This window comes from Methylorubrum populi, from assembly GCA_036946625.1.
Lineage (GTDB): Bacteria > Pseudomonadota > Alphaproteobacteria > Rhizobiales > Beijerinckiaceae > Methylobacterium > Methylobacterium populi_C.
Map to the genome: position 1 here is coordinate 735,766 of JAQIIU010000003.1, position 54,867 is coordinate 790,632.

The window sequence follows — 54,867 nt, forward strand, 5'->3', positions numbered from 1 at the left end:
GGCGAATTCCAGCTGATGCAGGCCAAGGTGGCCGACATGTACACGCTGACGAACGCCGCCCGATCCTACGTCTATGCGGTGGCACGCGCCTGCGATCTCGGACGCACGACGCGCAAGGATGCCGCGGGCGCGATCCTCTTCGCCGCGGAGAAGGCGACGTGGATGGCTCTGGAGGCGATCCAGGCCCTCGGCGGCAACGGCTACGTCAACGAGTATCCGACGGGGCGCCTCCTGCGCGATGCCAAGCTCTATGAGATCGGCGCCGGGACGAGCGAGATCCGTCGCATGCTCATCGGAAGGGAGTTGTTCGACGAAACCGCCTGAGCGGACGCCGTAGGCCGGCGCGAACGCGCTCCGCCGATACGCCGGAAGCGCCGCCGGCGACGACGGAGCGTCGGCCCGACGGGCCGGGCGGCGCCTCGCAACGCGCTAGGCGCTCCGGACCGAATCTGGGTCATCTGGGGGAGGATGGCATGGTGGGGCAGACGAGCTACGTCCACGGCGCGAGCGGCGTGCCGTTGCTCAGCGACACGATCGGCCGGAGGCTGGACCAGACGGCCGCGCGATGGCCGGATCGTCCGGCTCTGATCGCCGGGGCGCAGGGCGTGCGATGGACGTGGCGTGACTTAAGCGAGCGCGTCGAGAGCTTCGCGGCGGGTCTTCTCGCCCTCGGCCTCGCGAAGGGCGACCGTATCGGCATCTGGTCTCTGAACTGCGCGGAATGGGTGGTGACGCAACTCGCCGCCGCCAAGACGGGTCTGATCCTCGTCTCGATCAATCCGGCCTATCGGCTGTCGGAGCTGGAGTTTGCCCTCAACGTGGTCGGCTGCCGGGCTCTCGTGACGGCGACGGCGTTCAAGAACAGCGACTTCATCGGCATGATCATGACGCTCGCCCCCGAGCTGGCCGATGCCGTGCCGGGCGCGTTGTCCGCCGAGCGTCTGCCGCACCTGCGTAGCGTGATCCAGATCGGTGAATCGCTTGTTCCCGGTGCCGTGTCCTTCGGTGCCGTATGCGAGCGCGGCGGGGCGGCGGAGCGCGCCGCAATCCGGGAGATCGCGGCTGGCCTCCAGTTCGACGACCCCATCAACATCCAGTTCACCAGCGGCACGACCGGTCAACCGAAGGGCGTGACGCTCACGCACCACAATATCCTCAACAACGGATACTTCGTCGGCCGTGCCATGCAGCTGACGCCCGAGGACCGCATCTGCATCCCGGTGCCGCTCTATCACTGCTTCGGCATGGTGATGGGGAACCTCGCCTGCGTCGCCCACGGCTGCGCCATGGTCTATCCGGGCGAGGGCTTCGATCCCCTGGCGACGTTGAGAACGATAGAGGAGGAGCGCTGCACGGCCCTCTACGGGGTGCCGACGATGTTCATCGCCGAGCTGGACCATCCGGCGTTCGCGCGCTTCGATCTCGGCTCCCTCCGCACAGGCATCATGGCCGGCGCGCCCTGTCCCATCGAGGTCATGCGGCGCGTCCAGCATAGCATGAACATGCGCGACATCACCATCGCCTACGGCATGACGGAGACGAGCCCCGTCAGTTTCCAAAGCGCGGTCGACGATCCGCTGGAGCGGCGTGTCACGACCGTGGGGCGCGTGCAGGCACATATCGAGGTCAAGATCGTCGACTCGGACGGGCTTATCGTACCGCGAGGACAACCGGGTGAACTCTGCACGCGCGGTTACTCGGTGATGATGGGCTACTGGGGCGACGCCGAGAAGACGGCCGAGATCCTCGACGCCGCCGGCTGGATGCATACGGGGGACATCGCGGTGCTCGATGAGGAAGGCTACGGGAAGATCGTCGGGCGCATCAAGGACATGGTCATCCGTGGCGGCGAAAATCTCTACCCGCGGGAGATCGAGGAGTACCTGTTCCGTCACCAGGCTATTCAGGACGTGCAGGTCTTCGGCGTCGCCGATGCGAAGTACGGTGAGGAACTCTGTGCCTGGATCAGGCTGCGCGAGGGAGCGTCGATGACCGAGGACGACGTGCGCACCTTCTGCCGAGGACAGATCGCCCATCAGAAGATTCCACGCTACATCGAGTTCGTCGACGCCTTCCCGATGACCGCAACCGGCAAGATCCAGAAGTTCGTCATGCGGGCGGCGGTGGAGGAGCGTCTCAACCTGCACCACGTCGAGACGGCCTGATCGGGATCGCCCGAGCACCCGCAGGTCGCGAGCGGCGCCGAGAGACGAACGCTCGATCATTCTCGCGTGCGTGCCGACGGCTTCGTCGGGCACCCGCATTCAGGCGCCCTATGCCTGTCCCCTCCGCAGATCCGCTCACGATGCGCCACGAGGCATCCGCCCATGTCGATCATCCGCTCCGCCGTATCCACGACCTCCACAACTTTCCGCCAGAACCGCGAGAGGATGGCGGCGCTCGTCGCCGAGATCGGCGAGAAGGCCGAACGGGTGATGGAAGGCGGGGGCGCTGAGGCGCGCGCGCGCCACACCGCGCGCGGCAAGCTCCTGCCGCGCGAGCGCGTCGCCCGGCTCCTCGATCGGGGATCGCCCTTCCTGGAGGTCGGGCTCTTCGCGGCCTCGGACATGTACGGCAGCGCGGTGCCGGGAGGGGGTGTCGTCGCGGGCGTCGGCCGCGTGTCCGGGCAGGACTGCATGATCGTCTGCAACGACGCGACGGTGAAGGGCGGCACCTACTTCCCGATCACCGTCAAGAAACACCTGCGCGCGCAGGAGATCGCGGGGGAGAACGGGCTGCCCTGCCTCTATCTCGTGGATTCCGGCGGCGCCAACCTGCCCAACCAGGACGAGGTCTTCCCCGACCGGGACCATTTCGGCCGGATCTTCTTCAATCAGGCGCGGATGTCGGCGGCCGGCATCCCGCAGATCGCGGTCGTCATGGGCTCCTGCACGGCGGGGGGCGCCTACGTCCCGGCGATGTGCGACCAGTCGATCATCGTGCGCGGCCAGGGCACCATCTTCCTCGCGGGGCCCCCCCTGGTGAAGGCCGCGACCGGCGAGGTAGTCTCCGCCGAGGACCTCGGCGGGGCCGACCTCCACGCGCGCACCTCGGGCGTGGTCGATCACCTCGCGGAGAACGACGCCCATGCGCTGGAGCTCGCCCGCCGCGCCGTCGCGAGCCTCAACCGGCGCCGGCCCGACACGGTCGTGCGGCAGGCGCCGGAGCCTCCGCTCTACGACCCGGCGGAACTCTGGGGCGTCGTCCCCGGCGACCTCCGGAAGGGCTACGACGTGCGCGAGGTGATCGCCCGCCTCGTCGACGGCTCGCGCTTCGACGAGTTCAAGGCGCTGTACGGCACCACCCTCGTCTGCGGCTTCGCCCATATCGACGGCGTTCCGGTCGGCATCCTCGCCAATGCCGGCGTCCTCCTGTCGGAATCCGCGTTGAAAGGGGCGCACTTCGTGGAACTGTGCTGCCAGCGCGGCGTCCCGCTCCTGTTCCTCCAGAACATCACGGGCTTCATGGTCGGCCGTCAGTACGAGGCCGGCGGCATCGCGAAGGACGGAGCCAAGCTCGTCACCGCCGTCGCGACGGCCGCCGTGCCGAAGATCACCCTGCTGATCGGCGGGTCCTTCGGGGCCGGAAACTACGGCATGTGCGGGCGCGCGTACGGCCCGCGCTTCCTCTGGACCTGGCCGAACAGCCGGATCTCGGTGATGGGCGGGGAGCAGGCGGCGAACGTCCTCGCGACGCTGCGCGGCGACGCGCTGGAGCGGCGCGGGGAATCCTTTCCGGCCGAGGCGCAGGAACGCTTCAAGGCGCCGATCCGCGAGCAGTTCGAGCGACAGGGCCACCCGCTCTACGCGTCGGCCCGCCTCTGGGATGACGGCATCGTCGATCCCGCACGCAGCCGCGACGTGCTCTCCCTGAGCCTGTCCGCAGCGCTCAACGCCCCCAGCGAGCCGACTCGGTTCGGCCTCTTCCGGATGTGATGGCGATGTTCGAGACCCTTCTGGTCGCCAACCGCGGCGAGATCGCCCTGCGCGTCATGCGCACGGCGCGGCGCCTCGGTATCCGGACCGTCGCCGTCTACTCGGATGCCGACCGCGACACGGCCCACGTCGCTTACGCCGACGAAGCCTACCGTATCGGCGGACCGGCCGCGGCCGAGAGCTACCTGCGCCAGGACGCGATCCTGGAGGCCGCGCGGAGGAGCGGAACCCAGGCCATCCATCCGGGCTACGGCTTCCTGTCGGAGAACCCGAGCTTCGTGGATGCGGTCCAGGCCGCCGGCCTCGTCTTCGTCGGTCCGCCGAGCGCGGCGATCCGCGCGATGGGCCTGAAGGACACGGCCAAGGCGCTGATGGACGAGGCGGGCGTGCCGACCGTCCCGGGCTATCACGGGCGGGAGCAGGACGCGGCCTTCCTGGCGGGCGAGGCGGACCGCATTGGGTATCCGGTCCTCATCAAGGCCGCGGCGGGCGGTGGCGGCAAGGGCATGCGCCGCGTCGATCACGCGCGGGACTTCCCCGACGCGCTCTCGGCCGCGCGGCGCGAGGCGCGCTCGGCCTTCGGCGACGACCGCGTCCTCGTGGAACGCTGCCTCGTGGTGCCCCGGCACATCGAGATCCAGGTCTTCGCCGACAGCCACGGCAATGCAGTCCATCTCTTCGAGCGCGACTGCTCCATGCAGCGCCGTCACCAGAAGGTGATCGAGGAGGCGCCAGCGCCCGCCATGCCGGAGGCGATGCGCGCGGCCATGGGCGCAGCCGCCGTGCGTGCGGCGCAGGCCGTCGGCTACGAGGGCGCCGGCACGGTGGAGTTCATCGCCGACGTGGCGGAGGGCCTGCGCGAGGATCGCTTCTACTTCATGGAGATGAACACCCGCCTCCAGGTGGAGCATCCCGTGACCGAGATGATCACCGGCCTCGACCTCGTCGAGTGGCAGTTGCGGGTCGCCGCCGGGGAACCGCTGCCCCGGGGCCAGGAGGAACTCACCATCGACGGCCACGCGGTCGAGGCGCGGGTCTACGCTGAGGATCCGGGCCGGAACTTCATGCCGCAGACCGGGCGGTTGTCGCACCTGCGCTTCGCGGGGGGGCATGCCGTCCGGATCGATGCCGGCGTGCGGGAGGGGGATTTCGTCACGCCCTTCTACGACCCGATGATCGCCAAGGTCATCGCCCACGGCCCGACGCGCGCGGTCGCGCTCGCCCGGCTGGGGCAGGCGCTGTCGCAGAGCTGCGTCGAGGGCTTTCCCAACAACCTCGGTTTCCTGGCGAAGCTCGTCGCGCAGCCGGATTTCGCCGCCGGCACCTTCGACACCGGGCTAATCGCGCGCGAACTCGATGCGATCCTGGCGGACGCGGAGGCGCCGCCGCTGGCCGCTGCGCTCGCCGCCCTGGAACTCTCGGATCTCCTGCCGGACGCCGACAGCGACCGACTCGCCAACTTTCGCCTTTGGGGGAGCGCCGTGCGGGAGGTCGACCTCGCGGCCGGCCCGGAGAGGCGCCGCATGACCGTCACCGCGCTCGGCGACGGCGGCTTCAGGGTCGAGGAGGGCGACGTATCCACGGCGCTCCGGCTGACGTCCCACCCCGACACGGGGCTGCGTGCCGAAACGCAGGGTCGAAGCGTCCCCGTGCAACTCCGTCGCTCGGGCGACGAGATCGTCGTCGGCCTGCCAGAGGGCACGTTCCGCTTCGCGGCGGTGCGCCCCGGGAACGCCGCCAATTCGGCGGGGGGCGATCACGTGCTGCGGGCCGCCATGCCGGGCATCGTGCGCATCGTCCATGTCGCCCCAGGCGACCTCGTGGAGGCCGACGCTCCCCTCCTCGTTACCGAGGCGATGAAGATGGAGATGCCGATGACGGCACCCGGTGCCGGCCGGATCGCGAGCGTCGAGGTCGCGCCGGGCGATCAGGTCGAGGTCGGCGCCGTCCTCATCGTCATGGAGCCCGTCGAGGGGGACGCAGCCGATGCCTGAGGCGGGACGCGTCGAGATCTACGAGGTCGGCCCGCGCGACGGGCTCCAGAACGAGGCGCGGGCGATCTCCACGCAGGACAAGGTGCGCCTCGTCGATCTCCTGTCCGCCTGCGGCTTCCGGCACGTCGAGGCGGCGAGCTTCGTCTCGCCGAGATGGGTGCCGCAGATGGCGGACGGCGCCGATGTCCTCGATCGGATTCGGCGCCCGGCGGGCACGATTTACGCCGCGCTCACGCCCAACCTGCGCGGCTACGAGCATGCCCGCGCCGCGCGGGCGGGCGAGGTCGCGATCTTCGCCTCGGCCTCGGAAGGATTCAGCCGCCGCAACATCAATTGCAGCGTCACCGAGAGCATGGAGCGCTTCCACCCCATCGTCGTGGCTGCGGCGAAAGACGGCATCCCGGTGCGCGGTTACGTGTCCTGCGTCGTCGCCTGCCCATATGACGGGCCGACCGAGCCCACTCAGGTCGCCTTGGTGACCGAACGCCTGCTGGAACTCGGGTGCCGGGAGGTCTCGCTCGGCGACACCATAGGGGCGGGCACGGCCGAGACCGTCGCGGCCATGCTGCGGGCTGTTCGCAGTGCAGCCCCGGTCGATCGGCTGGCGGGGCATTTCCACGATACCGGCGGTCGAGCGCTCGAATGCGTTGCGGCGGCCCTGGAAGAGGGGGTTCGCGTATTCGACGCGTCGGTGGCCGGGGCGGGTGGGTGTCCCTACGCACCGGGCTCTGCCGGCAACGTGGCGACGGGACGCGTACTCGACTTTGTGGAAGCCGGGGGTTTCGCGACAGGGATTGATCGCGTCCGCCTCGCCGAAGCGGAGGCCTTCATGACGCAGCTTCTGGGACGATCCACATGAGCGCGACCTACGAGACGATTCGTGTCGAGACCGTGCGAGAGGGCGTCAGGCGGCTCGTGCTCGCCCGGCCCGCTAAGCACAACGCGTTGAACGCGGCAATGATCGCGGACCTCGTGCACGCGTCGGAGGCGCTCCGGGCAGACGAGACGGTACGGGTCGTCGTCTTGTCCGCCGAGGGGCGCAGTTTCTGTGCCGGGGGCGACCTCGACTGGATGCGGAGCCAGGCCGAGCGCAGCCGGCCGGAACGGCAGGCCGAGGCCGAGGCGCTGGCCGGCATGCTGGATACCCTCGACCGCCTGCCGAAGCTCCTGATCGGAGAGGTCCGCGGCCCCGCCTATGGCGGCGGCGTCGGGCTCGTGGCGCTCTGCGACATCGCCTTCGCGGTGCCCGACGCGCGGTTCGCCCTGACCGAGGCGCGGCTCGGCCTGATCCCGGCGACGATCAGCCCGTTCGTGGTGCGGCGCATCGGCGGCCCGAACGCCCGGCGGATCATGCTGAACGCGCGGCCCGTCGACGGCGCCGAGGCGTGCCGGATGGGTCTCGTGTCGGCGGTGGTCGCGCCGGAGGCGATGGAGAAGGCCGTCGAGGCCGAGATCGCCTTCGCGCTCCAGTGCGCGCCGGGGGCGGTGGCGGAGAGCAAGGCCCTGATCCGTCGCCTCGCGGACGGCGAACCGCTCGGTCCCGGGGCGACGGCATCCCTCCTCGCCGACCGCTGGGAGAGCGAGGAGGCCAGAGCCGGCATCGCCGCCTTCTTCGCCCGGATCGCGCGATGAGAGCCGCCGCGATCCGGACGTGCGCGGCCCGGCCACCGCATCGATGGTGACCCTTCCGGAGATCGGGCCGGCCGGCGGCGCGCGCGGGCTTCTCGCGGACATTGAGGCCGCCCTGGCGGGGCATCTGCCCGGCTTCCGCCAGGGGTTGGCCGTCGCCGACGATCCCCGGCCCTCCCTGCCGCGGGACCTGCTGCTCGCCCCGGACATGATTGCCCGGATCGCGGCGCGGTTCGAGGCCCGCTACGGCCCGACCGACCCCCGGGCCATCCTGTCGATCTGGACATCGTGGCACTTCGGCACGGTGCTTCCCCCGGTCCTGGCGGCCGGCATCCTGTTCGACCTGGGCCCGGTGCTCGACTTCGAGGCGGCGCGCTTCATCATGGCGCCGGACCTGCGCACGGAGGCGGTCACGATCGGCGAGGGCACGGTCCGGCTCGACCGGGGGAACGCCTTCGCCCGGTTCGAGCCCCTCGTCGACGCGTATCTCCGGCCGGCGATCCGATTCTTCGCATCACGGGGCGGCCTGAGCGAACGCGTGCTGTGGAGCAATGCCGGCACCGCCTTCGAGGCGCTGCTGTGCAGGATGGAGGCCCTGGCCGGCGACCGGGACGGATACCGCGCCGCCCGGCGGTTCCTCGACGGGCCCTCGCTGCCCGACGGCGCGCCCAATCCCCTCTACAGGCCCGTCCGGTACGTCGAGGGCCGACGGATCCGCCGCGTCTGCTGCGTGCGCTTCCTCGTGCCGGACGGACAGATCTGCGCCGCCTGCCCGCTCGATCCCACCCACCCGGCGCGGCGGCCGCACGACACCCCCTGATGGACCCGCGCGCGCCGAAGCGCCTCGACGTGTCCCGGTGGAAAATTTGCTTGCATTTTCCATTGACCGGATGTCAATTAACGCGATCGCCCGCACCGATCGTCCGCAGTCTCGCGGCGTCCGGCGCGGGGCAGGGCGTCGCCGCCGGTCTCGTCGGCGGCGAGCGATCCGCGAGCATACGATATTTTGTGGAGCAGTGGATTATGGCGCATGACCACCACCACACCGAGCCTCCGTCGGAGGTCGATCTGCGCGTCAAGGCGCTCGAGTCCCTCCTGACCGAGAAGGGCCTGATCGACCCCACCGCGCTCGATGCCCTGGTCGAGACCTACGAGCACAAGGTCGGCCCGCGCAACGGGGCGCGCGTCGTCGCCAAGGCCTGGACCGACCCGGCCTATCGCGAACGGCTCCTGAAGGATGCCACCGCTGCGATCGCCGAGCTCGGATATTCGGGCGTCCAGGGCGAGGACATGGTCGTCGTCGAGAACAGCGCCGACGTCCACAACGTCGTCGTCTGCACCCTCTGCTCCTGCTATCCTTGGCCGACCCTCGGCCTCCCGCCAATCTGGTACAAATCCGCCCCCTATCGCTCGCGGGTCGTGATGGATCCGCGCGGCGTGCTCGCCGAGTTCGGCACCGCGGTGGCCGCCGACAAGGAGGTGCGCGTCTGGGACAGCAATGCCGAGCTCCGCTACCTCGTGCTCCCCGAGCGTCCGGCCGAGACCGACGGCTGGACGGAGGAGCAGCTCGCGGACCTCGTGACCCGCGACTCGATGATTGGCACCGCCGTTGCGAAAACGGCGAACACCTGAGCGCGGAGCAACATCCCGATGAACGGAATCCACGATCTCGGCGGCATGCACGGCCACGGGCCGGTCGTGCGCGACCACAACGAGCCCCTGTTCGAGCACGACTGGGAGCGTCGCATATTCGGCCTGTTCTTCGCCGCGTTCGCCGGCGGCTACTTCAACGTCGACGAGTTCCGTCACATGATCGAGCTGATGCCGCCCGCGCATTATCTCGAATCGAGCTACTACGAGCACTGGTACCACGCGATCGAGACGATCCTGATCGAGAAGGGCGCGCTGTCCCGTGAGGAGCTGGATGCGCGCTACGCTCAGCTCAAGGGAGCCCACTGATGCCCGTCCTGACCAGAGACATCGTCCCGGGCCTCGTGGCGACGGGCGCGTCGGCGAGAGTCGACCACGAGGCTCCCGCCAACTTCAAGGCGGGCGACCTCATCAGGGCCAAGAACATCAACCCGAAGACCCACACGCGGCTGCCGCGCTACATCCGCGGCAAGGTCGGCGTCGTCGAGTTCGACCACGGCGTGTTCGTGACGCCGGAGACAGCGGCCCACGGCCAGGGCGAACACCCCCAGCACGTCTACAACGTCAGCTTCAAGGCGACCGAACTCTGGGGCGCCGACGCTCCGGCGAAGGATACCCTGAGGATCGACCTGTGGGACGACCACATGGAGAGGGTCTGACCGTGGCCGCCGCTCCCGACTACGTGGCCATGTCCCTGCCGCCGGAAGGGCCGACGTTCGAGCAACCCTGGCAGGCGCACGCCTTCTCGCTGACCGTGCAGCTCCACGAGGCGGGCCTCTTCACGTGGCCGGCCTGGGTCGAGGTGTTCGGCGACGAGATCAAACGATCGCCAGCCCGTCCGGGCGAGAGCGCCAGCGACGCCTATCACCGCCAGTGGTTGCAGGCGTTGCAGACGATCGTGGTCTCGAACGGGATCGTCGAGACGCGCGACGTCTCGGACCGCATCGACGAATGGCGGCGCGCCTACCTCAACACGCCGCACGGTCAGCCGGTGATGCTCGCGAACGCGTCGTGTGCGGCGCACGACCACCACCATCACGCGCCGGCCCGCCAGCCGATCACGGTCAGCGCCGCGACGCACGGCTGACGGCGGCCTCCACCGGGAACGGCCGCTTCATCTGAAGCGCCACATCGGCCCATCCCCGGAGGGGGACGGGCCCGCGAGGAACGCGCGGTTCGGGGACGGCATCCCCCGCGCCGACGGCCTCGCGCCGCCCGTCCCCTGTGCGGGCATGCGCATACGCGCCCTCGACGGTCTCGGGGCGGCGATCGTGCCGGATCGGCCCGTCATATCCGACGGCGGGCGAAGACGCGGCTGCGGTGCGTCGCACGAGGGCACGAGGCCGTCCGGGCAACCTGCTCAAGCAGCTGGATCCGGATCCCTGAAACGAATCGAGGCGGTGAGGGACAGCAATGGAATCGGCCATCGACAAGCATCTTCGCTGTCCTCGAACGCTCTCGCGCAGGGTGGCGGACGACTATCAGCCGCCTTTCCCGATGTGGGTCGCGCGGGCGGCCGAAGATCTGACGCGCGTCGTCATGGGCTATATCGGCGTTCAGTATCGTGAGGAGGGCCGCAGGCCTCAGGCTCTCGCCGCCCTCCGGAACATCGTCGGCCAATTCGGTCTCGCCGATGGCCCGCTCAGCCATGACCTCACGCAACATCGGGATGCGCAAGGTTATGAGAACCTGATCGCGGTCGGTTACTGGCGTGATCACGCATCATACGAGCGCTGGAGCGGGGCGGCGGCCGTGTCGGACTGGTGGTCGTCGGATGAGCGTCTATCGGACGGCATCGGCTACATGCGAGAGATCGTTTCCCCGCGCGCCGATCAGTTCGAGACGCTCTACGCCTTCAAGGATCAGTTCCCGGGCGTGGGAGCGATCATGGACGACGTGAGCGACGATATCCTTGAGCACGGGTATTGGGGATCCATGCGCGACCGCTTCCCGATCTCACAGATCGACTGGATGTCGCCGGACGGCGAACTCACGGTCGTCGCGGGCGATCCCGACGGTGGGGGACGCGTCGTCGTTCGCGGGCATGCCAATGTGGCCCTCATCCGCTCAGGCCAGGATTGGGCTGACGCCGATGGCGACGAGCGCCGCCTCTATCTCGATGAGATCGAGCCGACGCTGCGTGCGGGCATGGATTTCCTCCGCGACAACGGCCAGTCCATCGGCTGTTACAGCAATCGCTACGTGCAGTACATCGACAGTGACGGCAATCTGCTGGAGAAGAGCTACAACATCGGCCACTGGCGGTCCCTCGCCGCCCTCGAACGCTGGGCGGAGTCGCATCCGACGCACCTGCGGATCTTCGTCACGTTCTTCCGCGTCGCGCCCGGCTTGAGCAAGCTCAGGCTCTATCACGAGGTCTCGGTGTTCGACGCGGGCCACCAACTCTACGAATACATAAACTGCCATCCGCACACCGGCATGATGCGTGATGCATCGATACCTCCATCACGCGATCTGCATGCCGCATGAGGCGCGTGATGTGAGGCGCGCCGGCATCGGGATGATGAGGGTAGTATCGTCCTGAGAGACGGCTGCCGACCTTCGAGGCGATGTGAATCGAAAATCTCCATCGCCACATTCGATACGGTGGACAAAACGGTGCACAAAAACAAAGGATGCCGCTGTGCGACAACAACGAAGACTTCAAAAATTGCCTGTAAATATCTAATATAAATAATCATAAAATAATACGACACAAGGGAGGCAAGATGTACGCACAAGATAGTCACGGCAAGATCAAGTACGAACTTGCCGTATCGACCTTCGATGATCGGGCGGCTTTCTCGGACATCTTCACGGATGGGCCCGGGCAGCTGAACGCTTGCCATACCTGCTGCGATCGCCATGCCGACAATGCCGGACGCGTAGCCCTCCGATACTGTAGGCCGGGCGGCGAGATCCTGGACATCTCGTTCTCCACGCTCGCCGACCAAGTCGCGAAGCTCGCCGATGTCTTCGCCGAGCGCGGCGTGCGCAAGGGCGACCGGATCGCCGGGCTTCTCCCGCGCACGCCCGAGTTGCTGATCACGATCCTGGCGACGTGGCGCCTGGGTGCGGTCTATCAGCCCCTGTTCACCGCCTTCGGCCCGAAGGCCATCGAGCACCGCGTGCGCGAAGCCGGGGCGAAGGTCATCGTCACCGACGGACCGAATCGTGCCAAGGTCTCGGGGCTGACGGACCTGTGCACGATCATCACGATCATCACGGTCGGCGCAGGGGGCGCGAGCACGGACCTGGATTTCTGGGCCGAACTGAACGCCAAGCCCGGCACCGCCGAACCGGTCCCGTGCGAGCCGGAAGATCCGTTCCTGATCATGTTCACCTCGGGGACGACGGGGCCCGCAAAGCCGTTGCTCGTCCCGCTCAAGGCCATCGTCGCGTTCGTCGCCTACATGCGCGATGCCGTGGATCTCCGGCCGGATGACTGCTTTTGGAACATCGCCGACCCGGGCTGGGCCTACGGCCTGTACTACGCGGTCACCGGCCCGCTCGCGATGGGCTTGGCGACCACGTTCTACGACGGCCCCTTCACGGTCGAGGACACCTACCGGACGATCCAGAGGCTCGGCATCACCAACCTGGCCGGCTCTCCCACCGCATTCCGCCTCCTCATCGCCGCGGGCCCCGCGGCCGCGGAGGGCGTCAAGGGGCGCCTGCGCGTCGTCAGCAGCGCCGGCGAACCGCTCAATCCGGAGGTCATCCGCTGGTTCGCCCAGCACCTGGATACGACCATCCACGACCATTACGGCCAGACGGAACTCGGCATGGTGCTGTGCAACCACCACGGCTTGGCACACCCCGTCAGGCACGGCTCGGCCGGCTTCGCCATCCCGGGCCATCGGGTGGTGGTGCTCGGTCCGGACGGCGGGGAACTCGGGCCGGGCGAACCCGGCATCCTGGCCCTCGACCGGACGCGGTCGCCGCTGATGTGGTTCTCGGGCTACTGGCAGCGCCCGACGCCGGCCTTCGTCGGCGACTACTATCTGAGCGGCGACACCGTCGAGACCGCTCCCGACGGAAGCATCGCCTTCGTGGGACGAGCGGACGACGTCATCACCTCGTCGGGCTATCGGATCGGCCCGTTCGAGGTCGAGAGCGCGCTCATCGAGCATCCGGCGGTCGCGGAATCCGCCGTCGTCGGCAAGCCCGATCCGGAGCGGACGGAGGTCGTGAAGGCCTACGTCGTCGTCAAGGCCGGCATCGAGCCGGACGCAGGCTTGGCCGAGTCGATTCAGGCCTACGTGAAGAAGCGCCTGTCGGCGCATTCCTATCCGCGCGAGATCGAGTTCGTCGACAGCCTGCCGAAGACCCCCAGCGGCAAGCTCCAGCGCTTCCTCCTGCGCAACCAGGAGGTCGCCAGGGCCGCCCCGGCGACCGCGGCGACCGCGAGTTGAAGCGACGAAGCCCGGCCCGCAGCCGCCGTCTCGCGAGGCGGGCGGCCTTCTCCACGCGCGCCCTGCCGACATGTCCGTCGGCCCGGCACATCACGAAATGAGGATTCGCGGAATGCAGACGGACCCCATCGTCGTGGCGAGCGCCGCGCGGACCCCGATGGGCGCGTTTCAGGGTGAACTCAAGGCCCTGTCCGCCACCGAACTCGGGGCCGCGGCGATCCGCGCCGCGGTCGCGCGCGCCGGCATCCGGGGCGATGCCGTCTCGGAGGTCGTGATGGGCTGCGTCCTGCCCGCCGGCCTAGGCCAGGCGCCGGCGCGCCAGGCGGCCCTCGGCGCGGGCCTCTCGGAGGCGACACCCTGCGCGACCCTCAACAAGGTCTGCGGCTCCGGCATGAAGGCGGTCATGATCGGGCACGACCTGATCGCGGCGGGGTCGGCCGACGTGGTGGTGGCCGGCGGCATGGAGTCGATGTCGAACGCCCCCTACCTGCTCGACAAGGCGCGCGCGGGCCATCGGCTCGGCCACGGACGCGTCCTCGACCACATGTTCCTCGACGGGATCGAGGACGCCTACGATCGCGGCCGGCTCATGGGCACCTTCGCCGAGGACACGGCGCAGCGCTACCAGTTCACCCGCGACGCTCAGGACGCCTACGCGTTGGAGTCGCTGGCCCGCGCCCGGCACGCCGCGGAAGCCGGCGCCTTCGACGACGAGATCGTCCCGGTCGGCGGCGAGGCGCGGTCGGACGAGGGCCCGCGCAAGGCACGGCCCGACAAGATCCCGACGCTGAAGCCCGCCTTCCGCCCGGACGGCACCGTGACGGCGGCGAACGCCTCCTCGATCTCGGACGGGGCGGCGGCCCTCGTGCTGATGCGGATGTCGGCGGCCGAGCGCGCCGGCCACACGCCGCTCGCGGTGATCCGCGGTCACGCGAGCCACGCCGCGGCCCCGGCGTGGTTCTCGACGGCCCCGATCGGCGCCATGGCCAAGCTGAGCGCGAAGCTGGGCTGGTCGATGGACGACGTAGATCTCTTCGAGATCAACGAGGCCTTCGCCGTCGTCGCCATGACGGCGATGCGGGACCTCGGCCTGCCCCACGACAAGGTCAACGTCCACGGCGGCGCCTGCGCCCTGGGGCACCCGATCGGCGCGTCGGGCGCGCGCATCATCGTGACCCTGCTCGCGGCCCTCGCGCGCAGCGGCGGGCGGCGCGGCATCGCCTCGCTGTGCATCGGCGGCGGCGAGGCCACGGCGCTCGCGGTCGAACGCATCTGATCCAGTATCCGGAGAATTTCGTGAAGGTCCAAGGTATCGCGGCGATCGTCACGGGCGCCGCTTCGGGATTGGGGGCGGCCACCGCCAGGGCCCTGGCGGGGGCGGGCGCCAGGGTCGCCCTCCTCGACCTGAACGGCGAGGCGGCCTCCGAGACCGCGAAGGAGATCGGCGGGATCGCGCTCGCCTGCGACGTCGCCGACGCGCAGAGCGCGAAGGCCGCGGTCGCGGCCGCGGCGGCCGAGCACGGGGTCGCGCGCATCCTGGTCAACTGTGCCGGAATCTGCCCCGCCGCGAAGGTGGTCGGCCGCGACGGGCCGGCCTCGCTCGACGCGTTCGCGCGCGTCGTCCAGATCAACCTGGTCGGCACGTTCAATCTGATCCGGCTCGCGGCGGCCGGGGCGGCCGGCCTCGAACCGCTGGAGGGCGGGGAACGCGGTGTCATCGTCTCGACGGCGTCGATCGCCGCCTACGAGGGCCAGATCGGCCAAGCGGCCTACGCGGCCTCGAAGGCCGGCGTCGTCGGCCTGACGCTGCCGGTCGCGCGCGAGCTCGCCCCGCTCGGGATCCGCGTCTGCGCGATCGCGCCGGGCATGTTCGAGACGCCGATGGTCCAGGGGCTCCCCGAGGAGGTGCAGAGCAGCCTCGGCGCAGCCGTACCCTTCCCGTCGCGGTTCGGACGCCCCGACGAGTACGCCCACCTCGTGATGGCCATCCTCGCCAACCCGATGCTCAATGGCGAGACCATCCGCATCGACGGCGCCCTCCGCATGCAGGCCCGATAGGAGCCGCCCGGTGCACACCGACGATCAGATCATGATCCGGGACGCCGCCCGAACCTTCGCGGCCGAGCGTCTGAAGCCCTTCTCGGCCGCTTGGGACCGGGAATCCCGCTTCCCGAGGGAGGCCCTCGCCGAGATGGGGGCCCTCGGCTTCATGGGCATGCTCGTGCCCGAGGAGTACGACGGTGCGGCCGTCGACCACGTCGCCTATGCCCTGGCCATCGAGGAGATCGCGGCCGGCGACGGCGCCGTCTCGACGATCATGAGCGTCCACAACTCGGTGGGCTGCATGCCGATCCTGAAGTTCGGCACCGAGGACCAGAAGCGGCGCTTCCTCCGGCCGCTGGCCCGCGGCGAGCACCTTGGCGCGTTCTGCCTGACGGAGCCGGGGGCCGGCTCCGACGCGGCGGCGCTGAGGACCCGCGCTCGCCGCAACGGGAACGGATGGGTGCTGACGGGGACCAAGCAGTTCATCACCTCGGGCAAGAACGCCGACGTGGCGATCGTCTTCGCGGTGACCGACCCGGGAGCCGGGCGGAAGGGTATCTCGGCCTTCATCGTTCCGACCGATACCCCTGGTTACACGGTGGCATCGCTCGAACACAAATTGGGGCAACGCTGCTCCGATACGGCGCAGATCGTCTTCGAGGACATGGCCCTGACGCCGGACCTCATGCTCGGTGCGGAAGGCGAGGGTTTGCGCATCGCGCTGGCCAACCTCGAAGGCGGGCGCATCGGCATCGCGGCGCAGTCCGTGGGTATGGCGCGCGCCGCCTTCGAGGCCGCCCTTCGCTACGCCGGCGAGCGCAAGACCTTCGACAAGCCCCTGACCGACCATCAGGCGGTCGCCTTCCGCCTCGCGGATATGGCGACGCAGATCGAGGCGGCTCGGCAACTGGTGCTGAACGCGGCCCGTCTGCGCGACGCCGGGCTGCCGTGCCACAAGGAAGCAGCGATGGCCAAGCTCTTCGCGTCCGAGATGGCGGAGCGGGTCTGCTCCGACGCCATCCAGATCCACGGCGGCTACGGCTACCTGGCCGATTACGGGATCGAGCAGATCTACCGTGATGTACGTGTGTGTCAGATCTACGAGGGGACCAGCGACATTCAACGCATAGTCATCAGTCGGACGCTCATAGATAACTCAGCTCGATCCTAGATTGCGAGCGGCAACGCTGGTTTGCGATTCTGGCTCGGCTCTTGGTACTTCGTAGAAAATCTCGCCTCACGTACAGGAAATCGTATTATTCGACAAAAGCACAGTTATGGCTTGCGAAGCGAGATCTCGCATGGAGCGCCCATCGGAAGAACTCAAGACGCTGATGATACGGAACTGTTCTATGGCGAGGCCATCCGATCGTAAAACGTCCGCCAGCTGCTCTTCGAGCTGACGATTGACGCTTGCGATCAAGTAGGCGAGCTGGTCTTCCATGCGGTCGAAACCGGTCACAGCATACTCTCTTCTGCAATGCCTCGACTCAGAATGATGCGGCAGCATGAAAGGAATACTTGGCGAGATAGCGCGCTCGAAGTTCGCCAAGAGGCGCCCGTCTCGGAGGAATCCATGTAGCACTACCCCAAAGGTCTATATCGATATAGATGGATTTTCAAGGTCATGGATGCTGCGGCCGGGCACCTGCCATCTGCGCCGTGCGAGGCTCTGGGTATGGTCTTTGCGTCCACAGCAATCCGCCGATACATTGAGCAGTCCGAGCGGTGATACCGAAGAGCGACCATCTTCATGCGGAGCACTTCGCTCAAGATCGGGATGTTGATCTCCCGATACGGCCCCTTGGGCATTTGGGCCCCGTCATGCGATGCATCCGCACTCATGGCGGTCGCCGAACTCAATGCGAGCGGCGGGCTGCTCGGGCGACAGATCGACATCGTGGTCGCGGACGCAGGACCGACTCATGCCAGTGCCGCTGAGGGGGCCAGCACGCTCATGGACTTGGAGGGTGTCGAGGCGATCGTGACCATGATCGATAGCTCGGCGCGTCGCTTCGTCCTCGAACAGACAAGATCCCGCGTACCCGTGATCTATACGCCCCAGTTCGAGGGCAGTGAGCCAGACCCCGGTGTCGTAGCGATCGGGGAGACGTCCGCTACCCTGATCGCGCATGGACTCAACTGGCTGATGGATCAGAAGCGGGCGGCCCGCTACTTTCTGGTCGGCAGCGACTATCTTTGGCCGCGTCGCTCCATCGCCATGGCCCGCTCCCTGATCGCCAATCGCGGGGGTAGCGTGATCGGAGAAGCTATCGTTCCGTTCGGCTATGACGCCTACGACCGCGTCATCGAACAGATTAGGACGCTGAGACCTGATGCAGTCATGTTTTGGCTTGCCGGCCAAGAGTCTGTCATGTTTAATAGAAAGTTCAGTCAACTCGGACTAAGCTCTAAAATCCTTCGTTTTTGCACCGCTGTTGAAGAAACTATCCTTTGCGCGATCGGGCCTGAGAACACGGAGAACTTATTTGTAGCATCATCCTATTTTTCTGGTCTACGCTCGCGGAACAACGATGCGTTTCTAGAACGGTACCACCAATCATTCGGATCTTCGCCGCCGCCTATTAATAGCTTCGGACAATCATTATACGAGGGCGTTCACTGTTTGGGCAGCCTTGCTCGCGCGGCGGAAGGGCTCCACCTTGTTCAACTCCGTAGGTATATTGGGAGGACGCCACAGACGAAAACCGCTCGCGGCAATGAAAAGCAGATTGCCGCAGCCACGACTGTTCATCCTATTCATCTCGCTGTCGCAGAAGGGTGCGATTTCCGCATCCTAACAGTATAGTCGTGCGCCTATGAGGCGCTCTTGATGCGTTTCGCTCGTCCGCCGCGAGGAGGGACGATGCTGAGCGAGGCGCAATGGACCGTGCTGGAGCTGCTGGTCGAGGCCTGTCGGCCGAAGGCGAAGACCCCGCCGCAGGACTTGCAGCGCACGCTCGCGGCCATCCTGTGGCGGCACCAGAACGGGGCCAAGTGGCGCGCCGTCCCGGAGGAACTGGGACCGTGGTGGCGCGCGGCACAGATCTTCATCCGTTGGGCGCGGGCGGGCGTGTGGGAGCGACTGCTCGCCCTGGTGCAGGAGCGCGGCGTCCGGCTCGGCATGGTGTTCCTCGACGGCACCACCGTGCACGCACCAGAAGGCGGCAGGCGCTGCCAAACGTATGGCCCGCCCTGACCTGACTGGCTGGCTTTGGACCGGGCTGATTGAGAGGATCAGCCGGGACCGGAGGAGTTGGGTATGAAGCGGGGTCAGAAGACGAGTGCCGAGCAAGTCGTGCTCAAGCTGCGCCAGATCGAGGTTCAGACTGCACAGGGCAAGAGCTTGGCGCTGGCGTGCAAGGAAGCGGAGATCTCCGAGCAGAGTGACTATCGCTGGCGCAAGGAGTACGGCGGCCTACAGATCGATCAAGCCAAGCGAATGAAAGAACTGGAGCGCGAAAACACACGCCTCCGTCGTTTGGTTGCAGACCTGTCCCTGGAGAAGCAGGTGCTGGCGGACGTCGCCGCGGGAAATTTCTTCTCTATTCGGGGTTCATCGGTCAACTCCGCTGCGTGCGCATCCCTATCCAGCGCGTGAACGGTCCTGCGGAGTTCTTGCTTCTCTCCGAGGTCGGCGCGGGCCGCCTCATGATGGGATCAGAGGGAGTGGGCGGAGCCATCTAAGCCGCGCGCTCGGCGGAACCGGCGCTCGAGTTTCCTCGGTCTCACCCTCTCCCGTCGTCCCCGCAGGGACCTCCTCCACGCCGGAGGAGCTCGATGTTACGTGGTGGCGTCGGTGGGCCTCAGGCCGCTGCCGTGGCCGACCAACGGAAGTCCGTCCCGTCGCGCCACATGCGGTGTAGCACGATCGCCAGCTTGCGGGCGACGGCCACGAGCGCCTTCTGCATGCCCCGGCGCTTGGCTACGGCCAGCCCCCACACCTTCAGCCACGACCACCGGCCGCGCGAGCCGGTCAGCAGTACGAGCGCGGCCTCGTAGAGCGCGGCGCGCATCATCCGATCCCCGCACTTCGAGATCCGCCCGACCCGCATCGTCTCGCCGGACTGGTAGAGCCGCGGCGTCAGGCCGTAATGCGCCCCGACGCACTGCGAGCGCCCGAACCGGGCCGGGTTGTCGACGCAGGTGCGGTAGGTGTTTGATCCCAGGGTTTGATGGTGCACTCTTCACGTTGGAGTGGAGGGACGCGCTATGGGCCAAGTTCTTCACGGCAGCGCCACCACGACGGAGGCAGTCCGTCGAGCGATCCAGCATAGTCAAGCGAGCCTGAGGGCGCTCTCGAAGCGCTACGGGATCAACCGGAAGACGGTCGCCAAGTGGCGGCAGCGGACCTCGGTCGCCGATCAGCGCACGGGTCCGAAGGATCCCCGCTCGACGGTGCTGTCACAGGAGGACGAGGCGGTCGTCGTCGCCTTTCGCCGCCATACGCTCCTGCCGTTGGACGACTGCCTCTACGCGCTCCAGGCGACGATCCCGCACCTGACCCGTTCGTCGCTGCATCGGTGCCTGCAGCGCCACGGCATCAGCCGACTGCCGGAGGTCGACGGTGACAAGCCCAAGCGGTCACGCTTCAAGACCTGCCCGCTCGGCTATTTCCACATCGATCTGGCCGAGGTTCACACAGCCGAAGGGCGACTCTACCTGCTCGTCGCTATCGACCGCACGACCAAGTTCGCCTTCGTTGAGCTCCACGAGAAGGCCACGCGGCGGGTCGCAGGTGACTTCCTCCGCCATCTCATCGAGGCCGTGCCTTACAAGGTGCACACGGTGCTCACCGACAACGGCACCCACTTCACCACGCCCGGCAACGTCGCCTCGGCCGCTTCCGTCATCAAGGAGGCGATTGTAGCCGGCGAGACCTTCCGAGCCCACAGCTTCGAACTTGCCTGCGCCCGCAACGATATCGACCATCGGCTGACCAAACCGCGCCACCCCTGGACGAACGGTCAGGTCGAGCGGATGAACCGCACGATCAAGGACGCGACGGTCAAGCGCTACCATTACGACAGCCACGCGCAACTCCGTGCGCACTTGGCCGACTTTGTCAGCGCCTACAACTTCGCACGCCGTTTGAAGACCCTGCGCGGCCTCACGCCCTACGAAGCCATCTGCAAGGCATGGTCCGCTGAGCCCGGCCGCTTCAGGTCAAACCCGCTCCACCAAATGCCGGGACCAAACACGGGTGGATCGGGACGTCCCGGAACCGCTTCGTCTTCACCGTGCAGGCCTCGGGGGTGATGCGGAACACCGGCACGCCACCCTCGTGACGCACGTCCTTGCGGCGCAACTGCGTGATCTTGCCCACCCGTGAGCCAGCCGAACAGCGCCTTCGCCGAGGCTACGTAGACGTCGCGGATGGTCTTGTTGCTGCGCCCTTCCGACCTGAGCCCGCCGACCCAGGCCGAGACGTCGTCCGGCGTGACCCGGGCAAGGTCGTCGTGACCCACGGATGCCGCCAACGTCGCCAGGGCTGGCCGCCACCGCTTCCGGGTGGAGGCCGAGAGTTTCGACTCGTCGGCGTACTTCGCGAACCATTCCTCCAGCGGCAGGACGACCGCCGCCGGCTTGTTGGTGGGCGCCTTGGGGAAGCGCCCGGCCAACGGGTCGGGGCTGAAATCCCCGACGAGGTACTTCTCGCTCTGCTCAACGGCCTGGAGGATCGCCTTGGCGATCGCGAACTCCAACCCGCCCCGCGTCTCCGGGTCGACGACCAGTCCCTTGCGCGCGAGGTGGGTGTCGATCTCGCCTCCGTAGAAGCGCAGGAACTCGTCGCGATTCTTCGGACTGCAATCCTTGATATAGCGTTCGATGACCCTGGCCGTCATCAGGTTGAAGAAGGGCGAGAACTGACCTGCTTGGAACTTGGGTATGAGGGCCTCGTAGACCTCGCCCGCGATGGCGTTGATCTCAAGGATGTTCAGCCGCCGGACGCCGGCCCGCAGGTTGGCCCAGCGTGCCTCGACCTGGGCGGCGTGCGCGGCGTGGCGGCGCTTGGCCTCGCCGACGTCCTTCGTCCCGAGGCTCGCCTTCTCCTCGCGTCGACCGACGAGGGCCAGCAGGTCCTTCGGGACCCTCTTGCGGAACCAGAAGACGCCCGTCTTCGGATGGGGCCAGGGACGCGACATCGCCAGAACCACGTGTGTACCACCGGGCGGCCGCGAAGTCGCTGTTTCCCTTGGATAAGTCTGAAAAATAAGGCTTTTCAGGCTGAATGGCGGAGAGGGGGGGGATAATCCGCCAGATAATGCCAAGCTATGGCGCCGAGATGTCCGATGGCCCGCGTCGCACCCGCGTCGGCTACGTTGACGTGTATGTGGCTCGCGACCGCGAACTTGGCAAGGTTCTAAATCTGAGCCTTGAAGGTGCCTCCATTTTCGGCGATTAAGCCAGCTTTTCGGGATCTGTCCGGTCGCTACATCGCAGGGCCAGCTCACCGACCGCCTCGGTCCCCCGGTCGAATGGTCGGCCTCGTTCTCACCGGCCTCGCCCTGGTGCCGATAGCGATCGAACTCTGACACGTTTCGTCGCCCCTATCGTGCGCCGGGGGCGATCGACCGGGACGAGGCGCTGATCGACATCGAGCAGGAAACGCCGGTCGCTCGCGGTCGCGACCTTCTCGTCGCGTCCAGGACGGTCTCGGTGAGCCGACCGGCCTCTGGTTCGAGGAACTGGCCGCGCCCTACTACACCTTCGCAGACGCAGGTGCCGCCGTGACGCTGGCCTCGATCGCGGGCGGGCCGGCTCCCGTCGATCCGCGCTCGCTTAAGCCGAAGGGCGAGAATGGGCCGAGTGTCGAGCGCTTCCTAGCCGACGCCTCCGCCTCGGCGGCGCTGGCGGCGACCAAACCGCTCTCGGAAATGCAGGCGGAGGACTACGCAGCGGTCTTCCTGCCGGGCGGTCACGGCACGATGTGGGATCTGCCCGGGAGTGACGCTCTGGCGGCGCTGCTCGCCACGACCTGGGCGACGGGCAAGGTCGTCGCGGCCGTCTGCCATGGGCCAGCGGGGCTGGCCGAGCGCGCGGCAGGCCCGACGCTCGGAGATGTCCATCGTCAGCATCACGTGCTCGACACAGGCGCGTCGGTGCGCGGGGCTCAGATGGGGTATTCGGGGTGCCCGGCGCGGCGGAAGCGGCGGCATGATGGCGCTTCGATCCAACCTCGGAGCCCTACCATGGACCAACAGCACAACGTCGGCCTCGATGTCTCCGTGAAGGAGACGGCGATCTGCGTCGTCGATCCGCACGGCAAGGTCGTGCACCGCGCCACCGTCGAGAGCCACCCCGAGGTGATCGGCCGGCACCTTGTCGACCTCGGCCATACTTTCGCACGGGTCGGCCTGGAGGCGGGACCGCTCTCGCCGTGGCTCTACGCCGGCCTGGTCGAGGTCGGGCTGCCGGCGATCTGCGTTGAGACCCGTCACATGCACGCCGCCCTCTCGGCGCGCATCAACAAGACCGACCGCAACGACGCCCTGGGCATCGCGCAGATGATGCGGGTCGGGCTGTTCAAGCCCGTCCACGTCAAGACGCCCGCCAGCCAGCAACGCCGCCTGCTCCTGACCTCGCGCAAGCTTCTGCAACGCAAGGCCTATGACATCGAGAGCGACCTGCGCGGCCAGCTGCGCAACTTCGGCCTCAAGGTCGGCGTCGTCGGGGCGGTGGGCTTCGAGCAGCGTGTGCGCGACCTCGTGTTCGACCTACCCTTCGTCGCGGCCGTGGTCTTGCTTCTGCTGGATGCGCGCTCGGCGCTGCGGACCCAACTGGCCAAGCTGCACAAGATGCTGCTGGAGCAGGTCCGCACCGATCCGGTCTGCCGGCGGCTGATGACCGCGCCCGGGGTCGGGCCGGTCGTGGCGCTGACCTACCTGTTTGGTCCCGGCATTTGGTGGAGCGGGTTTGACCTGAAGCGGCCGGGCTCAGCGGACCATGCCTTGCAGATGGCTTCGTAGGGCGTGAGGCCGCGCAGGGTCTTCAAACGGCGTGCGAAGTTGTAGGCGCTGACAAAGTCGGCCAAGTGCGCACGGAGTTGCGCGTGGCTGTCGTAATGGTAGCGCTTGACCGTCGCGTCCTTGATCGTGCGGTTCATCCGCTCGACCTGACCGTTCGTCCAGGGGTGGCGCGGTTTGGTCAGCCGATGGTCGATATCGTTGCGGGCGCAGGCAAGTTCGAAGCTGTGGGCTCGGAAGGTCTCGCCGGCTACAATCGCCTCCTTGATGACGGAAGCGGCCGAGGCGACGTTGCCGGGCGTGGTGAAGTGGGTGCCGTTGTCGGTGAGCACCGTGTGCACCTTGTAAGGCACGGCCTCGATGAGATGGCGGAGGAAGTCACCTGCGACCCGCCGCGTGGCCTTCTCGTGGAGCTCAACGAAGGCGAACTTGGTCGTGCGGTCGATAGCGACGAGCAGGTAGAGTCGCCCTTCGGCTGTGTGAACCTCGGCCAGATCGATGTGGAAATAGCCGAGCGGGCAGGTCTTGAAGCGTGACCGCTTGGGCTTGTCACCGTCGACCTCCGGCAGTCGGCTGATGCCGTGGCGCTGCAGGCACCGATGCAGCGACGAACGGGTCAGGTGCGGGATCGTCGCCTGGAGCGCGTAGAGGCAGTCGTCCAACGGCAGGAGCGTATGGCGGCGAAAGGCGACGACGACCGCCTCGTCCTCCTGTGACAGCACCGTCGAGCGGGGATCCTTCGGACCCGTGCGCTGATCGGCGACCGAGGTCCGCTGCCGCCACTTGGCGACCGTCTTCCGGTTGATCCCGTAGCGCTTCGAGAGCGCCCTCAGGCTCGCTTGACTATGCTGGATCGCTCGACGGACTGCCTCCGTCGTGGTGGCGCTGCCGTGAAGAACTTGGCCCATAGCGCGTCCCTCCACTCCAACGTGAAGAGTGCACCATCAAACCCTGGGATCAAACAGTCTTGCGCCCTGGCGGCTGGCCCTGGTCACGGTCCTCCAGTTCTCCGAGCACCTGAGCGACCGTCAAGCGGCCGACGCCGTACGTGCACGCATCGACTGGAAGTACGCGCTCGGTCTCGAATTGACCGATCCGGGCTTCCACTTCAGCGTGCTGACCGAGTTCCGTGCCCGTCTCATTGCCGGCGGCGGCGAGCAGTTGCTGCTGGACCGGATGCTCGCCCGCTTCAAGGCTCGGGGGCTGGTCAAAGCGCGCGGCAAGCAGCGCACCGACAGCACGCACGTGCTGGCTGCCGTTCACGATCTGCACCTCCTTGAACTGGTCGCCGAGACCCTGCGCGCTGCGCTCGACGATCTCGCTGCCGTCGCTCCGGACTGGCTGCGCGGCATCGCTCGACCGGTCTGGTTCGAGCGCTATGGACGCCGGGTGGAGGACTATCGCCTGCCCAGGGCTCGGACGGAACGCGAGGCACTCGCTCTTGCGATCGGTACGGACGGGTTTGCCCTACTCGAAGCGCTGGACGCGCCGGCGGCACCGCCTGAGGTGCGGGCCGTGCCGATGGTGGGAACGCTGCGCGATGTATGGCGAGTGCATTATGCCCGCGAGGGAAGCGGGCCGCCACGGTGGCGCAGCGGCGCCGAGTTGCCGCCGGTCGGCGAGCGACTGCAGTCTCCCTACGACCCGGAGGTCCACTACAGCACCAAGCGGCAGATGGAATGGTCGGGTTACAAGGTACACGTCACCGAAGTCTGCGATGCGGACGCGGCCCATCTGATCACAAACGTGATGACCTGTCCGGCGATGCAGCCGGACATGGCGAGCACGGCCGCGATCCACGAGCAGCTGGCGGCAAAGAACCTTCTGCCGGCCGAGCACTTCGTGGATGCCGGCTACGTCGATGCGGGACTGCTGGTCGGTAGCCGACGCGACCATGACGTCGCGTTGGAAGGGCCGGTCCGCGCCATGCCGAGGCGGGCGACGCAGGCTGAGCAGACCTATGAACAGCGCCACTTCGCAATCGACTGGGAAGGCGAGCGGGTCACCTGTCCCCAGGGCAAGACGTCAGTGACGTGGCGCGCTACCCGCGACGAGGTCGGTGCCCCGCGCTTCCAGGCGGTGTTCAGCCGGACCGATTGCGGCGCCTGCGCGACGCGAGCGCTTTGCACCGCGTCGAAGGAGGCGCGCCGCTCCGTCTACTTCCTGCCGCGCCCGGAATACGAGGCGCTGAACGCCGCTCGAGACCGGATGCAGGATCCAGCCTGGAAGCAGCGGTATCGCATCCGCGCCGGGATCGAAGGCACGCTCTCGCAGGGCGTGCGGGCCTTCGGACTACGCAGGAGCCGATACATCGGCCAAGCCAGGACCGGACTGCAGCAGGTGTGCGTGGCCGCAGCGATGAACGCCGCGCGGGTCGTACACTGGTTGGCGGCAGTGCCGCGAGCCAGGACGCGCACGACACGCTTCGCAGCCTTGGCACAGGCCGCCTGATTCGCCGACAGTATCAGAAGAAGATCGAGAAACTGTTCAAGGACGATCCTGAACTCGCCAAAGAGTTCAAGGATGTCGCCGGACTCAACGCCATGAAGGCGGCCCAGAAAGCGCTCGAGGCTTTCGCGAAGGAGAAGAAGGACACCAGGAACGACGACGAGCGCGACGCGGCCTACGGCCGCTATACCGCGCGCCTCATGAAGTCGCAGGAGCTGTCGGGAACGATGACACTGAACGACGGGAAGCTTCGCTCGGCCAGTGTTGACTTCATGGAGAAGGCGGTGGGTGAGATTAAAGCACCGGAAGCCAGCACGAAGGCGCAGCAGGTGACCGGTCAGCAAATCTCACGCTCGGTGTGAGTTGGAGTGTTGCGTCGGCTACGGGCCGATGCAGCTTGAACCGTGGCGTGCCTACGGCTCGGCCGGAACTCTCTCACCAAGCGCGCGATAGACGCTGGTCCTCGAAACGCCGAGTTGGCGGGCGATGGCCGCCGGCCCCTCCCCCGCAGCGTGACGCCGACGGATCTCCGCGTCGGGGACTGTCTTCGCCCGCCCCTTCCCCGCATAGACGCCGGCGGCCTTCGCCGCCTCGATGCCCGTGCGCTGCCGCGCCAGGATGAACTTGCGCTCCATCTCGGCCACCATGCCGAGCACGGTCACGACGATCCGACCGACGTCGCCCCCGGTGGTCAGCTCCGGATCGAGGATACGCAGCGAGGTTCCCTTCTGATCGAGTTCGTGCACGAGGTTGAGCACGTCTCGGGTCGAGCGGCCAAGCCGGTCGAGGCGGACGACTACCAGCTCGTCGCCCTTGCGCAGGAACTGCATCACCGTTGCGAGCTCCGGCCGATCGTCGGCCGACTTGCCCGACATCTTTTCCGAGCGGATCACCTCGCAGCCGGCCGCCTTGAGCTTGGCGAGCTGGATGGTGAGGTCTTGGTCGATGGAGGAGACGCGGGCGTAGCCGAAACGTGGCATTCAGAGCTCGAAAACGTACCAAAAGGGTGGCTTGCGCCGGCAGGGCGTACCATAAATCGAAACCGGCCGTTTTGGCACGGGCCGGCGGCGTACCACCTCAGCGCACCGAAACGGTATACCCTCAGACGCTCAATTGCCTCAGAAGGGATAGGTTGTGGTCTTTGCATCGACTACAGCACGCAAGGGTCAGTTTGTGCCGATCGTCATCAATCAACGATTTTTGTCGGATATAATATCAGTATTATTGCCGACCTATTTTCCGCAAATGTTCCGTCAACGCCTCGATAAAGAGGCGCAGCTTGACGGACATCTGACGCTTGGACGGAAACAGCACGTGGATCGGCATCGGGGCGCTGGCGAAACCCGGCAGCACACGCTCCAGGCGACCGAGCGCGAGATCCTCCGCCACGTCGACCTCCGACCGGAGCGTGACGCCATGACCGGCGACCGCCCAGTCGTGCACCGCGTCGCCGCTGTCGCAGCGTAGGCGCGTCCGCGGCGCGATCTCGACCGTCTGCCCATCGGGACCGATCACACGCCAGGGCTCGTCGCTCGCGCCGTAGCGCAACGCGGTCAGGCGGCACAGGTCCTCCGGCGTCGCGGGACGTCCCTGCCGGTCGAGGCAGGCGGGCGCGGCGACCAGGATGCGCCGGTTCTCGGCGAGCCGCCGCATCGTCATCGCGCTGTCCTGCGGCACGCCGATCCGCACCGCGGCATCGAGGCGATCGTCGATCAGGTTGCCGACCCGATCGTCGAGGCGCAGGTTGACCGACAGTCGCGAATGAAGCGCTGCCAGCCGCCCGAGCACGGGCGCCACGTGGCGGCGCCCGAACGAGACCGGCGCACCGACGCGCAGGGTCCCGACTGGTTCGTCACGTCCGGTCGCGAGGCGCTCCTCGGCGGTGGCCAGCGCATCGAGTACGCGTTCGGCATGGGCGCGGAGTTCCTCGCCTGCCTCGGTGGCCGAGAGGCTGCGCGTCGTACGCTGGATCAGGCGCACGCCGACGCGTCGCTCCAGGCTCGCCAGCCGCTTGCTGACGACAGCGAGCGTCACGCCGAGGTCGCGGGCGGCGGCGGACAGGCTGCCGAGCGCGAGGATGCGCTCGAAGGTACGTAGCTCGTTCAGGTCGTCCAGCACATTCTCAACTCGTGGGCGAGGCTATCTATAAAGAAAGCGCGCTTATCTCTCAGACCGCAAGAGCGCATGTTCCGGCCATGACGCAGCGCGCAGCCGCCCCGACCCGACGAACCCTTCTGATGTCGGGCATCGCCGCGGCGGCCTGCGCCGTCTCGCATCCGGAGATTTCCATGGCGGACGAATCCGCATTCTGGCCGAACGGCGCCCGCCTCGCGGTCAGCTTCTCGCTGATGTTCGAGGGCGGCGGACAGCCGATCTCAGGGGCGGGCGGCGTCATCCCGGATCCCATCGAGAAGGGACTGCCGGACCTGCCCACCAACGCCTTCTTCCAGTACGGCGTCTACGAGGGCATCCCGCGCCTCCTCGACCTGTTCGACCGGCATCAGGTGAAGATGTCGTCCTTCATGATCGGGCGCGCCGTCGACAAGGCGCCCGACCTCGCGCGGGAGATCGTGCGGCGCGGCCACGAGGCCGCCGCCCACGGGCGGACCTGGGAGAACTCGTACAGTCTAGCCCCCGAGGCCGAGCGCGCCTTCATCAGTGACAGCGTCGCCAGCATCGAGCGCGCGACGGGGCAGCGGCCGGTGGGCTGGAACGCGTACTGGATGCGCAACTCGGCCCACACCCTCGACATCCTGCAGGGGCTCGGCTTCCGCTACCACATCGACGAGCCGAGCCGGGACGAGCCGTTCATCGTGCCGCTGAAGGGCGGCGACTTCGTCACCGTCCCCTACACCTTCCACATGAACGACATCGTGTCGTTCCCCTTCGTGGGCTGGAACCCCGCCGCCTACGAGCAGGCGCTACGGGACGAGTTCGACCAGCTCTACGAGGAGGGCGCGCACCGCCGCCGGATGATGGTGGTGAGCCTGCACGACCGCATCTCCGGCCACGCCGCCCGGGTACGCGCGCTCGACCGTTTCCTCGCCTACGCCCGCTCGAAGCCCGGCGTCTGGTTCGCGCGCAAGGACGCGATCGCCGACTGGGCGCTGAAGGCCCGTGAGGCCACGCCCGTCATCGTCCGCGGCGCACCCGCCGAGACCGGCCTGCCGGGCTCCGCCGGCTGATCGGACGCCCTCGCCTGGGCGGAGAGGAACACGAGGACAAGGAGACATCGCATGCCTATCGATCTGAACGGACGGAGCGTGCTCGTCGTCGGTGCGGGCGGCGGCATCGGCCGGGCGACGGCGCAAGCCTTCGCGCAGGGCGGTGCCCGCGTCGTGGCGGCGGGGCGACCGGGCGCGAAGCTCGACGATGCGGTGCGAGCCGCAGGCGACCGAGCGGCCGCCCTCGACTTCACCGACGACGCGGCCGTCGCGGCGTTTTTCGCGGACCGCGAGCCGTTCGACCACGTGGTCGTGGCGGCGGCCTCGACGAAGACCGGGCCGGTCGGGGGGCTCGCGCTCGCGGATGCCCGAGCCTCGATGGACTCGAAATTCTTCGGCGCCTACCGGATCGCCCGGTCGGCGAAGATCCGCGACGGCGGCTCGCTCACCTTCGTGTCGGGCTTCCTCTCGACCCGGCCGAGCGCGACCTCCGTGCTCCAGGGCGCGATCAACGCCGCCCTCGAAGCCCTCGCGCGCGGCCTCGCCCTGGAACGGGCGCCGGTGCGGGTCAACACCGTCTCGCCGGGCCTCATCGACACGCCGCTCTATGCCGGCATGCGGTCGGAGGATCGGCAGGCGATGTTCGCGCGGGCCGCCGGGCGGCTGCCGGCCGGCCGTGTCGGAGCGCCCGAGGACATCGCCCAGGCCATCCTGTTCGTGGCGACCAATCCCTTCGTCACCGGCTCGACCGTCACCGTCGACGGCGGCGGCACCATCGCCTGAGCGCCCCGATGCGCCTCGACCACGCCACCCTGCGCACCCGCGACCTGTCGGGCCTGCGCCGCTTCTTCGAGGACGTGTTCGATCTTCGGGACGGCTTCCGCCCGGCCTTCGGCTTTCCCGGCCACTGGCTCTACGCGGGCGACGAACCCCTCGTGCATCTCATCCCGGTGCGACCCGATGCGCCCGATCCGGAGCGCGGGGGCGAGAGCATCGATCACATCGCCTTCCTGCGCGGCGACCACGATGCGTTCCGCGGGCGGCTCAACGCCCGCGGCATCCCCTACAGCCGCATGGAGCTGCCCGAGATCGGCGAGCGCCGCGTGTTCCTGCATGCGCCCGGCCGCACGCTGATCGAGGTCGCCTTCCGCGACCTGAACACGATCCGAACCGGAGAGACCGCCCGATGATCCCGCCGTTCCGCTCCCTCGCCGCGGCCGCGCTGCTCGCGGCCTCGCCCGCAGCCGCCGAGACGCTCGTCGCGCCCGACGTGCTGACCGTCGATCCCGGCCTGCCGCCGACGCAGCGCGAGGCGGTGGTGCTCGCGGCCCGGCGCTACGCCACCTTCTGGAACACCGGCGACCCGGCCTACGCGCGGGCGGCGCTCGCCGAGACCTTCGTGGACGAGACGCTGCCGCCCGGTCGCGTGCAGGGACCGGCCGGGCCGCTCCTCGCCTCCGAGGGTTTTCGCAAGGCGGTGCCGGACCTGACCTGCGAGATCGTGCAGATGATCGTGGCGGGCGACCGGGCGGTGCTGCATCTGCGCTTCCGCGGCCACTTCACCGGCACCTTCGAGGGGAAGCAGGGCCGGGGTCAGCCGGTCGCGTTCATCGCCACCGACATCTATCGGGTGGCCGACGGGCGCATCGCCGCCAACTGGCACATCGAGGACAACCTCACGCTCCTGCGCCAGCTCGGCGCCGTCCCGGCGCCCTAGAAGCATAGCGCGCTTCCAAAACGACGAACCGCTCACGGGAGACAGTCTCATGCCCTCTCCGCGCCGCTCCCTCGCCGCGGCTCTCATCCTCTCGGCGATCTTCGCGGGCCCGGGCCGTGCCCTGGCCGCGGAGGATCCCCGCCTCGCGGCGGCGATGAGCCTCGACGTGCCCTCGACCGGCGTGAGCATCGCGCCGGACGGGCGCCGCTTCCTGGTGCTCGCCCGGCTCGACGGCTCGGGCGGCCCGCAGGTCGTGGAATGGAAGGACGGCGCGCTCGTCCCCTATCCGGATGCCGCGTGGAACGGCTGGTCGAAGGGCCGTGATCCGGCAGGCGGCTTCGTGCGGGTCAACGCCCAGCGCATCGGCCCGGACGGGGCGCTCTGGCTCGTCGACACCGGCGCCCCCGGCATCGGCAATCCGGTCCTTGCGGGCGGCCCGAAGCTGATCCGCGTCGATCTCGCAACGAACCGCGTCGCGCGCGTCTATCCGCTCGCCGCCGCGACGAAGGCGGACAGCTTCGTCGACGACGTCCGCTTCAACGGCGCCCACGCCTACCTCACCGATGCGGGCGCGCCGGGCCTGATCGTGCTCGATCTCGCATCGGGGCAAGCGCGCCGCGTCCTCGATCGCCATCCCTCGACGTTGAGCGACCGCCCCGTCTCGGCCGAGGGCAAGCCGATGCACGGTCCCGACGGCAAGCCGCTGCATATCCACGCCGACCAGCTCGAGGTCTCGCCGGACGGGCGCTGGTTCTACTACCAGCCGAGCTCGGGACGGATGTCGCGGATCGAGACCCGCTACCTCGACGACCCGTCGCTCCCCGACGCGGAGCTCGCCAGGCATGTCGAGCCCTTCGCCGACACCCCCTCGACCGGGGGGACCGCCATCGACGCGGCCGGCAACCTCTACGTCAGCGACACCGACCGGCTCGCGGTCCTGAAGGTCGCGCGCGACGGCGCGACCACGACGCTGGTGCAGGATCCGCGCCTCGTCTGGGTCGACGCGATGTGGATCGATGCGCAGGGCCGCCTGTGGCTGCCGGCGGCCCAGCTCGACCGGATGGCGCCGTTCAACGACGGCAAGGACCGCGTCGAGCGGCCGATCCGGGTCTTCACCCTCGACATCGGCGCGCGGCCCGCGCCGAACGACCATCGCTGAACCGGAGGCTGCCATGACCCGCGACGACGGCACCGTGCAGCCGGCCGCCGGGCCGGCCGTCCGCCAGCTTGTCGAGGTCGGCGCGGGCCTGCTTGTAGTGAGCGACCGAGGCGGACAGGTGCGCTTCGTCTCGACTGCCCGCGATCCTCGGCAGCAGGGCTGCCAGCGCGTGCTTCACGTCGCCGATCAGGCCCTGCTCCACCGGCACCCGGCGGCCGATGCTCTCGGGGCGGATGTCGATCTGCGCGATGCGCGCATCCTTCGGGTAGAACTGGCGATAGGGGAAGTCCGTGCCGAGCATCAGCAGGGCGTCGCAAGCCCCCATCGCGTAGTAGCCCGAGGAGAAGCCGATCAGGCCGGTCATGCCGACATCGTAGGGGTTGTCCCACTCGATGTGCTCCTTGCCGCGCATCGCGTGGACGATCGATGCCTTGAGGGCCGCGGCCAGCGCCACGACCTCGTCGTGCGCCCCCTCGACGCCGCCGCCGCAGAGCAGCGTGACGCGCTGCGACTCGTTCAGGAGGGCCGCGAGGCGGTCGAGGGCGTCGTCCGGCGGCACGACGGCCGGCGCAGGCGGCAGCATGCCCAGCCTCTGCGGCGCCGGCGCGTCCGCCGCCTCCTTCAGCGCCACGTCGCCCGGGATCACGATCACCGACACGCAGCGTTCCGCCACCGACCTGCGGATCGCCTGCTCCAGCACGCGCGGCATCTGCGCCGGGCTGGACACCAGCTCGCAATAGCTCGAGCACTCCCGGAAGAGCTGATCGGGATGGGTCTCCTGGAAGTAGCCCGAGCCGATCTCCGCGGAGGGGATATGCGCGGCGATGGCGAGCACCGACACGCGCGAGCGATGCGCGTCGTAGAGGCCGTTGATGAGGTGCAGGTTGCCGGGCCCGCAGGACCCGGCGCAGACGGCGAGCTGCCCGGTCGCGTGGGCGTCGCCCGCCGCGGCGAAGGCGGCGACCTCCTCGTGGCGGACATGCAGCCACTCGATTCGCGCCGCGCGCGCGGATCGCCTCGGTGATGCCGTTCAGGCTGTCGCCGACCACGCCGTAGATCCGGCGGACGCCCACCGCCTCCGGCGTCTCGACGAACTGCTCTGCCACGTTGCGCGCTATCATTCGCTCCTCAGATCAGGTGTGTGGATCGAGCGGCCTCGATCAGTTCGTCGCGGTAATGCGGAGGGCGAAGCCGATGGGAGCGTCCGTCCGCGTGCTGCTGAAGGCAGCGCATCAGGCTCTGGCGCACGTGAAAGTCGGCGATTGCCGAGGTATGGCCGGCGAAAGGTGCGTGGACGAGGATTGGGACGCCGTCACCGGAGCTCGTCGAATAATCGAGCAGCCGCAGGGTCTTCAGTTCGAGCGCCAGGCGATGGGGGGTCGCGAGGCGCGGGTCGGGCCCGAACCGGATGCGCGACGATTCCATGAAGGCGTCGAACAGGCGGTTCATGGCGTCCGTCGGGCTCGTAGCGCCGTGGGCGAGCGAAGAAGGGCGCGTCGCCGAGGACGCGGCGTCGCGTCCTGCGTGGGAATGGTCGATCATGGGACGGGACGGGTTGCCGATATCGCGCATGGGCTGCCGGTCAGATCAGGTGCTGCTGCCGAGCGGCCTCGGTCAGAGCGTCGCGGAAGTCGGGATGGGCGATGGCGATGAGCGCCTGCGCCCGTTCCGTGGAGGAACGTCCCTTCAGGTTCGCCGACCCGAACTCGGTGACGATCCAGTGCGTGTCGATGCGCGGGGTCGTCACCGGTCCGGAGAGCCGGGGCACGATGCGCGAGACCTTGCCGTGTACCGCCGTCGCGCTCGCGGCGATGATCGACCGGCCGCCGCGCGAGGCGTAGGCGCCGCGCACGAAGTCGAGCTGGCCGCCCGAGGCCGAGTACTGGTGGCCGAGCATGTGCTCGGAGTTGCAGGCGCCGGTCAGGTCGATCTCGATCGTGCCGTTGATCGAGACCACGTTGTCGTTCCGCGCGATCACGGCCGGGTCGTTGACGTAGTCGACCGGCCAGCTCTCGACCGCCGGGTTGTCGTCGAGGAAGTCGTACATCGCCTTCTGCCCCATGGCGAAGGTGAAGACGCTCCTGCCCCGGTTGAGCGCCTTGGCGCGATTGGTGACGTTGCCCGCGCGGATCAGGTCGACCATGCCGGGGCACATCACCTCGCTGTGGATGCCGAGGTCGTTGCGCTCGCTCAGCTCGGCGCAGACCAAGTTGGGGAGCGCCCCGACGCCCATCTGAAGGCAGGCCCCGTCCGGCACCATCGCGGCGATCGTCCTGGCGATCGCGCGGTCGGTGTCCGAACCGGAGCGGACCGGCAGTTCGAGCAGCGGCGCCTCGTGCTCGACGATCGCCGTCACCTCGGAGACGTCGAGAGCCGCACCCGAGCCGAACACGCGCGGCATGCGCGGGTTGACTTCGACGATCAGACGCTTGGCCGCCCGGGCCACGGCGGTGGAGTAGTCGTTGCCGGTACCGAAGCTCATGGTGCCGTGCCGGTCCATCGGCGAGACCGTGCAGACGAAGGTGTCGATCTGTGCTTCCTCGATCAGCAGGCGCGGCGACTGGTGGAAGTTGTTGGGCACGTAGTTCAGGAACTTGGTGTTCCCGTGCGCCACGCCCGCCTTGACGTTCTTGCGGTCGATGCCCGTCATGAACATGCAGTAGGGCTTGATGCGGTCGCGCAACGCGTAGTTCAGCACGGTGTCGCCCGCGATCGACGTCGCCTCGAAGTAGTAGAGCCTGAGATCGAGAGCGGGCTCGGCCCGCGCCCGCTCCGCCAGCGCGCCGAGGAGCGCCGGTGGCTCGGCCATGGCCATGCCCATCGCGATCCGGCTGCCGGAGGGGATGGCCGCCACCGCCTCCTCCGGGCTCGTCAGCTTGGCGCGGTAGCGTTCGGAGAGCGTCATGCCGGCCTCCCTCAATAGCCCGCGGCTTCTTCGGGCGAGTGGCCGCGCCTGTGCACGAGCATGGTGCGCTCGAAGCTCATCACCTCCTGGCCGTCCTGGTTGAGGCCGCGGGTCGAGACGGTGACGATCCCTTGCGTCGGACGGCTCTCCGACGCGCGCTTATGCAGCACGGTACTCTCGGCATAGAGCGTGTCGCCGGCGAAGACCGGATGGCTCGCCTTGACCTTGTCCCAGCCGAGATTGGCCACGACCTTGGCCGAGACGGTGCGCACGCTCATCCCGGTGAGCAGCGCCAGCGTGAAGGTCGAGTCGACAAGCATCTTCTTCCACTCGGTCTTCGCCGCGTAGGCGGCGTCGAAATGGACCTGCTGGACGTTGAGCGTCAGCAGCGTGAACCAGGTGTTGTCGGTCTCGAGGATCGTGCGGCCGGGCCGGTGCTCGAACACGTCGCCGGGCTCGAAGTCCTCGAAGTACAGCCCCGAGGTCTCGCGGTAGCGCCGCTCGCCGACGGTTTTGTAGGCGGAGAGAAGGTTTTCCATCGCGATTGCTCCTTGTGTCTCGTCAGTTCGTGGGCAGAGGCTCGCCCGCTGCCGCGAGCGTCCGCCGCGCTTTGCGCGCCACGGCCTCGTCGATCATCCGCCCATCGACGGTGCCGACGCCCTTGGCGTTCTCGGCCAGGATCCGGCGCGCCACATCGACGACCGCAGGACTCGGCGTGAGATGCGCGTTGATGGTCGCGATCTGGCCCGGGTGGATTGCGGCCTTCGCTGCGAAGCCCAGGGTGACCGCCGCCTTCGTCTCCCGGGCGAGGCCGTCGCCGTCGCGGATGTCGAAGAAGGGCGTGTCGATGGTCGTGAGACCCGACAGGGTCGCCGCCGCGACGAGGCGCGAGCGCGCGTGCAGCAGAGGCTCCCAGGCGGTGTCCGCCCCGAGATCCGCCGCCATGTCGGCCGCGCCGAACATCAGTCCGGCGAGCCGCGGCGTGGCGCCCGCGATCCCGTCGAGGGCGGCGAGGCCGCGGGCGCTCTCGATGAGGGCGATCAGTCCGGCACGCTTGCCCGCCGCCGCGAGGAGCCGGTCCGCAATGTGCAGGGTGCCCGCATCCTCCACCTTGGGCAGGACGACGAGGTCGGGCTCCGCCTCTCCGTCGAGGAGGGCGGCGAGATCGGCGAGGCCGGCCCGCGTCTCGATCGCGTTGATCCGCAGAGCGCGGAGCGGGATGTCGTCGCGCGTCCGCGCGAGATGGTCCAGCGCCGTGCGGCGTGCCGCGTCCTTGTCGCCGGACGCGACGGCGTCCTCAAGGTCGAGGATCAGTGCGTCCGCGCCGACCGCGGCGGCCTTGCCGAACCGCTCGGGCTTGGTCGCCGGCGTGAAGAGGAGGCTGCGCAAGGGGCGCGCAGCAGAGGAAGGGTCGCTCGTCATACCCATCGATCTGGTCGAAGACCGTCATCTGTCCAATATCCATCACCGGCGTCGTTGATCGCTTTTGGAGATACCGGTGGAGTTGCGGCACCTTCGCTACTTCGTGGCCGTCGCCGAGGAGCGCAGCTTCACGCGCGCCGCCGCCCGGCTCGGCATCGGCCAGCCGCCGCTGAGCCAACAGATCAAGGACCTGGAGGCGGAGCTCGACGTGCGCCTCTTCCGGCGCCTGCCGCACGGGGCCGAGATCACCGCGGCGGGAGAAGCCTTCCTCGAAGAGGCGCGCGCGGCGATCGCCGCCTCGGCACGGGCGGCGCAGGCGGCCCGGCGGGCGGCCTGCGGCGAGACCGGCCGGCTGCGGATCGGCTGCACGGGATCGGGGTTCTTCAATCCGGTGGTGACGGGGGCTCTGCGCGGCTTCATCGCCAAGTATCCCGACGTGGACGTCGTGATCGAGGAGAACAACACCGTCGGCCTGCTGAGGCAGCTGTCCGAGGGCGATCTCGATGCCGCCTTCCTGCGCCCGTCCGAGCCGGACCTGCGGCGACTGCGCGTGCACCGGACGATCGCGGAGCCGATGCTGGTCGCGCTGCCGGCCGCCCATCCGCTCGCGGACCGGCCCCGCGTCCGGCTCGATGCGCTGCGCGACGACCGCATCGTGCTCTACCCGCGCCGCCGCGGTCCGAACCTGCACGACACGGTGACGGGCGCCTGCCGCGACGCCGGCTTCGAGCCGAGGCTCGGCCAGGAGGCGCAACAGTTCCCCTCCATCGCCAACCTCGTGGCGAGTGGCCTCGGGATCTCGATCGTACCGGCCTCGCTCGCGCAGATGCATGTCGAGGGCGTGCGCTTCCGGCCGATCGAGGAACCGGTGCCGGTCGCGCATCTCAGGCTGGTGTCGAGCGTCGACCGTGCCAATCAGGCGGCGACGCTCGCCAACTTCGGCGCCGTGGTCGCATCGCTCGCCGTCAGTCCAGCCTGACGGCGAGCGTCTCGTCCGGAAGCGATGGCGGGAAGTCTGCCATGATGCCCGGGTCGTGCCCTGGGACGATGAGGGCCTCGCTCGAAGCGAGCCTTCTGAGCTTGTCGTAGCCCTCCACACGCTCAGGACGAGGGGGAACACGCCGTCCTGCCGGAGATGCCGGCGGTAGAGGGCGCCGTCGGATGGTTGGGGCGGTCCGATCCGTCGGATGCGTCATCACGCGTGCTCCGCGCTGGTTTCGAGACGAAGGGGTTCCGGCGCCCGCAGGCTTGCCCGCCTCGGGAGGAGGTCGGCCGGCAGGGTCGGCGCGAAGCGTCAGCCGACGTAGTTCGAGATCTCGACCAGGTTCCGGTCCGGGTCCCTGATGTAGACCGAGCGGATCGGGCCGTCCGCGCCCGTGCGGTCGACGATCCCGCCCTCCTCGATGACGAGGCCGAGGGATTCCAGATGCTGCTTCACCATCTCCACCGGGACGGGGGTGATGAGACAGAAGTCGGCCGACCCGGGTGTAGGGCGGAACGCTTTCGGATCGATCTCGTGGCCCACTTGGTGCAGGTTGATCTTCTGGTTGCCGAACCTGAGCGCCTTGCGGCCGTTCCCGAAGGTGACGACCTCCATGCCGCAGGCGCGTCCATAGAAGTCGCAAGTCTTGTCGACGTCCGCGACCGTGAGGACCATGTGGTCGAAGCGATCGATGTGCATTCGGGTCTCCTCCTGTCGTGCATGAGCCGTCGCGGCGTGGGGCGACACGAGGCCGAGCGAGAGGCCGCCGAGGATCATCGTGCGGCGATTGCTGAGGTTGCTCGTCCTGTCCATCGATGCTCCCGGCGTTGCGGAGATGGGTGCGCCTCTCGGCGGCAAGTCGGTCACCGGTCAGTCCGCGGCCAGGGCCGCGTGGAGGCGGCCGGTGTCGAGGTCGCCTTCCCAGCGGGCGACGACGATCGCCGCCACGCCGTTGCCGATGGTGTTCACCAGCGCCCCGCCCTCCGAGATGAACCGGTAGACGCCGAGGATCAGGGCGAGGCTCGCGACGGCGATCGTGTGCAGAGACGGCAAAGTCGCGGCGAGCACGACGAACGAGCCGCCGGTGACGCTGGCCGCCCCCTTCGAGGTGAGCAGCAGGACGCCGATCAAGGCGAGCTGTCCTTCCCAGCCGAGCGACGTGTCGGTGGCCTGGGCCAGGAAGAGCGCCATCGTCGCGAGGTTGATGCAGGTCCCGTCGAGGTTGAACGAGTAGCCCCCGGGTACGACGAGCCCGACGGTCGACTCGCCGCAGCCGGCACGCCTCAGCTTGTCCATCAGGCGCGGCAGGGCCGTCTCGGACGACGAGGTACCCAGGACGACGAAGAGCTCCTCGCGGATGTAGCGCAGGACTTTCAGGATGCTGAACCCGGCCATCCGGGCCACGGCGCCGAGCACGACGAGGACGAAGACGATGCAGGTCAAGTAGAAGATCGCGACCATCTTCAGCATCGGCAGGAGCGTGACGATCCCGTACTTGCCGACCGTGAAGGCCATCGCGCCGAAGGCGCCGAGGGGAGCGGCCTTCATGACGATGCCGACGACGCCGAACAGGCCCTTCGCGGTTATGTCGATCACGTCGACGAGGGGCTTGACCCGCGGCCCGGCCTGGACGAGCGCCACGGCGAACAGAAGCGAGACGAACAGGACCTGGAGGATCTCGCCCTCGGCGAAGGCCCCGATGAGGGTGTTCGGGACGATGTGCGCGAGGTAGTCGACAACGCCCATGCTCTTGGCCGCGCCGCTCGCGACCGCGGCCACCGACTGGGGGTCGAGCGTCGTGGGATCGACGTGCATGCCGACGCCGGGCCGGGCGAGGTACATCGCGACGAGGCCGATCAGGAGCGCCAGCGTCGTCAGGATCTCGAAATAGATCAGGCTCTTCACACCGATCCGTCCCACTTTCCTCAGATCACCGACGCTGGCGATCCCATGAACGACGGTGCAGAAGATGATCGGTGCGATGATCATCTTCACCGCCTTGATGAAGACGTCCCCCAAGGGCTTCAGCGCCACGCCGAGGTCCGGATAGAGCTGTCCGCAGGCGATGCCGAGCAGGATCGCGCCGACGACCTGGACGTAGAGGTGCCTGTAGAGCGGTTTCTTGTGTTCGCGCACCGATACGGACGGCGCGGCGACGGCGATCGCGCTCATGATTTCCTCCCGTGAGACATCTGCGGGCCGGCCTTCGTTGCGTGAGCCGGCCGTTCTTGTGAGATGCCGGGCATCATCCCGCGCGGCGGCGACTTCGGAAGTTCCGTTTCGGCACGGACGCCATCGCGCGCGGCGATTGCGCGGCGCAGGATCGGACGGGGCGTCGCGGCCTGATAGGATGGCGTCGGTTCCGGGGCTGTTCCGGCCGCCCCCGCCGCCGGGCGTGGCAAAGTCCCTCGCAGGTGGGCCCGCGCGATGCAGTTCGATTTCGTCTCCCTGCGCCTGTTCGCGGCCGTCGTCGAGCACCGCAACATCGCGCAGGCTTCTCGCCTGAACAACATCGCCGCCTCCGCGGTCAGCAAGCGCATCTCGGATCTGGAGGCGCGCATCGGTGCGCCGCTGCTCCACCGCCTGCGGGAGGGTGTGGAGCCCACGGCCGCCGGGCAGGCGCTCTACCGGCACGCCAAGCGGATGGTTCGCGCGTCCGACGATTTTGAGGCGGAGCTGAGCGAATACGCCATCGGGGAGCGGGGCCGTGTCCGGCTCTGGGCCAATACCTCAGCGGTGACGCAGTTCCTGCCGGAGGACCTCGCCGTCTACGCGAGGCGGTTCCCCGAGGTCCGCATCGAGCTGCGCGAGGACACCAGCCGGCGCATCGTCGACGCCGTCCGGGAGGGCGTCGCTGAGATCGGGATCGTCTCGGACCACCTCAGCGCGGTGGACCTGCCGACGCGCACCTACCGGCGCGACACGCTGATGCTCGTCGTCCCCGCCGGTCACCCCGTCGCCGACCGGAAGACGATCTCGTTCGCGGAAGCCAGCGTGTTCGATCAGGTCGGGTTGCAGGAGGGCAGCTCGCTCCAGGCCCGCATCGTCGAGGAAGGCTCTCGCCTCGGCGTCGCGGTTCGCACGCGCGTCGAGGTGTTCGGGTTCGACAGCATCCGGCGGATGGTCGAGGCGGGCCTCGGCGTCTCGATCCTTCCCGAGGGCGCGGTGACGCCGTACCTCTCCAGCCTCCGGATCGCCGCGCTGGAACTGACGGATGCCTGGGCCGACCGCTCGCTGATGGTCGTCAGTCGCGAGGAGACGGCGCTGTCGCGCCCGGCACGCCAGCTCGTCGAATGCCTGTGTCCCGATACCTGACGCCGGCCTCCGGCTCACGCGGGCCGATGGTATGCCGAACCGCGATGCAGGGGCTTCCGAACCGGAAATTGCCTCTGCGGCCTCTCTGATCGGAAGGTGCCGGGCGAAGATCGGTTGACCGCCGCGGCCCCGGAAGGACCGCCCGGCGCTTTCGCCGGCATGGGCGACGCGACCGCGGGAAGGGCGCCGCGACTGCAAATCCGGCTACGGATCGAGGGAGGACCGACGATGAACCTGTTCGCCAAGCTCCAGGAGCGGGCTGCGGCCGGCAGGCCCCTGCGCGTCGGCCTCATCGGTGCCGGCAAGTTCGGCTCGATGTACCTGGCGCAAGTGCCCAGGATCCTCGGAGTCCATCTGGCCGCGATCGCCGACCTTTCGGTGTCGAATGCGCGCGCGAACCTGGAGCGCGTCGGCTGGGATCCGGCCCGGAGCGCGGCAGCCTCCATCGACGAGGCCCTCAAACAAGGCAACACGCATGTCGGGCAGGACTGGGAGGCCCTGATCGCCCACCCGGCGATCGACATCGTCGTCGAATGCACCGGCAACCCCATCGCCGCCGTCGAACACTGCCTCGCGGCATTCCGGCACGGCAAGCCGGTGATCAACGTGACCGTGGAGGCGGACGCCTTCTGCGGCCCGATCCTGGCGCTCAGGGCGCGGGAGGCGGGCACGCTCTACAGCCTCGCCTACGGTGAACAGCCGGCGCTCGCCTGCGAGCTGGTGGATTGGGCGCGGGGGGCCTGCGGCTTTCCCGTGGTCGCGGCTGGGCGGGGCCACAAGTGGCTGCCGAAGTTCCGGGAGTCGACGCCGGACACGGTCTGGGACCACTGGGGCGTCTCCGCCGAGCAGGCCCGGCTCGGCGGCATGAACCCGAAGATGTTCAACGCCTTCCTCGACGGTTCGAAGCCCGCCATCGAGAGCGCTGCGATCGCCAACGCCACCGGCCTCGAAGTCCCCGAGTACGGGCTGCAGTTCCCACCCTGCGCGATCGACGAGATCCCGACGGTGATGCGCCCGCGGAGCGAGGGTGGCGCGCTCGCGCGCAAGGGCGTCGTCGAGGTGGCCTCGTCTCTGCAGCGCGACGGGACGCCGCTGCCCTACGACATCCGCAAGGGTGTCTGGGTCTGCATCGAGGGCGACACCGACTACATCCGGCGCTGCTTCAGGGAGTATCAGGTCGTGACCGATCCGGAGGGGCGATACATGGCGCTCTACCGGCGCTGGCACCTGATCGGCCTGGAGCTCGGCATCTCGGTGGCCTCGATCGGGCTGCGCGGGGAGACGACCGGCATCGGGCGCTGCTTCAACGCCGACGTCGCCGCGACGGCCAAGCGCGACCTGCGGGCCGGCGAGACGCTCGACGGTGAGGGCGGCTACACCGTCTACGGCACGCTCGTACCGGCCGGCCGATCCCTGGCGCGGGGCGTTCTCCCGCTCGGCCTCGCGCACAAGCTGCGGCTCGTGCGGCCGGTCGCCAAGGACAGCGCTCTGACCTGGGACAACGTCGCGGCGGACACGAGCCTCCCGGCCTACGCTCTCAGACGCGAGATGGAGTCCGTGTTCGCTCCACGGCAGGCGGCCTGAGATGGCCCGCGCGATCATCGCAGGGAACGGGCCGGGGGAGCCTCGGATGAGACTCGGCTTCGTCGGCCTCGGACAGATGGGGCGGCCGATCGCGCACAACCTCTTGAAGCAGGGGAACGAGCTGATCGTCTCCAGCCGCAGCGACCGCTGTTTCGCCGAATTCCGATCCGCGGAGGCGCGCTGCGCCGCCGAGGCCGCGGAGGTGGCCGAGGCCGACATCATTTTCCTGTGCCTGCCCGAACGCGGACCGTGCAGACTCTCCTCTCCGACGGGCATGAGCTCGGTGGGCGGCTGCGCCCGGGCCAGACCTTCGTGGACCTCAGCACGATCGGCTACGCGGCCACCCTCGAGCTGGCGCGAACCCTGGAGGCGCGAGGCGTCGCCTACCTCGACGCGCCGGTCTCCGGCATGCAGGCGCGGGCCGTCGAGGGAACACTGACCGTGATGTGCGCCGGCCCCCGTGCGACCTTCAAGGCGGTCCAGCCCTCGGATAGCGCAGGGCACTGCGGTCGTAGCGGGCCCGGTTCTCCTGTGTCCACATCGCAAGCTCCCAGACCGAGGCTGCCTTCCACCACAACCCACTCCAGCGTATCAATATGTCGTCGGACAGACTCTAAGGCAGTCGAAAACCGTGGTGAAACTGGTGAAATCGGAAAACCTATACAGTACAATATCTTAACCAAGATAAGCCCTGGAAAGGCATGGGGAATTTGGTGAAAGGAGGCGCGTGCGGCATCGTCAGAAGCCCGCTCCACGGCCTGAAGAGTATCCGGAAACGGGGTCTTCCTCCCTGCCGAACTCTCGACGCGGAAGAACGTAGGCGCTCATGTTGCCCATCTTCGGCACGTACCTGACGTACAGCCCCTTCCGGTCCTTCTCCGATTTCACGATGAAGCCGCGCTCGTTCAGCATCTGCGCCGTTCCTTCCTCGGTCATGACGTTGCCCGCAGCCGGCCGGAGGTTTTCACGGGGGACGTAGATGTGGGCGTCGTCGAACCACGCCTCCGCTCGCTGCGCGCCGCCTCCGGCCTGGACGTGCCGCACCGTGACGCCCCACCGCGTGATGAGGAACGAGCGGATGTTGGCGACCACCTGCTCCTGCGGATCGAGGGCGCGTGCGTCGCTCGACTTCATGAAGCGGCCCCAGGCCCAGTCGATCGAGCCCACCACGCTCGTCTCGGGCGGCAGGAGGCCGTAGCGCTTCGCCATCTCGCCGGCCGCGCGCAGCAGGGCGAAGGGGATGGCCGCGCGCGCCTGCGTGCTGTCCGCGCCCGCGCCCGCGATGCGCTTCGCCTGGGCGAGGATCTTCTCCCGCAGGTCGACCGGTGTCTTGTGCGCGCCCTCGGCGATCATGGCGGCGACGAAGGCCGGGCCCGCGTGGCCGTAGTGGCGATCGATCCCGGCGATGCGGTCGAGCACCGCCCGCTCCACCGATCGGTTCACGGTCGAGACGTCGACGTCGGCGAAGCGCGCGGCCATGCCTGCGACCCATTCCCCGCGATCCCCCTTCACCTTCTCTTCGAGCGAGCACTCGGAGGAGAGCAGGGCGAAGGTCGACCACTTGTAGGATTCGCGCATGGCCGCCTCGGCCGTCATGCGCCGCTTCCCGACGCCGCCGGCCAGGGTGTAGATCATCTTCGCGACTTCCTGGCCGGAGACGTGCGCCATCTCGTCGAGCGAGAACACCGTGCCGTTGGCCCTGGCCGCGAGCGCTTCCATCGCGTTGGCAGTCGATTTCGCCGAGTAGGCGAGACCCGCGCGCCGAATGTCCGGTGTCGACCACGCCGAAACCGCGAGGCGCTGCGCCGTGCTCTTGCCGCTCGATGAGAGTCCGGACAGGTTGATGCCGCAGGTATCGAGGCCGGTCAGGGACAGCAGCGGGCCGACGAAGGCGGCGCAGGCACCGAGCGTCCAGTGCTCGCACCCCTCGACGTCGACCGCGACCGCGACCGCCTCGCGCCAGCCGTCCAGCGTGCCAGCCCGGGCGAGCGGTGCCGGAATGCGCGTCGCGACGGATAGCTCCAGGGCGGTATCGTCCGACGCGCCGGCGATCGTGCCGTCGGGACCGACGAAGACCGGTTCGGGGAGATCCTAGTCCTCGTGCCACCCCGGTTGCGAGACGATGGTGATCTCGATCGCGGGGGCGGCGGCCTTCAGGCACCGGACCGCGATGTGCTCGCCGTCGTCCTCGGTCTTGAAGCCCTCGCGGAACAGGCGCTCGCGAATGGGTGCACCGCCCTGCCGGGCGAGATCGGCGCAGTCGACATCGACGTAGCGCGGCTTGCAGGCCATGTCCTGCAGCGACACGCGCAGGCCGTAGGCGCCCTCGCGGTCGGCGTAGCGCAGGCGGGCCGTCACGCTGAAGGGTGTCGCGATCGGTGCCAGGAACGGCTCCCCCTTCTTCGGCTGGATCTCCTTGTGGAGCCAGACCCGGCCGCGGTGCATCTCGTAGCAGATCAGCGGGGCCGCCAGCGGTGTGAGCGGATACTCCAGCCCGATGCGGCGCAGCGTGATGTCGGAGGCGGACAGCCCCTCGTCGGACGCGCGGGGCGCGGTCGAAGCGTCACCCGCCCCGGCGCCGCGGCGCTCCGCGGCTCGGCGCGCCTTGTTCCCGATCTCGGACAGGTCGCGGGGCTTGCCGATCCCGGCGGCGAAGACCGAGTTGATGGTCTCGATCACCGAGCGTGCGCCATCGTCGGCCGCGAGCCCCGAACGATGGGCGGCATCTTCCAGCGCGGAACGAACCTGGGCCTCGCGCAGCCAGAGCGGACACGCGTTCCGCAAGCGCTTCGAACTCGGCAGCCAGGCACGCCAACTCATCGGAACTCTCCCGGCTACGGGCCGCCCGCGCGGCGCGGATCGCCGCGATTTCCGCCGCCTGGACGCGGCGGGCCTTGCGGTACCAGAGGTCGAAGGCGCGCCAGTACGAGAGCCCGGCCCGGCGGGCCGCCCGCGCGATCCGCGCCTTGACCGGATCTCCGGCGGCGAAGGCGCGCGCCAGGTCGCGCAGACCCTCGGACGCCTCAAGAACGAAGGCGGGCATCCACGCCTCCCAGGACTTTTGGGACATCTCCCAACGATCCTCCGTCACGATGCTCGGCATCGAGAGGAGGTTGATCGTGAAGATGCGGAGGAACAGCACCACCGGACAGGCCGATCGCAGCAACTTGGCAGGCGCGGGCGAGCGGCAGGTTGGTGGTGCTGGCGAAGATAACGGTCACGGGCAAGCTCCTGCTTCGGCGGGAGCGGCCGGTGCTTTCGGGACGAGATCGGCAGCGCGGACCTCGCCGGCCGTCACCGCCTCGATGCGGGCGGTGACACGGACCGACGGACCGCGTTCGCGGAACCGGAGCTTGCGGACGGTGCCGGCGGAAACACCTCCGATTCGGGCAGCCATCTCCTCGTCGGAGACGAGTTCGCGGCGCATCCAGGCTTTGAGTGAGACCACGGCGTCAGGTCTCCTCGCGCTTCAGGCGGCGGCGGAAGCGCCGCCCGACCTGCCGCCCGTGCGGCTGGCCGAGGCCCTGGCGGTCATGGCCGTCGACCTCGTCGGCGTGCTGCCAGGCCTCGACCGCGACGCGGTGCTGGAACGGCTCGCCAACCGCCTCGACGCGCACGGGCGCACGCCCGGCGGCACCGAGGCGGCGGCCTTGCTCGGCGCGGTCGGCCGCGCCCTGATCCGGCTGGGCGCGTGAGGGGAGGGCGGGATGGCCGGGACCGTCGCGATGTTCACGATCGACCTCGAAGGCGTCGAGCGCGAGATCGACATGAGCGAGCACGGGCCGTGCGAGACCTTCGAGGTGCGCTTCTCCTGCACCCGGACGGACTGCTCCGTGGAGGTGCGGGTGAGCTTCGACGCGAAGGACGTGCCGACGCTGGAGGTCGTGCCGCGGGCCATGGCGGAGATGCGCCGGGCCTTCGCCGCGCTGGCGGAGCAGAGCGCGGGGTGGGGATCGGAGGCGACCTGAGATTTGACGGGGACGGGCAGTCGCGGACCGGGCGTCGCGATGGACACCCGATCCGCGCCGCTCCAGCATCGGTGTCGCGACACGACCGATGGAGCCGAGTATGAGGTTATGGCCCTGGCGAAAGCCGAAGAAGGCGCACCGCAAGTTTTTCAAGACGGAGTCGGAGCTGCTTCGCGCACTCGTCCAAGGACAGAACTCAGCAACCCGTGCGTTCATAATCGGATTGTTGCAGAACATGCTTGCGAACGATGCCATTTCCAAAGAGCAAGCAGCAGTCATACTGCGGCAAACAGCGGAAATGACTCGCCTAAACAAATGGACAGGTCCGCTATCTGACATGATAGCTGACGCCTGGGACGAGATGGCAATCATGTTTGAACCCCAGGAACCGGGGCCACCGCCAGCAGATCGAAAGATTCCGAGAATCGACGGCTGATTTCTTCCAACGCTTGCCGCTGCTCAGGTGAGAGGTGGATGGATCCCGAGGAGTGCCGCAGACACAAATGGTCGGCGATCCGCGTGTCGATCCGCCGGTCCAGCCAGCGCAGGAAGGGGGAGAGGATGCGCGCGATCATGCGGCGGCTCCCGTGCACGAGGTGGAACGGAAGTATTCAGCGCTGGTGCCGACAAATCGCTGCACTGAGAGCCTGTTTGAGAACTCTGTTTCATGCGGGATTGTTGAGTGCGTTGGCAGCCACGAGGCAGGCGACGCAGGCCAGGCGACCGGTGGCGACATCGAGGCGACCGGCGCGCTCGCGCAGCAAGCCGCCCCAGTGGCTGAGCCAGCCGAAGGTCCGCTCCACGACCCAGCGTCGCTCCAGCACGACGAAGCCCCTCTGATCCGGGTCCTTCTCGACGACGTGGTGGCGCATGCCGTGGAGGTTGCACCACTCCCGGCAGCGCTCGGCCGTGAAGGCGCCATCGAGGATGGAAGGCGCCATCGAGGATGGCCAGACGCAGGCTGGGCCATGGCTCCTTGCCGTCATTGAGGGCCGGCAGCGTGTCGCGATCCTGCCCGTTGGCCGGCACGACGGCGAGCGCCAGGACGTGTCCTTCGGCATCCACCAGCGCCACGCGTTTGCGGCCGACCAGCTTCTTGGCGCCATCGTAGCCGCGCGGTCCGCGCACCCCGAGGCACTTGATGCTTTGCGTGTCGATGATGGCCAGCCGTGGTTCTGGTCGACGCCCACAGCGCCGCCGCTGTCGGCGCGCCAGAGCGCGCATCAGGCTCTCGAACAGCCCCTTCTCGATCCAGCGCCGGAACCAGCCGTAGACCGTGCGCCAGGGCGGAAAGCCAGCCGGCAGCGCCCGCCACCCTCCGCCCGTCCGCAGGTGCCAGGCGATCCCCGCCAGCGCCCGGCGCACGGGCGTCGCATCCTGACGGCTGGGCGGATCGGCTCGTTCCAAGAAGCGAGCCACCTCGTCCAAGCCTGCTTGCAGCACCATGTCCTTCAGACGCGCCTCATGACGCGTCCGATGTCGGTCCGTCCACATCTGCTCTCCACTCCGCCCCGCCAGGCGGAATGCGTGTTGACACACGAGACAGATGGGGACAGCCGGCGGAGGAGCTCAAACAGGCTCTAAATGGCGGGGCCGGGGGTGAAGGAGGTTTCGATGCCAGATATTGCTGCCATCTCGGGTCTGCTGTCCTCGCTGAAGGCCAGCACCGACATCACCAAGGCGATGCTCGGACTCCGCGATGCCAACCTCGTTCGGGACAAGGCCGTCGAGTTGACGACTGAAATCATGTCCGCCCAAGCCAGCGCCATGGCGGCCCAAGCAGCGCAGGCGGAGTTGACCGAGCGCGTCCGTGATCTGGAGAAGCAGATAACAACCCTTGAGAACTGGAACCAAGAGAAGGACCGGTACGAACTCACCGAGGTCGCTGCGGGCGTCCTCGCCTACTCGACAAGGCCAGGAATGGAGAATGGCGAACCGCCGCACAAGATTTGCTCTAACTGCTACCAGCATTGCCGCAAGTCTCTGCTTCAGCCCGAAATAAGAAATCCGGGTCGGGTGCGCATGCTCATCTGCCAATCTTGCAATGCAGAGCTGATCGTTACCGACATGCGCGACATGGAACATATGAAGCCGTCGAGAACGAGAGTCTAAGGCGGTCTCAAGCTCGCATATCGGCTGATGCCCGCGCATCATGGAGGGTGAGGCGGGCATTAGAGGCGGGCCTCAATCGTTTCGGTGCAGGCTTGGCAGGGTGGGCTCGGCGCATGTGCCTCTATCAGCCCGTGATCGGCGAATGGAGGCGGGTTCATTCGAGCGGCGGCATCAAGAAGAGACGGCCAATACTTCACCGGGATTGAGCCGCGCCGATGCATTGAGGCTGCGTGCTCGGTTGTAACGCCGATGATGCGGCCCACTGCGGCAGGCCCCTCAAGCGCCTCGAATATGTATGAGACCGTGGCCATGAAGGTTCTGTACGTTTTGTGATGACCACAGTCAAGGCGAAACGTACAGCGCGGTATGCTAGGAGCGGGGGATGCCGAAACGCGAGCCTTTCCAACGCCTCACCGATCTCAGGCGACAAAGCGGGTACGCCAGTGCCAGCGATGCAGCGCGAGCCTTTGGATGGAATGAGAATACTTACCGCAGCCACGAAAATGGGGAGCGCGGCATTAGAAGAGATGTCGCCTTCAAATACGCCCAGGCATTCACCACAACTGCAAACTACATACTGTTTGGAGAAAGCCCATCAAATCATTACGAAAGGAAATTCTCAAACAACATACCGCTGGTTGGGAATGTTGAGGGCACAGACAAGGTATATTATTTTTCTGATTATTTCGATAGGCACATAGTAGAAATTTTTGCTTACACAAACCTAGAGGTTAGCGACGAATTTATCTGCTTCTCGGTAAGTGAAAGCACGTCCATCGCAGGGATTATCCCAGGTAGTCTTATAGTAACACTTAAAGATAAGTCTGATATAGAAGAGTCTAATGGGAAATTTTGCCTAATTTATACATCTGAGAGCAATCATTCTAGTTACTTGGCGCGCATTTCTCCAGCCGACGACAATCGAGTGATCGTGATTACGCCGACAGGAGAGTTGAGACGCATTTGCCCTGCCATGATTCTGCAGGTCATATTCATTGTCCCGCCAGGACAATGGCACGCTCAAGAGCGGGTCAAGTAGCTGTACGTTTCGTGTTGACACGCCAGCACATTTCGTACAGTTTTTGTCTGTCGCCCCCCGCGATGGAACCGCGCCGTGCCCATCACCCTCACGCCCTTCACACCCGCTGCCGGCCCGCGATGCGCGGCTGAGGCGGGGTGTGCGTGGGGCGGCGCGTCAGGTACGAGGGCGCTGCCACCATCTCAGGCCGTCGCTCGCCTTGCCGACACGTTCAGCCCGCTCCGCCCGGGTGAGGGGCTCGAAGCTCTCCCAGCTCGACAGGTTGCGGGTCCAGCTCTCCCATCTTGGGATGTCGATCAGGCTGGACTCATCGAGGCCGTACTCTCGTGCTCGGCGCGCAGCATTCCAGGCGATGGCTTCCAGCACGTGCAGCGTCGGCGGCTCGTCGGACCAGATCGCAGCCCACTTCTTCGTAATCTTCGCGAGGCGACGCTCGCTCGGCGGCTCGCCTCGGGCTTCCATGATCTCGGCCAGCACGCCGCAGAACCGACGTTTCAGCGATGTGTGATCGTTGGCCTTCTCACTGAAGCCGGCCACGAGTTGCAGCGCGCCGATACCGGCGAGGAGTATACCGACCATGACACCCGCCATCGTCTTATCCCCACCGGTTGCCGTCGTGATGGCACCGGCACCCAGCAGCACGACCAAAAAGTCGAGCCAGCGGCGGCAGAGATCGAGGAAACGTGCCCGTGCCTCGTGGTAGCGGATGGCACGCAGCACATGACCTTCGATGTCGTCGAGCCTCAGCGGTCCTTTGGCTTCGGTTGCGGTTTTTGTGAGGTCGGTTTCATCGGCGGCTTCGGTGGCATAGGTCGTGGCCCGAGGGCCAAGTCCCCCACGATGATCCGGCGATCCGGCGTCGGCTTGTCCTTCTCCTTCATGCTCGCCTCCTACCTTGGCTTCGGAGGACGCGGGCCGAACGGTGACCTGATCCCGCCGTCCCCCGGCCCCGGTCTCGGCTCCGGGCGCGGTGGTGGAGGCGGAGGTGGCGGCGGGCTCGGCGGCCTCGGGCCGTTGCTCATCGCCCATGTCGTCTGCCTTTCCATTCGTGATCTCCGATCGGTGCCGTCGATTGGGGGTTGCGAGGCACGCGTCGGTCGAGACCCGGCGCGTGCCACCTCACCTTCGCATCGAGTGGTGCGTCGGAGCCATCGTGCAACCTCAGCCTTCAACAGGACAGGGGAAGCGGCACGATCGCACAGTCACGATGGTGTGGGCGTCGCTCACCCCCGCGAGCCGGCCTTCTCCCGCTCGACCGCTTCGAGCAGCACGGCGTCGATCCTGGTCTGCCAGCCCGGCCCGCCGGCGCGGAAATGCGCCAGCACGGTCGGCAAGAGCCGCAGCGACACGGGCTCCTTGGCGTCGGGCTTGGCCGGGCGCCCGCGCCGCACCAGCTTGCCGCCCACGAGGAAGTCGGCCCGGTCCATCATCGCGTCGGTGAGCTTGGGCAGTTCCTCGTATTCCTCGGCCGTGACGACGTGCGCGTCGACCTTGGCGAGGTCGCTCTTATATTTCCGCCGCGTCGAAGCCGGGGGGGCGTAGCGAACCTGTTCGCGGTCATTGGCCTTCCTCATCGTGAAGACGTGGCGATCCGCTCAGAACGCCTTCGGCAGGCCAGCGTCCTTCAGGATGGCGTTGGCGGTATGAACCTTCACCGTGTTGCGCGGCACGGTGAAGTGGCGTTGCGTGATCGGGCTGCGCCAGATCTCGTGAGAGCCCTTGCCCGTGCGAACGAAGGTGCAGCCGGCGTTCCGGAGCAGGCGAGCCAGCTCCGGATAGAGGTTCGATCCCATTCAGGCGGCGTGCTCGCGCTTCGCCATGACGAGATGCTGGACGCAGACCGGGATGTCGGGGAGCGCGTCGGTCTGCGCATCCTCGGGCAGGTTGGCGGCAACGAGGTCAGGAGCGAGATCCTCGATGATTTCGACCAACTCGTCGAGCGTCCGAGCCTCGGCGTGCAGGCCCGGCAAATCGGAGGCGTGCACGTACCAAACGTGCGCCGCCTCGTCGTGACACACGGTCACCGTGAACTGCGTGGTCATGGCTCCTCTCCGCGCAGGGGAGAAGGCATTGAAAACATCGGTCATGACCGGAGAGTTAAGCCCCTGTGGATAGTCCGGCAAGCGGGCTTGCCGCCGTACCAAAAATTTGCCGGCCAACATGGCCTCGCGAGCTTTCCGGTCGGCGCCCGCCGTTCCGGCCTGAGGACGGCCATGCCCTGAGCACGCCGCCCTGAACGCAAGCGGCCCCCGCCGGTCTGGAACACCGGCGGAGGCCATAGCCCCACCCCACACATCGGATAAATGCCATGCTGCAGGACCATTCCCGCAATCGCACCCCCATGCCCGCCGCGCAACCGCCGGCCGACACCGCCCCGCCCGAGCCGGGGCCCGCCCGCGCCGAGGCCGGGATCGCCCGGATGCTGGCGGCACCGGCCGGGGAGGAGAGCAGTCCCGACGCCGCCTTCCTGGCGCTCGCGCCGACGCTGCTGCCGATGCTCGACGAGTTCGACCGGTTGTGGGCGATCGCGTCCGATGCCCATGCGCGCGCGATCGCAGCGTTGGGCGGCGAGCCGGATTATCACGTCGTCGGTCGGGCTGCGGCCGACGAATGGGACGACCGCCTCCACACTTCCCGCGGCTGGTTCGATTACATCGAGGCCCGCAAGCCGGCCGACGCCCTCGGCGCGCGCATTCAGGCGCTGGTGGCGGCCCACATGGAAGTTCCCGTGCGCACGCTCGACGGGTTGCTGCTCAAGCATCACATCGGACGGAGCTTCACGCAGTACGAAGACATTGCGACGAGCGACCTCAATTTGATGGTGGCAACGCAAGTCGCGGCTGACACGAAATCTGGGCTGATCGACCCGCTTCTTGCCGGCATCGCCCGGACCCGCGCCGCATTGGATCACGCCCTCGCCGTCGAGGCCGCGCACCGACGCGGCGGGGCGAAGACGGACCTGCCGCCGGCATGGCACACCGCCAGCGACGCGGCGCAGGATGCCTTCCTCGCGCTGAAGGAGACGCCGACGACCCGGGCCGACTGCCAGGCGCTGGCGCGGCTGACGCTCGACCTGCGGGAGGGGCTGGGGCTGGATCTCGAGGAAGAGACGCTGATCGTGCTGAAGCGGATCGCGGGCGAGGCGCCGCCGCAGCCTGACGCCGACCAGCCGGAGTTGCCCGGCGGGCAAGTTGACGTCGAGCTGATCGTGCTCGGACGGCAGTTCGACGCCCTTCATGCGGAGTGGCGGCGGACCGTGGAGGCCAACCGCGAGCCGAGCGCCCGGCGCGAGGCGGCCGTCAAGGCGGCGGGGTGCCCGTCTTGGGATGTGGAGCGGGCGGCCTGGGAACTGCCGGGCGTTGCCGAGGCCAGCAACGCCGAAGCGGACGCCTTCGACGCGCTGGAGCCGGTTTGCGAAGAGATCCTGCGCCTTCCGGCGCGGACCGTCGCCGGGTTCGCCGTGAAGGCCCGCACCTTGATCTGGGCGGTGTGGCCCGGTGGCGGATACGAGCGGGACGCGAGCACCGACCACGATGGCGACTATACCAAGCGCTGCGTCTGCGCGTTCATCGAGACGGCCTGCGCCGCCGCTGGTGTCGATTGGCGAGGAGAGACAACCGGTTCCGTGCCTGTCGTGAGCGAGGCGCACCCACCCGTCGCCGCTCCCCAGGAGCAAGACCCACGCACGCTCCTCGACGCCATCCAGGCGCACGAGAAGGCGTGGCAGGCCTACAGCCGAGCCAATGCCGCCTACGACGCGCTGGGCACGGCGGAGGGGCAACGGCCCGCCTCCGCCGCGGCGGACGAGGCCGCGACCGAAGCCTCGAACCGGTCCGATCAGGCGTGGCGCGACCTGTTCGAGGCGCAGCCCCGATCCCTGCACGATCTCTGGATGCTGCTGACCCACATCGAGCGGCACCATCGAGCCCGAGCTCGTCGCCGAGATCGCCGCTGCGTGGGGTGCGAAGTGAGCGCGGTCGTCCCTCTCATCGTGCCGCGGCCCGTCGATCGAGCCGCCCTCCGCCGCCGCGTCGAGCTTGCGATCGAGCAAGCCCTCGACGCCGCCGCCTGTCTCATCGCCTTCCTCGACGACATCGACGGGGACGCTGACGCGGAAGACGACGGCACCGCCGAACCGAGGCTCGCCGCCCTGATCGCGGGCGACGCGCAGATCCGCTGGGCCGGGTTCGAGGGAGAGGCGGCATGAGCGCTTCACCCACCGAGCGCCCGATTCGCAGCGTGAATGTCGTCGTCCTGCGCGACGGCCGCGAGGTCCACCTCGACGACATCGCCACCGCGGCCGACGGCCAAGCGATCCTCGACGACCTCGACGGCGCGATCCTCAGCATCGAGGATCAGATCGGCTTCGACGACGGCTCGAAGGGCACCGTGTGGCGCAAAAGGGCCGACATGGCCCTCAGGAGGAAGCGGCGACAGCGACCGGCGCTTCAGCGCCGTATCGGCGACCTTCGGCGGGCCGAGAGACAGGCGGCCGCCCATCCCCCGCCCGGCCCCGGCCCAGAGCGGCGGGACGCCCGACGCAAGGCCTTCATCGACGCGGCCGAGGAGATGCCGCCGCACGAGACCTTCGTCGAACTGTGGGCGCACGCAGCCGAGCGGGAGCCAACGGTCTTCGCGGATGCGGCGGGAGGTGGGGCATGAACCGCACCTTCCAATACGTCGATATCGACGGTCGCCCATGGTCGGTGGAACGCCTCGACGCGCTGCTGTCAGATGGCGCGGTGCGCCTCATCGTCGAGCAGGGCGCGCGGATCGGCTCGCACAGTGCCGGCAATCGGTGGGCGCCCGGCGCGTTGCTCGCCTGGGCGCAGAAGCGCTACCGCCGGCCGGAGGCGGCCGCGCTTCTCCTGCTGCTGGTCGCGCGGTTCTTCGACCTCGGTTTTGAGCCGGACATCGACGGGGGCGCGGCATGACCGCCGCCGACCTGCTCAACGGCCTCCTCGCGGCGCTTAGCGCCGGCACGGCGACCGCCATCATCATTGTCGCCCTGCCGCTTCTTAGGAGCCGCGTATGAACGCCCGGGATCTCGCCATATTCCGCGCCGGCATCCAGCACGCCGCTCAGACGGCGATCGGCGCTGCCGAAGCGATGGAGATGCGTCATGACGCGCACGATCTGCGTCGGCGCGCCGCCATCGAGGCGTTGCGCGGCTTCGCCGAGGGCCTGGGGGTCGAGACCTGCCCGGACGATGGGGCGCCTGCCATGGTGGCCCGCATCGTCCAAGATCCTGCCGCCGAGGGTGAGGAAACATGCCCTTACTGCGCCGGCCGGGTCCGGTGGATCAAGGACGCGAGCAACGGCCGCATCCACGCGCGGTACGAAGCCGCCGGCTGCTTCGCGGTGATGCAATGAGTCGCCCGGTCATGACGGACGACGACCTGCGCCACCTGTGCAAGCT

At 68.1% G+C, this 54,867-nt stretch carries 56 protein-coding genes and 7 pseudogenes (2 of these 63 cut by a window edge); 41 read left to right on the forward strand and 22 right to left on the reverse strand.

Annotated elements, in window-relative coordinates; genetic code table 11:
* The 16 genes from PGN25_14815 to PGN25_14890 all read left to right on the forward strand — a co-directional run.
* Positions 1 to 324: the end of an isovaleryl-CoA dehydrogenase gene (locus PGN25_14815; GenBank protein ID MEH3118821.1), read on the forward strand. 846 nt of this gene lie to the left of the window's left edge; only the last 324 of its 1,170 coding nucleotides appear in the window; its start codon lies beyond the left edge, outside the window; the stop codon is at positions 322 to 324.
* Between the two features lie 149 nt (positions 325 to 473).
* Positions 474 to 2,165: an AMP-binding protein gene (locus PGN25_14820; protein MEH3118822.1), complete on the forward strand. Its 1,692-nt coding sequence runs from the start codon at positions 474 to 476 to the stop codon at positions 2,163 to 2,165.
* A gap of 162 nt (positions 2,166 to 2,327) precedes the next feature.
* On the forward strand, positions 2,328 to 3,935 hold the full coding sequence (locus PGN25_14825) for a methylcrotonoyl-CoA carboxylase (GenBank protein MEH3118823.1): 1,608 nt from the start codon (positions 2,328 to 2,330) through the stop codon (positions 3,933 to 3,935).
* Between the two features lie 5 nt (positions 3,936 to 3,940).
* Positions 3,941 to 5,929, forward strand: coding sequence for a methylcrotonoyl-CoA carboxylase (locus PGN25_14830; GenBank protein MEH3118824.1), 1,989 nt, complete (start codon positions 3,941 to 3,943; stop codon positions 5,927 to 5,929).
* Positions 5,922 to 6,788 carry a hydroxymethylglutaryl-CoA lyase gene (locus PGN25_14835; protein MEH3118825.1) on the forward strand — a complete coding sequence of 289 codons (867 nt, stop codon included), beginning with the start codon at positions 5,922 to 5,924 and terminating at the stop codon, positions 6,786 to 6,788. Before PGN25_14830 ends, PGN25_14835 begins: the two co-directional genes overlap by 8 nt.
* Entirely contained in the window at positions 6,785 to 7,561 is a 777-nt protein-coding gene (locus PGN25_14840; protein MEH3118826.1) for an enoyl-CoA hydratase-related protein, read from the forward strand. Before PGN25_14835 ends, PGN25_14840 begins: the two co-directional genes overlap by 4 nt.
* A 43-nt stretch (positions 7,562 to 7,604) precedes the next feature.
* Positions 7,605 to 8,378 carry a siderophore-iron reductase FhuF gene (fhuF, locus tag PGN25_14845; protein MEH3118827.1) on the forward strand — a complete coding sequence of 258 codons (774 nt, stop codon included), beginning with the start codon at positions 7,605 to 7,607 and terminating at the stop codon, positions 8,376 to 8,378.
* A 203-nt stretch (positions 8,379 to 8,581) separates the two neighbouring features.
* Entirely contained in the window at positions 8,582 to 9,190 is a 609-nt protein-coding gene (nthA, locus tag PGN25_14850; protein MEH3118828.1) for a nitrile hydratase subunit alpha, read from the forward strand.
* 18 nt (positions 9,191 to 9,208) lie between these two features.
* Positions 9,209 to 9,517: a nitrile hydratase subunit beta gene (locus tag PGN25_14855; GenBank protein ID MEH3118829.1), complete on the forward strand. Its 309-nt coding sequence runs from the start codon at positions 9,209 to 9,211 to the stop codon at positions 9,515 to 9,517.
* Positions 9,517 to 9,867, forward strand: coding sequence for a nitrile hydratase subunit beta (locus PGN25_14860; GenBank protein MEH3118830.1), 351 nt, complete (start codon positions 9,517 to 9,519; stop codon positions 9,865 to 9,867). Before PGN25_14855 ends, PGN25_14860 begins: the two co-directional genes overlap by 1 nt.
* A gap of 2 nt (positions 9,868 to 9,869) precedes the next feature.
* Positions 9,870 to 10,295 (forward strand): nitrile hydratase accessory protein, encoded by a 426-nt coding sequence (locus tag PGN25_14865; protein MEH3118831.1) that lies wholly within the window; start codon positions 9,870 to 9,872, stop codon positions 10,293 to 10,295.
* Between the two features lie 326 nt (positions 10,296 to 10,621).
* Positions 10,622 to 11,698 carry a phenylacetaldoxime dehydratase family protein gene (locus tag PGN25_14870; GenBank protein ID MEH3118832.1) on the forward strand — a complete coding sequence of 359 codons (1,077 nt, stop codon included), beginning with the start codon at positions 10,622 to 10,624 and terminating at the stop codon, positions 11,696 to 11,698.
* Positions 11,699 to 11,937: 239 nt separating this feature from the next.
* Complete coding sequence (locus tag PGN25_14875; GenBank protein MEH3118833.1) at positions 11,938 to 13,623, forward strand: AMP-binding protein; 1,686 nt, start codon at positions 11,938 to 11,940, stop codon at positions 13,621 to 13,623.
* A gap of 112 nt (positions 13,624 to 13,735) precedes the next feature.
* Positions 13,736 to 14,899 carry an acetyl-CoA C-acyltransferase gene (locus tag PGN25_14880; protein ID MEH3118834.1) on the forward strand — a complete coding sequence of 388 codons (1,164 nt, stop codon included), beginning with the start codon at positions 13,736 to 13,738 and terminating at the stop codon, positions 14,897 to 14,899.
* Between the two features lie 20 nt (positions 14,900 to 14,919).
* Positions 14,920 to 15,681, forward strand: coding sequence for an SDR family NAD(P)-dependent oxidoreductase (locus PGN25_14885; GenBank protein MEH3118835.1), 762 nt, complete (start codon positions 14,920 to 14,922; stop codon positions 15,679 to 15,681).
* Positions 15,632 to 16,837 (forward strand): acyl-CoA dehydrogenase family protein, encoded by a 1,206-nt coding sequence (locus PGN25_14890; protein ID MEH3118836.1) that lies wholly within the window; start codon positions 15,632 to 15,634, stop codon positions 16,835 to 16,837. The genes PGN25_14885 and PGN25_14890 overlap by 50 nt, the downstream gene beginning before the upstream one ends.
* A gap of 66 nt (positions 16,838 to 16,903) precedes the next feature.
* On the opposite strand, the gene PGN25_14895 is transcribed toward PGN25_14890, so the two are convergent.
* The gene (locus tag PGN25_14895; protein MEH3118837.1) at positions 16,904 to 17,128 is read right to left on the reverse strand and encodes a hypothetical protein; all 225 of its coding nucleotides are present in this window, start codon (positions 17,126 to 17,128) and stop codon (positions 16,904 to 16,906) included.
* Positions 17,129 to 17,446: 318 nt separating this feature from the next.
* Here PGN25_14895 and PGN25_14900 point away from each other — a divergent pair, with 318 nt between their 5' ends.
* The 3 genes and pseudogenes from PGN25_14900 (at position 17,447) to PGN25_14910 (ending at position 19,201) form a co-directional block, all read left to right on the forward strand.
* Positions 17,447 to 18,475, forward strand: coding sequence for a substrate-binding domain-containing protein (locus PGN25_14900; GenBank protein ID MEH3118838.1), 1,029 nt, complete (start codon positions 17,447 to 17,449; stop codon positions 18,473 to 18,475).
* Positions 18,476 to 18,532: 57 nt separating this feature from the next.
* A pseudogene (locus tag PGN25_14905) lies at positions 18,533 to 18,851 on the forward strand (transposase).
* Positions 18,852 to 18,928: 77 nt separating this feature from the next.
* Positions 18,929 to 19,201: pseudogene (locus PGN25_14910) on the forward strand (transposase).
* Positions 19,202 to 19,472: 271 nt separating this feature from the next.
* On the opposite strand, the pseudogene PGN25_14915 reads toward PGN25_14910, so the two are convergent.
* Positions 19,473 to 19,823 (reverse strand): annotated as a pseudogene (locus PGN25_14915) (transposase).
* A gap of 55 nt (positions 19,824 to 19,878) precedes the next feature.
* On the opposite strand from PGN25_14915, the gene PGN25_14920 reads away from it, so the two are divergent.
* From PGN25_14920 to PGN25_14930, 3 genes and pseudogenes are all read left to right on the forward strand, one after another.
* Entirely contained in the window at positions 19,879 to 20,925 is a 1,047-nt protein-coding gene (locus tag PGN25_14920; protein ID MEH3118839.1) for an IS481 family transposase, read from the forward strand.
* Positions 20,926 to 22,355: 1,430 nt separating this feature from the next.
* Positions 22,356 to 22,646 (forward strand): annotated as a pseudogene (locus tag PGN25_14925) (type 1 glutamine amidotransferase domain-containing protein).
* Positions 22,647 to 22,859: 213 nt separating this feature from the next.
* Positions 22,860 to 23,552: pseudogene (locus PGN25_14930) on the forward strand (transposase).
* Here the strand turns inward: PGN25_14930 and PGN25_14935 are convergent.
* Positions 23,549 to 24,541 carry an IS481 family transposase gene (locus PGN25_14935; protein ID MEH3118840.1) on the reverse strand — a complete coding sequence of 331 codons (993 nt, stop codon included), beginning with the start codon at positions 24,539 to 24,541 and terminating at the stop codon, positions 23,549 to 23,551. The pseudogene PGN25_14930 and the gene PGN25_14935 sit on opposite strands and share 4 nt — an antisense overlap.
* 28 nt (positions 24,542 to 24,569) lie before the next feature.
* On the opposite strand from PGN25_14935, the gene PGN25_14940 reads away from it, so the two are divergent.
* The gene (locus PGN25_14940; GenBank protein MEH3118841.1) at positions 24,570 to 26,084 is read left to right on the forward strand and encodes an IS1182 family transposase; all 1,515 of its coding nucleotides are present in this window, start codon (positions 24,570 to 24,572) and stop codon (positions 26,082 to 26,084) included.
* Entirely contained in the window at positions 25,976 to 26,443 is a 468-nt protein-coding gene (locus PGN25_14945) for a hypothetical protein (GenBank protein ID MEH3118842.1), read from the forward strand. Before PGN25_14940 ends, PGN25_14945 begins: the two co-directional genes overlap by 109 nt.
* Before the next feature lie 51 nt (positions 26,444 to 26,494).
* Here PGN25_14945 and PGN25_14950 read toward each other — a convergent pair whose 3' ends face one another.
* Both PGN25_14950 and PGN25_14955 read right to left on the reverse strand, forming a co-directional pair.
* The gene (locus tag PGN25_14950) at positions 26,495 to 27,061 is read right to left on the reverse strand and encodes a recombinase family protein (protein MEH3118843.1); all 567 of its coding nucleotides are present in this window, start codon (positions 27,059 to 27,061) and stop codon (positions 26,495 to 26,497) included.
* A 241-nt stretch (positions 27,062 to 27,302) separates the two neighbouring features.
* Positions 27,303 to 28,199: a LysR family transcriptional regulator gene (locus tag PGN25_14955; GenBank protein MEH3118844.1), complete on the reverse strand. Its 897-nt coding sequence runs from the start codon at positions 28,197 to 28,199 to the stop codon at positions 27,303 to 27,305.
* Positions 28,200 to 28,318: 119 nt separating this feature from the next.
* Here PGN25_14955 and PGN25_14960 point away from each other — a divergent pair, with 119 nt between their 5' ends.
* From PGN25_14960 to PGN25_14980, 5 genes are read left to right on the forward strand one after another with little or no spacing between them, the layout of a single operon-like run.
* Positions 28,319 to 29,266: a polysaccharide deacetylase family protein gene (locus PGN25_14960; GenBank protein ID MEH3118845.1), complete on the forward strand. Its 948-nt coding sequence runs from the start codon at positions 28,319 to 28,321 to the stop codon at positions 29,264 to 29,266.
* A gap of 51 nt (positions 29,267 to 29,317) precedes the next feature.
* A complete protein-coding gene (locus PGN25_14965) occupies positions 29,318 to 30,028 on the forward strand; it encodes an SDR family oxidoreductase (protein ID MEH3118846.1) in 711 nt (236 codons plus the stop codon).
* A gap of 8 nt (positions 30,029 to 30,036) precedes the next feature.
* Positions 30,037 to 30,435: a glyoxalase gene (locus tag PGN25_14970; protein ID MEH3118847.1), complete on the forward strand. Its 399-nt coding sequence runs from the start codon at positions 30,037 to 30,039 to the stop codon at positions 30,433 to 30,435.
* Entirely contained in the window at positions 30,432 to 30,962 is a 531-nt protein-coding gene (locus PGN25_14975; protein ID MEH3118848.1) for an ester cyclase, read from the forward strand. Before PGN25_14970 ends, PGN25_14975 begins: the two co-directional genes overlap by 4 nt.
* A 49-nt stretch (positions 30,963 to 31,011) precedes the next feature.
* Entirely contained in the window at positions 31,012 to 32,121 is a 1,110-nt protein-coding gene (locus PGN25_14980; GenBank protein ID MEH3118849.1) for an L-dopachrome tautomerase-related protein, read from the forward strand.
* A gap of 40 nt (positions 32,122 to 32,161) precedes the next feature.
* Here PGN25_14980 and PGN25_14985 read toward each other — a convergent pair.
* From PGN25_14985 to ripC, 5 genes and pseudogenes are all read right to left on the reverse strand, one after another.
* A pseudogene (locus PGN25_14985) lies at positions 32,162 to 33,242 on the reverse strand (thiamine pyrophosphate-binding protein).
* Positions 33,243 to 33,249: 7 nt separating this feature from the next.
* On the reverse strand, positions 33,250 to 33,570 hold the full coding sequence (locus PGN25_14990; protein MEH3118850.1) for a hypothetical protein: 321 nt from the start codon (positions 33,568 to 33,570) through the stop codon (positions 33,250 to 33,252).
* A 133-nt stretch (positions 33,571 to 33,703) separates the two neighbouring features.
* A complete protein-coding gene (locus PGN25_14995) occupies positions 33,704 to 35,026 on the reverse strand; it encodes a 4-hydroxybutyrate--acetyl-CoA CoA transferase (GenBank protein ID MEH3118851.1) in 1,323 nt (440 codons plus the stop codon).
* An 11-nt stretch (positions 35,027 to 35,037) separates the two neighbouring features.
* Positions 35,038 to 35,565 (reverse strand): (R)-specific enoyl-CoA hydratase RipB/Ich, encoded by a 528-nt coding sequence (ripB, locus tag PGN25_15000; GenBank protein MEH3118852.1) that lies wholly within the window; start codon positions 35,563 to 35,565, stop codon positions 35,038 to 35,040.
* Between the two features lie 22 nt (positions 35,566 to 35,587).
* Positions 35,588 to 36,448: an itaconate degradation C-C-lyase RipC gene (ripC, locus tag PGN25_15005; protein MEH3118853.1), complete on the reverse strand. Its 861-nt coding sequence runs from the start codon at positions 36,446 to 36,448 to the stop codon at positions 35,588 to 35,590.
* A gap of 76 nt (positions 36,449 to 36,524) precedes the next feature.
* Here ripC and PGN25_15010 point away from each other — a divergent pair, with 76 nt between their 5' ends.
* On the forward strand, positions 36,525 to 37,427 hold the full coding sequence (locus PGN25_15010) for a LysR family transcriptional regulator (protein MEH3118854.1): 903 nt from the start codon (positions 36,525 to 36,527) through the stop codon (positions 37,425 to 37,427).
* A gap of 315 nt (positions 37,428 to 37,742) precedes the next feature.
* Here PGN25_15010 and PGN25_15015 read toward each other — a convergent pair whose 3' ends face one another.
* Positions 37,743 to 38,129, reverse strand: a complete 387-nt coding sequence (locus tag PGN25_15015) for a VOC family protein (GenBank protein MEH3118855.1) — start codon at positions 38,127 to 38,129, stop codon at positions 37,743 to 37,745.
* 171 nt (positions 38,130 to 38,300) lie between these two features.
* Complete coding sequence (gene dctA, locus PGN25_15020; protein ID MEH3118856.1) at positions 38,301 to 39,602, reverse strand: C4-dicarboxylate transporter DctA; 1,302 nt, start codon at positions 39,600 to 39,602, stop codon at positions 38,301 to 38,303.
* Positions 39,603 to 39,857: 255 nt separating this feature from the next.
* On the opposite strand from dctA, the gene PGN25_15025 reads away from it, so the two are divergent.
* Both PGN25_15025 and PGN25_15030 read left to right on the forward strand, forming a co-directional pair.
* Complete coding sequence (locus tag PGN25_15025) at positions 39,858 to 40,745, forward strand: LysR substrate-binding domain-containing protein (GenBank protein ID MEH3118857.1); 888 nt, start codon at positions 39,858 to 39,860, stop codon at positions 40,743 to 40,745.
* A 228-nt stretch (positions 40,746 to 40,973) separates the two neighbouring features.
* Positions 40,974 to 42,329 (forward strand): flagellar biosynthesis protein FlgA, encoded by a 1,356-nt coding sequence (locus tag PGN25_15030; GenBank protein ID MEH3118858.1) that lies wholly within the window; start codon positions 40,974 to 40,976, stop codon positions 42,327 to 42,329.
* A 738-nt stretch (positions 42,330 to 43,067) separates the two neighbouring features.
* On the opposite strand, the pseudogene PGN25_15035 reads toward PGN25_15030, so the two are convergent.
* The 4 genes and pseudogenes from PGN25_15035 to PGN25_15050 form a co-directional block, all read right to left on the reverse strand.
* A pseudogene (locus PGN25_15035) lies at positions 43,068 to 44,393 on the reverse strand (DUF927 domain-containing protein).
* A gap of 27 nt (positions 44,394 to 44,420) precedes the next feature.
* A complete protein-coding gene (locus PGN25_15040; GenBank protein MEH3118859.1) occupies positions 44,421 to 45,149 on the reverse strand; it encodes a hypothetical protein in 729 nt (242 codons plus the stop codon).
* Positions 45,150 to 45,352: 203 nt separating this feature from the next.
* The gene (locus PGN25_15045) at positions 45,353 to 45,550 is read right to left on the reverse strand and encodes a hypothetical protein (protein MEH3118860.1); all 198 of its coding nucleotides are present in this window, start codon (positions 45,548 to 45,550) and stop codon (positions 45,353 to 45,355) included.
* Positions 45,547 to 45,756, reverse strand: coding sequence for a hypothetical protein (locus PGN25_15050; GenBank protein ID MEH3118861.1), 210 nt, complete (start codon positions 45,754 to 45,756; stop codon positions 45,547 to 45,549). Before PGN25_15050 ends, PGN25_15045 begins: the two co-directional genes overlap by 4 nt.
* A gap of 7 nt (positions 45,757 to 45,763) precedes the next feature.
* Here PGN25_15050 and PGN25_15055 point away from each other — a divergent pair, with 7 nt between their 5' ends.
* Together PGN25_15055 and PGN25_15060 are read left to right on the forward strand one after the other, a co-directional pair.
* On the forward strand, positions 45,764 to 46,024 hold the full coding sequence (locus PGN25_15055; protein MEH3118862.1) for a hypothetical protein: 261 nt from the start codon (positions 45,764 to 45,766) through the stop codon (positions 46,022 to 46,024).
* A gap of 12 nt (positions 46,025 to 46,036) precedes the next feature.
* Positions 46,037 to 46,297, forward strand: coding sequence for a hypothetical protein (locus tag PGN25_15060; protein MEH3118863.1), 261 nt, complete (start codon positions 46,037 to 46,039; stop codon positions 46,295 to 46,297).
* Positions 46,298 to 46,665: 368 nt separating this feature from the next.
* Here PGN25_15060 and PGN25_15065 read toward each other — a convergent pair whose 3' ends face one another.
* Together PGN25_15065 and PGN25_15070 are read right to left on the reverse strand one after the other, a co-directional pair.
* The gene (locus PGN25_15065) at positions 46,666 to 46,872 is read right to left on the reverse strand and encodes a hypothetical protein (GenBank protein ID MEH3118864.1); all 207 of its coding nucleotides are present in this window, start codon (positions 46,870 to 46,872) and stop codon (positions 46,666 to 46,668) included.
* A gap of 90 nt (positions 46,873 to 46,962) precedes the next feature.
* Positions 46,963 to 47,238 (reverse strand): transposase, encoded by a 276-nt coding sequence (locus PGN25_15070; protein MEH3118865.1) that lies wholly within the window; start codon positions 47,236 to 47,238, stop codon positions 46,963 to 46,965.
* 673 nt (positions 47,239 to 47,911) lie between these two features.
* Between PGN25_15070 and PGN25_15075 the strand changes: the two genes are divergently transcribed.
* Positions 47,912 to 48,409, forward strand: a complete 498-nt coding sequence (locus tag PGN25_15075; protein ID MEH3118866.1) for a hypothetical protein — start codon at positions 47,912 to 47,914, stop codon at positions 48,407 to 48,409.
* A 382-nt stretch (positions 48,410 to 48,791) separates the two neighbouring features.
* A complete protein-coding gene (locus tag PGN25_15080; GenBank protein MEH3118867.1) occupies positions 48,792 to 49,448 on the forward strand; it encodes a helix-turn-helix transcriptional regulator in 657 nt (218 codons plus the stop codon).
* A gap of 156 nt (positions 49,449 to 49,604) precedes the next feature.
* Here PGN25_15080 and PGN25_15085 read toward each other — a convergent pair whose 3' ends face one another.
* The 4 genes from PGN25_15085 to PGN25_15100 form a co-directional block, all read right to left on the reverse strand.
* Complete coding sequence (locus tag PGN25_15085; protein ID MEH3118868.1) at positions 49,605 to 50,477, reverse strand: hypothetical protein; 873 nt, start codon at positions 50,475 to 50,477, stop codon at positions 49,605 to 49,607.
* A gap of 194 nt (positions 50,478 to 50,671) precedes the next feature.
* Positions 50,672 to 51,022 (reverse strand): BrnA antitoxin family protein, encoded by a 351-nt coding sequence (locus PGN25_15090; GenBank protein MEH3118869.1) that lies wholly within the window; start codon positions 51,020 to 51,022, stop codon positions 50,672 to 50,674.
* A 21-nt stretch (positions 51,023 to 51,043) separates the two neighbouring features.
* Positions 51,044 to 51,241: a type II toxin-antitoxin system HicA family toxin gene (locus PGN25_15095; protein MEH3118870.1), complete on the reverse strand. Its 198-nt coding sequence runs from the start codon at positions 51,239 to 51,241 to the stop codon at positions 51,044 to 51,046.
* The gene (locus tag PGN25_15100; protein MEH3118871.1) at positions 51,242 to 51,490 is read right to left on the reverse strand and encodes a DUF1902 domain-containing protein; all 249 of its coding nucleotides are present in this window, start codon (positions 51,488 to 51,490) and stop codon (positions 51,242 to 51,244) included.
* A gap of 266 nt (positions 51,491 to 51,756) precedes the next feature.
* On the opposite strand from PGN25_15100, the gene PGN25_15105 reads away from it, so the two are divergent.
* From PGN25_15105 to PGN25_15125, 5 genes are all read left to right on the forward strand, one after another.
* Positions 51,757 to 53,655 carry a hypothetical protein gene (locus tag PGN25_15105; protein MEH3118872.1) on the forward strand — a complete coding sequence of 633 codons (1,899 nt, stop codon included), beginning with the start codon at positions 51,757 to 51,759 and terminating at the stop codon, positions 53,653 to 53,655.
* Entirely contained in the window at positions 53,652 to 54,110 is a 459-nt protein-coding gene (locus PGN25_15110; protein MEH3118873.1) for a hypothetical protein, read from the forward strand. The genes PGN25_15105 and PGN25_15110 overlap by 4 nt, the downstream gene beginning before the upstream one ends.
* Positions 54,107 to 54,382 (forward strand): hypothetical protein, encoded by a 276-nt coding sequence (locus tag PGN25_15115; GenBank protein MEH3118874.1) that lies wholly within the window; start codon positions 54,107 to 54,109, stop codon positions 54,380 to 54,382. Before PGN25_15110 ends, PGN25_15115 begins: the two co-directional genes overlap by 4 nt.
* 97 nt (positions 54,383 to 54,479) lie before the next feature.
* A complete protein-coding gene (locus PGN25_15120; protein MEH3118875.1) occupies positions 54,480 to 54,821 on the forward strand; it encodes a hypothetical protein in 342 nt (113 codons plus the stop codon).
* An 11-nt stretch (positions 54,822 to 54,832) separates the two neighbouring features.
* A protein-coding gene (locus PGN25_15125) for a hypothetical protein (GenBank protein ID MEH3118876.1) crosses the window boundary here: on the forward strand, positions 54,833 to 54,867 show its start. The gene runs 226 nt beyond the window's last position; the window shows 35 of its 261 coding nt (coding positions 1–35); the start codon lies at positions 54,833 to 54,835; its stop codon lies off the right edge, out of view.

What these genes read in the sequence shown, in the direction of transcription:
- PGN25_14960 (MEH3118845.1), top strand. Translation starts at nt 28,319, where the DNA reads ATGTCGGGCATCGCCGCGGCGGCCTGCGCCGTCTCGCATCCGGAGATT.
- PGN25_14970 (MEH3118847.1), top strand. Translation starts at nt 30,037, where the DNA reads ATGCGCCTCGACCACGCCACCCTGCGCACCCGCGACCTGTCGGGCCTG.
- PGN25_14855 (MEH3118829.1), top strand. Translation starts at nt 9,209, where the DNA reads ATGAACGGAATCCACGATCTCGGCGGCATGCACGGCCACGGGCCGGTC.
- PGN25_14860 (MEH3118830.1), top strand. Translation starts at nt 9,517, where the DNA reads ATGCCCGTCCTGACCAGAGACATCGTCCCGGGCCTCGTGGCGACGGGC.
- PGN25_15040 (MEH3118859.1), bottom strand. Translation starts at nt 45,149, where the DNA reads ATGAGTTGGCGTGCCTGGCTGCCGAGTTCGAAGCGCTTGCGGAACGCG.
- PGN25_15015 (MEH3118855.1), bottom strand. Translation starts at nt 38,129, where the DNA reads ATGCACATCGATCGCTTCGACCACATGGTCCTCACGGTCGCGGACGTC.
- PGN25_14880 (MEH3118834.1), top strand. Translation starts at nt 13,736, where the DNA reads ATGCAGACGGACCCCATCGTCGTGGCGAGCGCCGCGCGGACCCCGATG.
- PGN25_15090 (MEH3118869.1), bottom strand. Translation starts at nt 51,022, where the DNA reads ATGAGGAAGGCCAATGACCGCGAACAGGTTCGCTACGCCCCCCCGGCT.
- PGN25_14975 (MEH3118848.1), top strand. Translation starts at nt 30,432, where the DNA reads ATGATCCCGCCGTTCCGCTCCCTCGCCGCGGCCGCGCTGCTCGCGGCC.
- PGN25_15080 (MEH3118867.1), top strand. Translation starts at nt 48,792, where the DNA reads ATGCCGAAACGCGAGCCTTTCCAACGCCTCACCGATCTCAGGCGACAA.
- PGN25_14875 (MEH3118833.1), top strand. Translation starts at nt 11,938, where the DNA reads ATGTACGCACAAGATAGTCACGGCAAGATCAAGTACGAACTTGCCGTA.
- PGN25_15050 (MEH3118861.1), bottom strand. Translation starts at nt 45,756, where the DNA reads ATGCGCCGCGAACTCGTCTCCGACGAGGAGATGGCTGCCCGAATCGGA.
- PGN25_14950 (MEH3118843.1), bottom strand. Translation starts at nt 27,061, where the DNA reads ATGCCACGTTTCGGCTACGCCCGCGTCTCCTCCATCGACCAAGACCTC.
- PGN25_14995 (MEH3118851.1), bottom strand. Translation starts at nt 35,026, where the DNA reads ATGACGCTCTCCGAACGCTACCGCGCCAAGCTGACGAGCCCGGAGGAG.
- PGN25_15075 (MEH3118866.1), top strand. Translation starts at nt 47,912, where the DNA reads ATGCCAGATATTGCTGCCATCTCGGGTCTGCTGTCCTCGCTGAAGGCC.
- PGN25_15085 (MEH3118868.1), bottom strand. Translation starts at nt 50,477, where the DNA reads ATGGGCGATGAGCAACGGCCCGAGGCCGCCGAGCCCGCCGCCACCTCC.
- PGN25_14825 (MEH3118823.1), top strand. Translation starts at nt 2,328, where the DNA reads ATGTCGATCATCCGCTCCGCCGTATCCACGACCTCCACAACTTTCCGC.
- PGN25_15060 (MEH3118863.1), top strand. Translation starts at nt 46,037, where the DNA reads ATGGCCGGGACCGTCGCGATGTTCACGATCGACCTCGAAGGCGTCGAG.
- PGN25_15115 (MEH3118874.1), top strand. Translation starts at nt 54,107, where the DNA reads ATGAACCGCACCTTCCAATACGTCGATATCGACGGTCGCCCATGGTCG.
- PGN25_14990 (MEH3118850.1), bottom strand. Translation starts at nt 33,570, where the DNA reads ATGAACCGCCTGTTCGACGCCTTCATGGAATCGTCGCGCATCCGGTTC.
- PGN25_14890 (MEH3118836.1), top strand. Translation starts at nt 15,632, where the DNA reads ATGGCGAGACCATCCGCATCGACGGCGCCCTCCGCATGCAGGCCCGAT.
- PGN25_14920 (MEH3118839.1), top strand. Translation starts at nt 19,879, where the DNA reads ATGGGCCAAGTTCTTCACGGCAGCGCCACCACGACGGAGGCAGTCCGT.
- PGN25_14835 (MEH3118825.1), top strand. Translation starts at nt 5,922, where the DNA reads ATGCCTGAGGCGGGACGCGTCGAGATCTACGAGGTCGGCCCGCGCGAC.
- PGN25_15030 (MEH3118858.1), top strand. Translation starts at nt 40,974, where the DNA reads ATGAACCTGTTCGCCAAGCTCCAGGAGCGGGCTGCGGCCGGCAGGCCC.
- PGN25_15095 (MEH3118870.1), bottom strand. Translation starts at nt 51,241, where the DNA reads ATGGGATCGAACCTCTATCCGGAGCTGGCTCGCCTGCTCCGGAACGCC.
- dctA (MEH3118856.1), bottom strand. Translation starts at nt 39,602, where the DNA reads ATGAGCGCGATCGCCGTCGCCGCGCCGTCCGTATCGGTGCGCGAACAC.
- PGN25_14830 (MEH3118824.1), top strand. Translation starts at nt 3,941, where the DNA reads ATGTTCGAGACCCTTCTGGTCGCCAACCGCGGCGAGATCGCCCTGCGC.
- PGN25_15070 (MEH3118865.1), bottom strand. Translation starts at nt 47,238, where the DNA reads ATGGCGCCTTCCATCCTCGATGGCGCCTTCACGGCCGAGCGCTGCCGG.
- PGN25_14980 (MEH3118849.1), top strand. Translation starts at nt 31,012, where the DNA reads ATGCCCTCTCCGCGCCGCTCCCTCGCCGCGGCTCTCATCCTCTCGGCG.
- PGN25_14840 (MEH3118826.1), top strand. Translation starts at nt 6,785, where the DNA reads ATGAGCGCGACCTACGAGACGATTCGTGTCGAGACCGTGCGAGAGGGC.
- ripB (MEH3118852.1), bottom strand. Translation starts at nt 35,565, where the DNA reads ATGGAAAACCTTCTCTCCGCCTACAAAACCGTCGGCGAGCGGCGCTAC.
- PGN25_14870 (MEH3118832.1), top strand. Translation starts at nt 10,622, where the DNA reads ATGGAATCGGCCATCGACAAGCATCTTCGCTGTCCTCGAACGCTCTCG.
- ripC (MEH3118853.1), bottom strand. Translation starts at nt 36,448, where the DNA reads ATGACGAGCGACCCTTCCTCTGCTGCGCGCCCCTTGCGCAGCCTCCTC.
- PGN25_14935 (MEH3118840.1), bottom strand. Translation starts at nt 24,541, where the DNA reads ATGGGCCAAGTTCTTCACGGCAGCGCCACCACGACGGAGGCAGTCCGT.
- PGN25_15100 (MEH3118871.1), bottom strand. Translation starts at nt 51,490, where the DNA reads ATGACCACGCAGTTCACGGTGACCGTGTGTCACGACGAGGCGGCGCAC.
- PGN25_15025 (MEH3118857.1), top strand. Translation starts at nt 39,858, where the DNA reads ATGCAGTTCGATTTCGTCTCCCTGCGCCTGTTCGCGGCCGTCGTCGAG.
- PGN25_15065 (MEH3118864.1), bottom strand. Translation starts at nt 46,872, where the DNA reads ATGATCGCGCGCATCCTCTCCCCCTTCCTGCGCTGGCTGGACCGGCGG.
- PGN25_14820 (MEH3118822.1), top strand. Translation starts at nt 474, where the DNA reads ATGGTGGGGCAGACGAGCTACGTCCACGGCGCGAGCGGCGTGCCGTTG.
- PGN25_15105 (MEH3118872.1), top strand. Translation starts at nt 51,757, where the DNA reads ATGCTGCAGGACCATTCCCGCAATCGCACCCCCATGCCCGCCGCGCAA.
- PGN25_15120 (MEH3118875.1), top strand. Translation starts at nt 54,480, where the DNA reads ATGAACGCCCGGGATCTCGCCATATTCCGCGCCGGCATCCAGCACGCC.
- PGN25_15110 (MEH3118873.1), top strand. Translation starts at nt 53,652, where the DNA reads ATGAGCGCTTCACCCACCGAGCGCCCGATTCGCAGCGTGAATGTCGTC.
- PGN25_14900 (MEH3118838.1), top strand. Translation starts at nt 17,447, where the DNA reads ATGTTGATCTCCCGATACGGCCCCTTGGGCATTTGGGCCCCGTCATGC.
- PGN25_14965 (MEH3118846.1), top strand. Translation starts at nt 29,318, where the DNA reads ATGCCTATCGATCTGAACGGACGGAGCGTGCTCGTCGTCGGTGCGGGC.
- fhuF (MEH3118827.1), top strand. Translation starts at nt 7,605, where the DNA reads ATGGTGACCCTTCCGGAGATCGGGCCGGCCGGCGGCGCGCGCGGGCTT.
- nthA (MEH3118828.1), top strand. Translation starts at nt 8,582, where the DNA reads ATGGCGCATGACCACCACCACACCGAGCCTCCGTCGGAGGTCGATCTG.